Source organism: Acetobacter sp. P1H12_c (genome assembly GCF_018811975.1).
Lineage (GTDB): Bacteria > Pseudomonadota > Alphaproteobacteria > Acetobacterales > Acetobacteraceae > Acetobacter > Acetobacter persici.
The window spans coordinates 1-57,671 of the sequence record NZ_JACRVR010000004.1 but is presented as its reverse complement, the minus strand read 5'-3'; the positions used below and the strand labels follow the sequence as shown (position 1 = coordinate 57,671).

43 protein-coding genes (1 of these 43 running past the window's edge) are annotated in these 57,671 nt (G+C 61.0%); 25 read left to right on the top strand and 18 right to left on the bottom strand.

The window, feature by feature from the left end; all coding sequences use genetic code 11:
* Both KP699_RS04600 and KP699_RS04595 read right to left on the bottom strand, forming a co-directional pair.
* On the bottom strand, positions 1 to 687 hold the 5' portion of the coding sequence (locus KP699_RS04600; protein ID WP_099050331.1) for a GntR family transcriptional regulator. The gene continues 6 nt to the left of window position 1, outside the view; the window shows 687 of its 693 coding nt (coding positions 1-687); it begins with the start codon at positions 685 to 687; the stop codon falls past the left edge of the window.
* On the bottom strand, positions 674 to 2,527 hold the full coding sequence (locus KP699_RS04595; RefSeq protein ID WP_215761782.1) for an ABC transporter ATP-binding protein: 1,854 nt from the start codon (positions 2,525 to 2,527) through the stop codon (positions 674 to 676). Before KP699_RS04595 ends, KP699_RS04600 begins: the two co-directional genes overlap by 14 nt.
* A gap of 180 nt (positions 2,528 to 2,707) precedes the next feature.
* Here KP699_RS04595 and cysG point away from each other — a divergent pair, with 180 nt between their 5' ends.
* The 9 genes from cysG (at position 2,708) to KP699_RS04550 (ending at position 15,868) form a co-directional block, all read left to right on the top strand.
* A complete protein-coding gene (cysG, locus tag KP699_RS04590; protein ID WP_215761781.1) occupies positions 2,708 to 4,117 on the top strand; it encodes a siroheme synthase CysG in 1,410 nt (469 codons plus the stop codon).
* A gap of 429 nt (positions 4,118 to 4,546) precedes the next feature.
* Positions 4,547 to 6,202, top strand: a complete 1,656-nt coding sequence (locus KP699_RS04585; RefSeq protein ID WP_215761780.1) for a porin — start codon at positions 4,547 to 4,549, stop codon at positions 6,200 to 6,202.
* Between the two features lie 153 nt (positions 6,203 to 6,355).
* A complete protein-coding gene (locus tag KP699_RS04580; RefSeq protein WP_077930088.1) occupies positions 6,356 to 7,183 on the top strand; it encodes an aldo/keto reductase in 828 nt (275 codons plus the stop codon).
* A gap of 177 nt (positions 7,184 to 7,360) precedes the next feature.
* A complete protein-coding gene (gene lptF / locus KP699_RS04575) occupies positions 7,361 to 8,509 on the top strand; it encodes an LPS export ABC transporter permease LptF (RefSeq protein WP_215761779.1) in 1,149 nt (382 codons plus the stop codon).
* Positions 8,510 to 8,526: 17 nt separating this feature from the next.
* On the top strand, positions 8,527 to 9,639 hold the full coding sequence (gene lptG / locus KP699_RS04570; RefSeq protein ID WP_025828013.1) for an LPS export ABC transporter permease LptG: 1,113 nt from the start codon (positions 8,527 to 8,529) through the stop codon (positions 9,637 to 9,639).
* A 6-nt stretch (positions 9,640 to 9,645) separates the two neighbouring features.
* A complete protein-coding gene (locus KP699_RS04565; protein ID WP_215761831.1) occupies positions 9,646 to 11,973 on the top strand; it encodes an LPS-assembly protein LptD in 2,328 nt (775 codons plus the stop codon).
* Positions 11,974 to 12,053: 80 nt separating this feature from the next.
* Positions 12,054 to 13,403, top strand: a complete 1,350-nt coding sequence (locus tag KP699_RS04560) for a peptidylprolyl isomerase (protein ID WP_215761778.1) — start codon at positions 12,054 to 12,056, stop codon at positions 13,401 to 13,403.
* Complete coding sequence (gene rsmA / locus KP699_RS04555; RefSeq protein ID WP_215761777.1) at positions 13,400 to 14,239, top strand: 16S rRNA (adenine(1518)-N(6)/adenine(1519)-N(6))-dimethyltransferase RsmA; 840 nt, start codon at positions 13,400 to 13,402, stop codon at positions 14,237 to 14,239. Before KP699_RS04560 ends, rsmA begins: the two co-directional genes overlap by 4 nt.
* Before the next feature lie 156 nt (positions 14,240 to 14,395).
* A complete protein-coding gene (locus KP699_RS04550; RefSeq protein WP_215761776.1) occupies positions 14,396 to 15,868 on the top strand; it encodes a radical SAM protein in 1,473 nt (490 codons plus the stop codon).
* A 115-nt stretch (positions 15,869 to 15,983) separates the two neighbouring features.
* Here the strand turns inward: KP699_RS04550 and KP699_RS04545 are convergent, their stop codons facing one another.
* From KP699_RS04545 to KP699_RS04510, 8 genes are all read right to left on the bottom strand, one after another.
* On the bottom strand, positions 15,984 to 17,192 hold the full coding sequence (locus KP699_RS04545) for a cyclopropane-fatty-acyl-phospholipid synthase family protein (protein ID WP_212353759.1): 1,209 nt from the start codon (positions 17,190 to 17,192) through the stop codon (positions 15,984 to 15,986).
* Between the two features lie 107 nt (positions 17,193 to 17,299).
* Positions 17,300 to 17,899, bottom strand: coding sequence for a 50S ribosomal protein L9 (gene rplI, locus KP699_RS04540; RefSeq protein WP_025827995.1), 600 nt, complete (start codon positions 17,897 to 17,899; stop codon positions 17,300 to 17,302).
* A gap of 10 nt (positions 17,900 to 17,909) precedes the next feature.
* On the bottom strand, positions 17,910 to 18,185 hold the full coding sequence (gene rpsR / locus KP699_RS04535) for a 30S ribosomal protein S18 (protein WP_025827993.1): 276 nt from the start codon (positions 18,183 to 18,185) through the stop codon (positions 17,910 to 17,912).
* Positions 18,186 to 18,190: 5 nt separating this feature from the next.
* A complete protein-coding gene (gene rpsF / locus KP699_RS04530; RefSeq protein ID WP_025827992.1) occupies positions 18,191 to 18,664 on the bottom strand; it encodes a 30S ribosomal protein S6 in 474 nt (157 codons plus the stop codon).
* A gap of 157 nt (positions 18,665 to 18,821) precedes the next feature.
* Complete coding sequence (locus KP699_RS04525) at positions 18,822 to 19,406, bottom strand: GNAT family N-acetyltransferase (RefSeq protein WP_086655354.1); 585 nt, start codon at positions 19,404 to 19,406, stop codon at positions 18,822 to 18,824.
* Positions 19,396 to 21,378, bottom strand: coding sequence for an RNA polymerase sigma factor RpoD (gene rpoD / locus KP699_RS04520; RefSeq protein WP_215761775.1), 1,983 nt, complete (start codon positions 21,376 to 21,378; stop codon positions 19,396 to 19,398). The genes KP699_RS04525 and rpoD overlap by 11 nt, the downstream gene beginning before the upstream one ends.
* Positions 21,379 to 21,534: 156 nt before the next feature.
* Entirely contained in the window at positions 21,535 to 23,370 is a 1,836-nt protein-coding gene (gene dnaG, locus KP699_RS04515; protein ID WP_215761774.1) for a DNA primase, read from the bottom strand.
* Between the two features lie 357 nt (positions 23,371 to 23,727).
* Positions 23,728 to 24,183, bottom strand: coding sequence for a GatB/YqeY domain-containing protein (locus tag KP699_RS04510; RefSeq protein WP_215761773.1), 456 nt, complete (start codon positions 24,181 to 24,183; stop codon positions 23,728 to 23,730).
* 180 nt (positions 24,184 to 24,363) lie between these two features.
* On the opposite strand from KP699_RS04510, the gene carA reads away from it, so the two are divergent.
* The 9 genes from carA to KP699_RS04465 all read left to right on the top strand — a co-directional run bounded on the left by carA (position 24,364) and on the right by KP699_RS04465 (position 37,522).
* Positions 24,364 to 25,788, top strand: coding sequence for a glutamine-hydrolyzing carbamoyl-phosphate synthase small subunit (gene carA, locus KP699_RS04505; RefSeq protein ID WP_215761772.1), 1,425 nt, complete (start codon positions 24,364 to 24,366; stop codon positions 25,786 to 25,788).
* Positions 25,789 to 25,794: 6 nt separating this feature from the next.
* Positions 25,795 to 29,049, top strand: coding sequence for a carbamoyl-phosphate synthase large subunit (gene carB / locus KP699_RS04500; protein WP_215761771.1), 3,255 nt, complete (start codon positions 25,795 to 25,797; stop codon positions 29,047 to 29,049).
* Positions 29,050 to 29,191: 142 nt separating this feature from the next.
* Positions 29,192 to 29,665, top strand: a complete 474-nt coding sequence (gene greA / locus KP699_RS04495; protein ID WP_025827984.1) for a transcription elongation factor GreA — start codon at positions 29,192 to 29,194, stop codon at positions 29,663 to 29,665.
* A 1-nt stretch (position 29,666) separates the two neighbouring features.
* Entirely contained in the window at positions 29,667 to 30,863 is a 1,197-nt protein-coding gene (locus KP699_RS04490; RefSeq protein WP_215761770.1) for a threonine ammonia-lyase, read from the top strand.
* Between the two features lie 87 nt (positions 30,864 to 30,950).
* On the top strand, positions 30,951 to 32,489 hold the full coding sequence (gene gpmI / locus KP699_RS04485; RefSeq protein ID WP_215761769.1) for a 2,3-bisphosphoglycerate-independent phosphoglycerate mutase: 1,539 nt from the start codon (positions 30,951 to 30,953) through the stop codon (positions 32,487 to 32,489).
* Entirely contained in the window at positions 32,490 to 34,031 is a 1,542-nt protein-coding gene (locus KP699_RS04480; RefSeq protein WP_215761768.1) for a murein hydrolase activator EnvC, read from the top strand.
* A gap of 172 nt (positions 34,032 to 34,203) precedes the next feature.
* On the top strand, positions 34,204 to 35,676 hold the full coding sequence (locus KP699_RS04475) for a S41 family peptidase (protein WP_215761767.1): 1,473 nt from the start codon (positions 34,204 to 34,206) through the stop codon (positions 35,674 to 35,676).
* A 23-nt stretch (positions 35,677 to 35,699) separates the two neighbouring features.
* Positions 35,700 to 36,992: a divergent polysaccharide deacetylase family protein gene (locus KP699_RS04470; RefSeq protein ID WP_215761766.1), complete on the top strand. Its 1,293-nt coding sequence runs from the start codon at positions 35,700 to 35,702 to the stop codon at positions 36,990 to 36,992.
* Complete coding sequence (locus KP699_RS04465) at positions 36,989 to 37,522, top strand: RNA pyrophosphohydrolase (protein WP_215761765.1); 534 nt, start codon at positions 36,989 to 36,991, stop codon at positions 37,520 to 37,522. Before KP699_RS04470 ends, KP699_RS04465 begins: the two co-directional genes overlap by 4 nt.
* A gap of 105 nt (positions 37,523 to 37,627) precedes the next feature.
* On the opposite strand, the gene KP699_RS04460 is transcribed toward KP699_RS04465, so the two are convergent.
* From KP699_RS04460 to KP699_RS04440, 5 genes are all read right to left on the bottom strand, one after another.
* Complete coding sequence (locus KP699_RS04460) at positions 37,628 to 39,205, bottom strand: DHA2 family efflux MFS transporter permease subunit (RefSeq protein ID WP_215761764.1); 1,578 nt, start codon at positions 39,203 to 39,205, stop codon at positions 37,628 to 37,630.
* Positions 39,202 to 40,416 (bottom strand): HlyD family secretion protein, encoded by a 1,215-nt coding sequence (locus KP699_RS04455; RefSeq protein ID WP_077930104.1) that lies wholly within the window; start codon positions 40,414 to 40,416, stop codon positions 39,202 to 39,204. The genes KP699_RS04460 and KP699_RS04455 overlap by 4 nt, the downstream gene beginning before the upstream one ends.
* A 189-nt stretch (positions 40,417 to 40,605) precedes the next feature.
* Entirely contained in the window at positions 40,606 to 42,393 is a 1,788-nt protein-coding gene (locus tag KP699_RS04450; RefSeq protein WP_215761763.1) for an ABC transporter ATP-binding protein, read from the bottom strand.
* Positions 42,394 to 42,438: 45 nt separating this feature from the next.
* A complete protein-coding gene (locus KP699_RS04445; protein ID WP_215761762.1) occupies positions 42,439 to 43,689 on the bottom strand; it encodes a CCA tRNA nucleotidyltransferase in 1,251 nt (416 codons plus the stop codon).
* On the bottom strand, positions 43,686 to 44,255 hold the full coding sequence (locus tag KP699_RS04440; RefSeq protein WP_308164852.1) for a DUF1285 domain-containing protein: 570 nt from the start codon (positions 44,253 to 44,255) through the stop codon (positions 43,686 to 43,688). Before KP699_RS04440 ends, KP699_RS04445 begins: the two co-directional genes overlap by 4 nt.
* 131 nt (positions 44,256 to 44,386) lie before the next feature.
* On the opposite strand from KP699_RS04440, the gene KP699_RS04435 reads away from it, so the two are divergent.
* The 5 genes from KP699_RS04435 (at position 44,387) to KP699_RS04415 (ending at position 52,357) form a co-directional block, all read left to right on the top strand.
* The gene (locus tag KP699_RS04435) at positions 44,387 to 45,406 is read left to right on the top strand and encodes a MoxR family ATPase (RefSeq protein ID WP_215761760.1); all 1,020 of its coding nucleotides are present in this window, start codon (positions 44,387 to 44,389) and stop codon (positions 45,404 to 45,406) included.
* Between the two features lie 4 nt (positions 45,407 to 45,410).
* A complete protein-coding gene (locus KP699_RS04430; RefSeq protein ID WP_252346792.1) occupies positions 45,411 to 46,490 on the top strand; it encodes a DUF58 domain-containing protein in 1,080 nt (359 codons plus the stop codon).
* Positions 46,487 to 49,471 carry a DUF4159 domain-containing protein gene (locus KP699_RS04425; protein WP_215761759.1) on the top strand — a complete coding sequence of 995 codons (2,985 nt, stop codon included), beginning with the start codon at positions 46,487 to 46,489 and terminating at the stop codon, positions 49,469 to 49,471. Before KP699_RS04430 ends, KP699_RS04425 begins: the two co-directional genes overlap by 4 nt.
* Positions 49,472 to 49,476: 5 nt before the next feature.
* Positions 49,477 to 51,678 carry a VWA domain-containing protein gene (locus KP699_RS04420; protein ID WP_215761758.1) on the top strand — a complete coding sequence of 734 codons (2,202 nt, stop codon included), beginning with the start codon at positions 49,477 to 49,479 and terminating at the stop codon, positions 51,676 to 51,678.
* A 67-nt stretch (positions 51,679 to 51,745) separates the two neighbouring features.
* On the top strand, positions 51,746 to 52,357 hold the full coding sequence (locus tag KP699_RS04415; protein WP_086655540.1) for an ankyrin repeat domain-containing protein: 612 nt from the start codon (positions 51,746 to 51,748) through the stop codon (positions 52,355 to 52,357).
* 120 nt (positions 52,358 to 52,477) lie between these two features.
* On the opposite strand, the gene KP699_RS04410 is transcribed toward KP699_RS04415, so the two are convergent.
* The 3 genes from KP699_RS04410 to KP699_RS04400 form a co-directional block, all read right to left on the bottom strand.
* Positions 52,478 to 53,602, bottom strand: a complete 1,125-nt coding sequence (locus KP699_RS04410; protein WP_077930110.1) for a site-specific DNA-methyltransferase — start codon at positions 53,600 to 53,602, stop codon at positions 52,478 to 52,480.
* The gene (locus KP699_RS04405; RefSeq protein ID WP_215761757.1) at positions 53,599 to 54,228 is read right to left on the bottom strand and encodes a ribonuclease HII; all 630 of its coding nucleotides are present in this window, start codon (positions 54,226 to 54,228) and stop codon (positions 53,599 to 53,601) included. The genes KP699_RS04410 and KP699_RS04405 overlap by 4 nt, the downstream gene beginning before the upstream one ends.
* Positions 54,229 to 54,354: 126 nt before the next feature.
* Positions 54,355 to 54,660 carry a CsbD family protein gene (locus tag KP699_RS04400; protein WP_025826503.1) on the bottom strand — a complete coding sequence of 102 codons (306 nt, stop codon included), beginning with the start codon at positions 54,658 to 54,660 and terminating at the stop codon, positions 54,355 to 54,357.
* A 113-nt stretch (positions 54,661 to 54,773) separates the two neighbouring features.
* Between KP699_RS04400 and KP699_RS04395 the strand changes: the two genes are divergently transcribed.
* A complete protein-coding gene (locus KP699_RS04395) occupies positions 54,774 to 56,168 on the top strand; it encodes an MFS transporter (RefSeq protein WP_215761756.1) in 1,395 nt (464 codons plus the stop codon).
* Between the two features lie 272 nt (positions 56,169 to 56,440).
* Positions 56,441 to 57,671, top strand: a 1,231-nt coding sequence (locus KP699_RS04390) for an MdtA/MuxA family multidrug efflux RND transporter periplasmic adaptor subunit (protein WP_215761829.1), incomplete at its 3' end; no start/stop codon positions are given.

Below are 57,671 nucleotides of genomic sequence, written 5' to 3'. Positions count from 1 at the left end.
AGGCAGAAGCGGTTCCAGCCAGGAGCGCGCCTGCTCAAAATCCTGACGGATCGCCGCGACGGCAGCCTCCGCGTCATGCCGCCGGAAGGCTTCCAGCAGCAACATATGCGGGTGGTTGGCCTCAACGGGGCTGGCGGGCGGCAAACCATTGGTACCGGCATAAAACGGCCCGATCCGCGCCCAGAGCCGCTGCATGATGCCCGCTGTAATGCTCATGCTGGAAAATCCTGCAATAGCACTGTGGAAAGCGGCATTCCCTACAGCGGACTGATGCGGGTCTCCTGCCAGATAGCCCTCAATAAAAGACTGGTGGCAGCCCTCCAGCACCGCAATCTGCTCCGGGGTGATCTGCCCGGCAACATTGCGCGTCAGCCGTTCTTCCAGATCCGCGCGCAGCGGATGCACTTCCTGAAACACCTCACGGGAGAGAGCCGGAACACAGGCGGTATTGCGGTCATCCAGTTCCAGAGCCTGTTCGGACACAAGCCGCAGAAGCGCCTCGCGCACCGGAGTGGGGCTTAACTCGAGAGACGCCGCCAGCGGGCGCAGCACCAGACGCTCCCCGCCCTTATACGCGCTGAAGATCAGACGTTCCCTGATCTGCTGGTAGGCGTAGGCGGCAAGAGCCCCTTTGGCTGCCGCCGGACGATCAGTGTCCAGAGCGGGCGCATCGTCATGCAACATCATTCGAATGGGTCACCTGCTGGTTCAGAAAGTTTTTATACGGGCCGTCCTGCTGCTCAAGCAGGGTGGGAGAACCATCTTCCACAATCCTGCCGTCCTGCATCACAACAATTCTATCAAAGTTCCGCAAAGTGGAAAGCCGGTGCGCCACGGCAATCACGGTGCGGCCTACCATTAGCCGCTCCAGCGCCTTTTGCACATGCGCTTCGCTTTCCGTATCCAGCGCGCTGGTTGCCTCGTCCAGAATCAGGATGGGCGCATTGCGCAAAAAGGCCCGGGCAATTGCAATCCGCTGCCGCTGCCCGCCAGACAGCTTGACGCCACGGTCACCCACCAGTGTCTCAAACCCCTCCGGCATAGCCTCGATAAAGTCTGCGCAGCCTGCCGCCGCAGCAGCCGCCTTGACGGCATCATCCGTCGCGTCCGGCCGCCCGTAGCGGATATTTTCCATCACGGTGCGATGCAGCAGAGACACATCCTGCGGCACAATGGAGAGACAGGCGCGCAACCCATCATCCGTCAGGCTGCGAATATCCTGCCCGTCTATCAGGATACGGCCCGCCTGCACAAAGCGCAGACGCTGCAAAAGAGCCAGAACCGTGCTTTTGCCGGACCCGGACCGCCCGACCAGCCCCACACGGGTGCCCGCGGCAATATGGAGGTTAAACCCGTCCAGCACGTTTGCCGCGCCCGGATAGGCGAAACCGACTTCTTCAAACACAATCTCGCCCCGTACCGGACCGGGATGCTGCACGGCATCCTCACGGTCGGGCATGTCGTGCGGCACGAGCAGAGCAGACAACACTTCAGACAGGCGGGCGTTATATTGCACGGTTTCAACCAGAGCCAGCGCCAGATCCCGCGTGCCATACAAAATCGCGAAGCCGAGGGTGATGACCATCACCACCTCCCCCACGCTTGCCGTCCCGTGCTGCCAGAGCATAACGGTCCAGAACAGGAGGCCCACGGTGAGCAACGCCGTCAGCGCACCGTGCAGCATCCGCAGCTTTTCCATGTAGCGCTGTGAGCGCAAGCGCTGGCCCATTTCTTTCCCGGCGAGGGAGTTGAAGCGCATCAGCTCCTGCCGGCGCATGCCAAACGCCCGCACCAGAGCAATATTGCCCATAACGTCCAGCGTCTCGCCCTCAAGCCCCGCTGCCGCAGCAGCGTATTCCCCATGCAGCTTACGCCCGCGCACGGCCAGACGGAACATCAGCAGGCACAGAGCCGCGGCCAGAACCACCGTGACGCCGCCCATCAGCCAGCTTACGGAAAGCATCAGCGTAATGGAGAGCAGCACGTTGAGCGCGGGCGGCAAAACGCTCCATGCCAGCAAATTTTCAAGCGTGAAGCAGACATTCCCTGCCGTGGCGATCCGGGCCGCGAGAGACGTTGGCATCCGCTCGGAAAAATAGGCCGGAGAATGGCCTGTCAGAAACCGGAACAGGTCCCGCCGGATATCGCCGGTCATTTCAATAAACGTGCGGGAGGCAAACCAGCCCGCAATGCGCCAGCCCAGATTATCCATGGCAATCAGCACCGCCAGAATGGCCACACTCTGCCAGACCGCCTGCACGGCACCGTCATGCGGGGTGGCCGTCATCACATCCACCAGATGCCGGATGGCGTAAGAGGCCAGAACCGCACAGCCAATCGCCAGCCCGACCGAGCCAAACACCATGACATGCGCCACGCCCCGGTTGCGCATGTAACGCAGCAGAAAGGCCACAGGCCGCCCGGCATAGGCATGCAGTTCCCGGTCCGGCACCACAATGGTCTGATCGTCCTGCACAAAACCTCCGCGTCCGTGCTGTGTGCCGGGTTGCGTCACAGTTCCCGCCATTCTGCCTCCTCGTTCCGATGGAGCCTGCACTCCACCCTTTTTGTGTCCTGTCTCTCGGGAAGACGGCGCCATCATGGCAGCACGCCACAGAAACGCAGAAAGATTAAAAAAGCTTTTTTAAAGGCCCGACGCCCGCGAACGCTTGCGTCCTGCGCGCAAGCCTGCTTGCTGTAGGGGGTTATGCAGTCTTCTTCTGAAAAAACCAGCTGGTTCCCTGTCATGCTTCGTCTCGACGAGGCCCGTGTCCTTGTGATTGGCGGCGGAAATATTGCCGCCAACAAGGTCCGCCTGCTGGTACCCACCGGCGCGCGTATAGAACTTCTCTCCCCCACACTCTGCCCGGAATTGCAGCGCCTGACGGATGATGGCGTTCTGACGCATGTGCCCGGTCTGGTGTCTGAAGAAGATGTACGCGCCCGCCTGCCAGGCTGCCGTCTTGTCTATATCGCCACCAATGATACCGCGCTCAACCGCACGCTGTCCGCTCTGTGCCAGCAGCAGAACGTGCCCGTCTGCGCGGTGGATGATCCCGGCAATTCCAGCTTTATCACCCCGGCCCTCAGCACGCGCGGCGCTGTTCAGGTGGCTGTCTCCACGGGGGGCGCGGCCCCGGTCCTCGCCCGCCGCCTGCGCGCGAAAATTGAAGAAATTCTCCCTGCCGGGCTGCATCTGCTGGCGGACTTTATGCAGAACGCACGCCTGCCTTTGCGCGAACGCCTGCCCGACCCGTCCGACCGGCGGCAGGTCTGGGAACGGTTTCTGGATGGCGCGGGCGGTCACCTCGCCATGAGCGGCCAGACAGAGGCCGCCAGCCGCGAACTGAACAGCCTGCTGGACGGCCATACCCGGCAGGGCGAGGTCTGGCTGGTCGGCGCTGGCCCCGGAGACCCGAACCTGCTGACCCTCGCCGCCCTACGTCTGATGCAGGATGCGGATACGGTTTTGTATGACAACCTGATTGGCCCTGACATTCTCAACTATGTCCGGCGCGATGCTGAGCTGATTTTTGTCGGCAAGCAGCGCAACCGGCACACCCTGCCGCAGGAGGGCATTAATGCCGAACTGGTGCGCCGCGCCAAAGCCGGGGAGCGCGTGCTGCGCCTGAAAGGCGGGGACCCGTTTATTTTTGGCCGTGGCGGGGAAGAAATTGAAACGCTGACACAGGCTGGCGTCCCGTTCCGCATTATTCCGGGCATTTCCGCCGCCAATGGCTGCGCGGCCTATGCCGGTATTCCGCTCACCCACCGGGATTGCGCACAGGCCTGCCTGTTTATTACCGGCCACGCCAAAACCGACGGCACGCTTGATCTGGCGTGGGAAACCATCGCCCTGCGCAGCCAGACCGTGGTGATTTACATGGGCCTGACCATGCTGCCGCAGCTTTGCGCACAACTGACAACACACGGCCTGCCCGCTGACTGGCCCGCTGCACTTGTGGAACGCGGCACGACGCCCCGGCAGCGCGTTATTACCGGCACGCTCACAACCCTACCTGAACAGGCTGTTACTGAAAAAGTGACCAGCCCGGCCCTGATCATTATTGGCGAAGTTGTGCGGCACCGGGTCTGCCCGACGCCCACGGAGCCATAACAACTGCGTGACTTCGGAACTATTCTTTCAAGCTTTTCCGTTATAACAAAAGGACATTTCCGCCCTCCGGAGGACGGACAAGCCTTATTCCCACATAGCTCCATTCCGCCAGAAGCAGACAGAAGGCAGCGTCTTACAGATTTTGTTTCGGTCTGAGTTTGTTATCATAGCCGGAACATTATGTCGTAACGCACTGACAACAAACAAGAATCCCGAAAATTGACAAATTCCGGTCCGCTTGCGGCGCATAAGAGCCCCTCGTAACGCTCAGAGCTACAGCCCCTGCTCCCAGATTACGCATGCTTTATCCCCTGCACGTTTCAGAGCCGTTCCGACCTGCCGGGCGAAAAAATACCGCCTTTGCCGGGTGTTGACGGAGGGAAGGCCAATCTCTCAGAGATAACAAACGACGTGAGGGAGCAGACTTTTATGGCATCGAGAAAACGGGCACTTCTTTTACCTGTTATGGCAACATCCGTTGCCTGTGCGCCATTCATGACCGCGCCCTCCGCTCTGGCTGATGATTATAGCGACCTGCTGGATATCCTTCAGCTTAAAGGCAGCCTGACCAAGCACGAGCACGATACGCTTCTGGCCAAACATCTGAGCCACACAGCCGCCGCCTCACACGCTGAGCCTGCACGGGCGGCATCCCGCCCGGTGCGGACAGCCAGCGCCACTGCGGCGCACCACGCGGCAAAAGGCGCGTACGGCGTCAGCTCAGGGTATGAAGACGGGATCCGGTTTGATCCGGGCGCGCCGGATGCAGCCACCAGCCGTGCAGAACTGGCCGCCAACCGGGCCGAGGCCAGCGCACGCTCCGCGCAGGAAGCCATGCGCTCCACCAATGAGGCCCTGAACAGCAACAGCATTGTGCGCGTTGCCAAATACGTGCCGGGCAAAGGTCTGACCTTTAAAGCCGGGCCGATCGATATCAATTTCTCCGGCTTCGTGAACGGCTTTTACACCTATAACAGCCCGGCCGGTGGCCGCCCGGTGGCAGGCGGTGTTTCGACCGGCTCCAGCGGGTTTGACTCCTCCTCCGTGCGTAACGGCCTGCTGCCCGCCGGCTTTATCCTCAAACTCAGCACCACGCAGTCGGGCATCGATATGTCGGCCGTGCTGGGTATGTATCCGGGTGTAGACAACGCCAAAAACGGGGCCTTCAACGCCAATACCGGCGGCAGCCCGGTCGGGCTGGGCACCGCTGGCATTGATCTGCGTCAGGTTTACGTGACGGTCGGGACGAAAGAGGTCGGGACGTTCAAGTTCGGGCGAGACCTCGCGATTTTCGGCAGCGATGCCATCCTGAACGATGCCACCCTGCTCAGCGTTGGGTCCACCGGCAGCAACGCCGCACCGGGCAATACCTCACTGGGCCGCATCGGCGTGGGGTACGTCTATGCGGACTGGATTCCGCAGATTTCCTACCTCTCCCCCAAATATCATGGACTGCAAGGCTCTGTGGGCGTCTTCCAGCCGCTGGATGAATTCAATTATGCCGGTGGGGATCTCTCGGCTTCCTCCACCCAGCATTCCTCTCCTATGGTGCAGGGGAAAGGCACGTATGACTTCACGATCGGAGGCGTGCAGACCCGGATCTGGGCCAGCTTCCTCGTGCAGCATCAGCAGGCCCTTACCAGCCCCGATCTGGATGCGGGCAGCCGCCGTGGCGCTATGGTGGAAGCCGGGGAAATCGGCACCAAAATCACCTATAAAGGCTTTCAGGGCGTCGCTTACTATTACCGGGGCAGCGGTCTGGGCACCACCGGCCTGTTCTTTGATGGTATTGCCAACAATGGCCGCAAACGTGCGTCAGAAGGCTATTATGTGCAGGCCATGTATAACTTCACCAAGAAGTTCAAGCTGGTCGGCAGTTATGGTGTGAGTAACCTCTATCAGGCACCGGGGGAAAACAGTTCCCTGCTGGTCCGCCGCAACCAGTCTGAAGTCGGCGCGGCCTTTTACAGCCTGACCGACTGGCTGAACCTTGTGGCAGAATATGCACATACGGAATCCGCCGCGCACGGGCCGAATAAGGAAAGTGATAACTCAGCTTCTGGCGGTGTCATCCTCCTGTTCTAAGGCCGGAAGAGTTCTGGTCCGGGCTGGTTTTTCTGAACCATCCGGTGCCCGGGGCGTTGAAACAGAAGGTAACACTCTGCCAGCGGAGTTCCCTCACGCGCTGGCAGGGCGTGTTTCTGACTTTCAGACAAGACTTCCAAGGATTGCATCCTCATGCCCTCAGCTCCCCTTTTCACTCTGAATGACGGCCACAAAATTCCTGCGCTGGGATTTGGCACGTACCCCATGAATGATCAGGAGGTCGAAACTGCCGTGCAGGCTGCCCTGCTGACCGGCTATCGCCTGATTGATACCGCCGCCAGCTATGGCAACGAGACAGGGGTAGGACATGCCCTGCAAGAGTCTGATGTTGAACGAAAAGACATCTTCCTCACCACCAAGCTGCGCGGGGCCGATCAGGGATATGACGCCGCCCTCAAAGGGCTGGATGGCAGCCTGCAACGGCTGAATGTGGACTATGTGGACCTCTACCTCATCCACTGGCCGCTCCCCGGTAAAGGTCTGTATGTGGAAAGCTGGAAGGCGATGATTGCCGCCCAGAAGGATGGGAAGATCCGCTCCATTGGGGTCTCAAACTTCAAACCCGAACATCTGGACCGCATCATTCAGGAAACAGGCGTTGTGCCTGCCATTAACCAGATCGAAATCCATGCAGATTTCCAGCAGGCCGACATGCGCCGCGTCAATGCGCAGCATGGCATTCTGACAGAAGGCTGGAGCCCGTTTGGCAAAGGGCTGATGGACAATCCGGTCATTGTCAGACTGGCTGAAAAACATAACCGCACCCCCGCCCAGATCATGCTGCGCTGGTTCACCCAGAACGACATCATTCCCATCCCGAAATCCAGCAATCCGGACCGGATGCGCGCCAATCTTGAAATCTTCAACTTCACGCTGGATCAGGACGATCTCTCAGCCATCACGGGGCTGGAAGCAGGCAACCGTCTGGGGGGTGACCCGGACACCCACGTCGAAGAATAATTTTTTATACTTTTCCGGCTGGCTCCGTTTTTGTCAGCCGGAAAGAGATAATCCGGCCTGCGGCGGGCCTCTCCGCCATCAGAAAGCCTTACGCCGGATGCACTCTCCCCTCGCCTCCTCATTATTCTGTCTCAGAGGGGTGTTGCTCTCAGAGAGGGAGGGGGTAGATAAGCAGGTATGATCGTCCGTTCTCTCCCATCCTGGCTGAAGGCACGCGTCTCCACACTGGACCGCTACGTGTTTCACCAGCTTCTGGTCGCCCTGCTGGCCTCCACCGGGGGGCTGGCGGCCCTGATCTGGCTGATGCAATCCCTGCGTTTTGTTTCACTGGTGGTGGATCGCGGGCTGTCCCTGCGGGTCTTTATCGAACTGACAAGCCTGCTTATTCCCTCCTTTGTGGCCGTCGTGCTGCCCATCACCACGTTTGTGGTGAGCCTGTTTGTCTATCAGCGGCTGGCGGGGGACCGGGAACTGACGGTGATGCGCGCAGCGGGGCTTTCCCCCATTGCGCTGGCCCGCCCCGGCCTGACCTGCGCCATGATGGCAACCCTTATCGGCTTTTTGCTGAACCTGTGGGTTGTGCCGGTCTCCTACCATCATTTCCGGCAGTTTGAATTCCAGATCAGGAACAAGATGGCGGCCTTCATGCTTCAGGAGGGCGTCTTTACCAAAGTGTCTGACGTGATGACGGTCTATATCCGGGAACGCAGCCATGATGGCACGCTGCACGGCATTGTGGTGGAGGATGACCGCCAGCCCAACAGCCGCGCCACCATTCTGGCCAACCGCGGCACCATGATGATTGTGGGCGATACGCCGCGCGTCATTCTTTATGACGGCTCCCGTCAGGTGATCGACCATAAAACGGGGCGTCTGGACATGCTGGTTTTCCAGCAGGATTCCATGGACCTCTCCTCCACACATCAGGAAGATTCCCGCTTCCGCGATGCCGCGGAAATGTCCCTGCATGAACTGCTCAACCCCGACCCCAGGGAAGTCGCCCCGCGTGACACCGGCAAGTTCAAGGTGGAAGGCTGGCGCAGGCTGACCTCCCCGCTCACCTGCTTTTCCTTCGCCATGGTGGGTCTGTTTGCCGTGCTGCGCGGTGTGTTCTCACGCCATGGCAACATCAAACGGCCTCTGGCGGCGGTTCTCAGCGTGGTGGGCCTGCTGGCCATCAACCTGCTGCTGCAAAACCTTGCCAGCCGGAATATGGGGCTTATTCCGCTCATTCCGCTGGTGGCTCTGCTGCCGGGTCTGGTGTGTGCGGGCATCCTGTTTGTGCCGGAACTGCGCCTGCGGACCAGCACCCGCAGCACGGTCTGAGGAAGAACGCGCCCCCTATGGTTGTCTCCGTTACCCTCTCGCTCTACATCGCGCGCCAGTTCGTCTTTTCGGTGCTGGCCATGATCGCGTCCCTGACGGGCATCGTCTGCCTGTTTGACTTTATCGATCTGCTGCGGCGTGTCGCGACCCGGCCTGACGTTTCCACCAATGTGGTGACGGAAATCGCGGGGCTGCACGTTCCCTATTTTGCTATGGAAATTCTGCCGTTCGGTATTCTGCTGGGCGGCATCATCTGCTTCTGGCGGTTGACCCGCTCGTCGGAACTCATCGTGGCCCGTGCCGCCGGGATTTCCGCATGGCAGTTTCTGGCCGGTCCGCTGGCCTGCGCCATGCTGATCGGGGGCGTTGCCACCACACTGGTCTCCCCCCTGTCCTCCTCCATGTATCGCCGGGCGGAAGAGCTGGATCAGCAATATCTGCGCACAGGTGGCGGGCCGCTCAGCCTGTCCAGCGGCTCACTCTGGCTCCGGCAGGCGGACAGCCAGTATGACCCCAAAGGGGTCGCTATCCTGCATGCCCGTGGTGTCCAGCTTCAGGCGGGTGTGCTCCATATTCATGATGTGAGCGTGTTCCGGCTGGACCATGAAGCCAGGCTGATTATGCGAATCGAATCGCCCGACGGTATTCTGGGAGACCGGATCTGGGAGCTTAAAGACGCACAGACCGTGCGCCCGAATGAAATTCTTCACCCCATCGGGCAAATGAACCTCCCGACGGATCTGACGGTCGCGCGTGTGCAGGAAAGTTTTTCCTCGCCGGAAACACTCTCGGTCTGGGCGCTGCCCAGCTTTATTGCGCTGCTCGACCGCTCCGGATTTTCTTCTATCCGACACCGGATTCACTTCCAGTCTCTGCTCGCACTCCCTATGCTTGCGGGAACAATGGCTCTGGTAGCAGCAGGTTTTTCCATGCGCCCGACACGGCGCGGCGGCGTGGCCCAGATGATCGGGTCTGGCGTTGCAGCGGGATTTCTGCTTTTCACAGTATCAAAAGTTGCGGAGCAGTTTGGTAATTCCGGTGCCCTCCCCCCCGTTCTGGCGGCATGGGCACCTACAGTTGCCGGGCTTTGCCTCGCTATTTCTCTGCTTCTTCATCTGGAGGATGGCTGATTGACCGTGGCCTCTCGGCCTTCCCGCTTCCGGCGTCTGTATCGCCGGCGCACGCTTGCCGCCGCTACGGCGCTGGGAGGCATGACCGCGTGCATTATGGTAGCGCTGCCCAAACAGGCCCATGCCCAGTTCAGGCCGCAGCCCATGCATCTGAACACCGGCAGCAAAACCTCCTCCGATGAGCCGGCAACCTTTCAGGCTGACAGCGTGGACTATGATGACCACGCCAATACCATCACATGGACCGGCAACGTACAGGTCTGGCAGGGGGACCACGTCCTGCGGGCCGACAAGATTGTGTATGACCGGGATACCGGCATCGTTGCCGCGCGCGGCAACGTCGCCACCATCCAGCCGGACGGCTCCGTCATGTACGCCAATTATGCGGAACTGACGGGCAACATGCGGGACGGCATCATGCTGCACGTCAATGCCCGCCTGCCGGAAAACGCCAAGCTGGCCGCCAACGGCCTGCGCCGCACTGGCGGTAAGGTCAACGTCATGAGCCGCGCGGTCTACACCGCCTGCGAAATCTGTGAAAAAGACAAGACCCGCGCGCCGTTCTGGCAGTTCCGCGCTTATGACGCCACGCAGGATCTGGAGCACGAGCGGATCGACTTCCGGGATACGTTTATCGATATCTTCGGGATTCCGGTCCTGTATCTGCCCTATTTCTCCATGACGGACCCGTCCTCCAAGCGGCACAGCGGCTTCCTGATGCCCGGCGTGACCCCGCATGACCGTTATCTGGGCACCTACTTCACCATCCCCTATTACTGGGTGCTGGATGATAGTTCTGACGTCACCGTGCAGGCCCTGTTCTCCACCAAGACAGGCCCGCAGCTCAGCGCGCAGTACAGAAAGCTCTTCAACTTCGGCATGGTGAATGTTCAGGGCGGGATCGCTTACGATACCCACCGCTCCAGCAGCTACACCAACAACTTTGGTGAACCCGTGGGCCGTGGCAACGGCCACGGTATGCAGGGCTATATTTTTGCCAACGGCCAGTTCTCCATCAACAAATACTGGCGCGCCGGGGCCAATGTTAATCTGGCCACATCTGCTGACTACATGCGCGATTACCGCGTGCAGGGCTACGGGTCAGACACCCTGAACTCCAATGCCTATCTGGAAGGCTTTGGCACAGGCGCATACAGCCGGGTGGACGCCCAGTATTATCAGGGGCTGAACCAGGGTGTTATCCGCAACTCGGACCTGCCGTTCGTGCTGCCGCGCTATACCTACAGCTTCCTCAGCCAGCCTGATGCATGGGGTGGCCGGTTTGGCATGTCCACGACCGACTTCAACGTCCGGCGTCAAAACGGAACGTCCGACATGCGCGGCCAGCTTGCGCTGAACTGGGACCGCCCCTTCACCAACCGTCTGGGCCAGAAATTTCTGCTGACGCTGCATCTGGATTCCATGGTCTACCGTGCCAAAAAGCTCTATCAGCAGCCCAATTTCTATAAAACCGGGGCCACCTCCGTCAGCGGTCAAGTTCTGCCGACCATTGCGCTCAAGACCAACTGGCCGTTTATCCGCACGTTTGAGCATGGCCACGGCACGCAGATCCTTGAGCCCATTGTGCAGGCCATTTACGCGCCCAACACCGGGGCGGGCACAAACGACAATATCCCGAACGAAGACAGTCTGGCGTATGAGTTTACGGACTCCACCCTGTTCTCACTCAATCGCTATCAGGGCACGGACAGACTGGATGGCGGCCTGCGTGGCAATGTGGGCGTGCATGCCAACTGGACGTGGGACGGGCATGAAATTGACCTTCTGGGCGGTGCCAGCTTCCAGGAACATATTACACAGGACCGCCTGCCCTATTCCGGGCTGGATCATCATGTGTCGGACATTGTCGCCCGTGCCCGCGTAGCACCCAACCAGTATTTTGACTTCACGGCCCGCATGCGGCTCAACCCCTATACCTCCAAGTTTGACTTCGGGGATGCGCTGTTCAGCGCCGGGGTGCCGCATTTCCGTATCCGTGGCGGATATATCTATGAGCCGGTAACGCCGTACTACTACTACGCGACCGATTACCGCTCCTCCGGCCCGACCCAGCTTTACTACGCCCGCACGAGCGAGCTGAGCGGCGGCTTCTCGGCTGACTGGGCAAGCTGGCACCTGTCCGGCTTTGCCCGCCGCAGCCTCTCCCGCAAGGAATTTGTCTCTCTGGGCGGGGATATCGGCTATAGCAATGACTGCTTCGGCCTTGATTTCATGTATCTCAAACAATACACCTCAATTGGTGGTCAGCAGCGTAACTCGACCTATCTGTTCACTGTCAGCTTCAAAACGCTGGGAGCGTTTGGTCTCAAATGATCGCGGCTTCAAAAAACCCGGCCTCTCCGGTATTCACTCTTCTTCCTGTTCTCCGGCGGAAAGCTGAAAGACTGTCCTGCATGCGTCTGCGCTCTCTTACTCTGGCCTGCTCCCTTGCGGCTCTGACACTGGCCTCCGTTGCTCATGCAGCCCCCCATGCCGGGCAGAAAGACGCCACCGCGCAGTCTGCCGCTGCCGCGAAGCCGCCGCATCCGGACGATTCAATTATCGCCGTCGTCAACGGTATTCCGCTGACCACGCGGGATGTGGAAAATCGCGGCAAGCTGTTCGCGCTTTCAACGGGTCTGTCCGTCAATGCCGAACTGATGGACCGGCTGCGCCCGCAGATTATCCGCCAGCTGATTGATGAACGGCTGCGTACGCAGGAAATTCTCTCGCGCCACATCAACACGCCGCCGGAACAGATTGCCGCCGCCATTGCCGGGATCGAACGCCGCAACGGCATGCCGCAGAATGCCCTGCGGGACCGTCTGGCGCAGGATGGTGTCTCGCTGACAACCCTGATCGACCAGATCCGGGTGCAGATTGGCTGGGTGCAGGTGCTGCGGCAGGAACTGGGGGCTCGCGGCCGCGTCTCCGCCAAGGAAATCGCCCAGCGTGAAGAGGCTCTGAAGCGGCAGGATGGCCGGACGGAATATAACCTGAGCGAAATTTTCGTGAAGGTGGAAGACCCCCGCCACTCGGAAGAAGAACTGGCCTTTACCAACACCGTTATTCAGGAACTGCGCAAAGGCGCGCCCTTCCCCATTGTGGCAGCCCAGTTCTCCCAGAGCCAGACAGCGCTGGATGGCGGTTCCATGGGCTGGGTGCAGGAAGATGAGCTGGACCCGGCTGTAATCAGCATGGTCAAACAGATGCCGGTCGGGGCCGGTGCAATCTCCAACCCCATCAAGGTGCCAGGCGGGTTTGTGATCATCACGGTCAATGGCAAGCGGGTGATCGGCCATCAGCCGGGCCACGTTATTACCATTCGGCAGGCTTTCCTGCCGTTTGACGCGCCCCTCAACCCGGAACACGTGACGCCGCAGCAGCAGCAGACGCTGCAAAAAGCCGTCAAAATTGCGCAGACGGTCAGCTCCTGTGATGCCATTGCCTCCATCAACCAGCAGAATGGTGAAAAGCGGCCGACCGACCCCGGTGAGCTTCAGCTTGAGCGCATGAACCCGCAGATGCGCTCCCTGCTGGAAACTCTGCCGCTGAACAAGGTCTCCCGCCCGCTGGTGTCCACCGATGGCATTGACCTGATCATGGTCTGCTCCAAAAAAGATAAGAACTTTGCCGATCGCTCTCCGAGTGAAATTGCTGACCAGCTGATGAACGAGCGCGTGGAACAGACCGCCCGTCAGCTGGACAGTGACCTGCACCGTAAGGCGATGATCGACATGCGTATCAAGCTGAAGGGCGTATGACGTCTCCCGCCGGTCTGGAAAGCCTCCGGGACGTTATCAGCCGCCATGGGCTGGATGCCCGGAAGGCGCTTGGTCAGCATTTTCTTCTTGATCCTGACATCACCAACCGCATTGCCGCTCTGGCGGGCACGCTGGACGGGCGGCATGTGGTGGAAGTCGGTCCCGGCCCCGGCGGGCTGACGCGCTCTCTCCTGAATACAAAAGCGGCGTCCGTCACGGCGGTGGAGGTTGACCCTCGTGCCGCTGAGATTATCCGGGAACTGAGTGCTTTTTACCCGGACCGCCTGAAACTGGTGGAAGCCGACGCGCTGAAAGAGGATCTGACGACCCTGTGCCCGGCCCCCCGGCATATTGTCGCGAACCTGCCTTACAACGTGGCCACACCGTTGCTGGTCGGCTGGCTGCGTCAGGGAACGGCGTGGGAACGGCTGACCCTCATGTTTCAGCTTGAGGTCGTCGAGCGGATCTGCGCGCAGCCGGGTTCCTCCCATTACGGGCGGCTGGGTGTGCTGGCCCAGTGGTGCGCCCAGTGCGCTATTGTCATGAAGCTGCCGCCCGGAGCCTTTTCTCCCCCGCCCGCCGTCTGGTCCGCCGTGGTAAGTATTACCCCGCATGCTGACCAGCCCGAACCAGCGTTGTTCAAAGCCATGGAACGGGTGACAGCCGCCGCCTTCGGGCAGCGGCGCAAGATGCTCCGTGGCTCCCTGAAAGGCCTGCACGGAGAACGCCTTCTGGCCGAAACCGGGATTGACGGCACACGCCGCGCAGAAACCCTCAGTATTGCCGAGTTTGACAGTCTCGCACGCGCGCATCTGGCTCTTTCCGCCAAAAGCTGACCTGGCTGCATTCTGCTTCCGGGTGGCACCACCTGTTTTCCGGAAGCCTGCAGCCTCTAGCCACACCGTCTTTCAGCCTTTGCAGCGCACGCTTTACGCCTTTCCATGCCTGTATTACTCACTAAGGCAGGGAAATAGCCTGATAAGACAAGACAGATGCTGCTCAGCGGACTGAAAGCCTTCAAACGGACCTTTCTGAACAAGGTCACGCGCCTTTCCGAAAAGCATGCGACAACGGACGCAACTGCAACCTCGACCTCGACCTCGACGCCCGAAGCCCCGCCACTCCCGCCGTCAACAGGCTTTATCGACCAGATCAGTGCGCGGCATGTGCAGGGCTGGACAATCGCCTCCGAAAACCCCGCACTACGGCTCAATGTGGAAGCCTTTTTGCCCGAAACAGGGGAAAGACTGGGGCACGGCACAGCCGATCAGTTTCATTACGGATTATCCGGCATTGGAGACGGAAGCCGCCGATACGGGTTCTGGTTCCACCTGACGCGCGAGATTACCCCCGCCGAGCGTGAGACCCTGCGGGTGCGCGTTCCCGGTCAGGGAGACCTTGCGCGCTCCCCCAACCTGAGTTCGTGGCAACCGCTCTTGCACGTCGCCATGGATATTGTCGACAACTGCAATCTGCGCTGTCCTTTCTGCCTTTACGATTACAGCGCCGTACGCCGCACCCATGTTATGACGCGCGATACGCTGGAAGCCGCACTCCGGCTCCTGCCATACACCAAGGATGGTGAATTCTGGTTCTCCTGCCTGCATGAACCTTCTCTGCACCCGGAGTTTGCGTCTTTTCTGGACGCTATCCCGCCAGCGTTCCGCAAAAAGGTATTTTTCACCACCAATCTGGCGCGCCGGATGCCGGAAAGCTATTTCCAGACTCTCGCCCAAAGCGGCATCGACCACATCAATATTTCCATGGCATCCCGGACGCCCGAACTCTACGAACGGATGAGAAAAGGAGCGCGGTTTCCAATTTTCATGCAAAACTGGGACAGGCTTCTGGCAGCTTTTCGGGACGCTGAGTCAACGGTTGCCCTGCGCTATGTCATTATGGCCTACAAATCCAACCTGCATGAACTGCCGGAACTGAGCCGCTATTTGCTGAGTGAAGGCCGGGCGGCGCAGGTTGAAATTCGCTATACTTATGATGTGCCTTTTATTGACGCCGCTTTCCGCCAGCAGGAATTTCTGGAGGAAGCTGAGTGGGACTGGCTTCAGGCCAGTCTTCCCGTAGCCGAACCGGGACAGATCCTGCTGGCACGGCCGCCTGCCCCCCAAAACCCAGCCCCTGCTGACTCTCAAAACGAAACAGAGGCAGAGGCAGAGGCAGAGGCAGAGGCAGAGGCAGAAACCGCATCAGCCTCCGCGCTCCCAATCAAGCCTGAAGAGGTACCGCAGACCGTAAAAGAGTCTGAGCTCCGATTTATACCGGGACACTATCTGGCACAGCTTTCATGGGATGGAACACTGGAATTGAAAGGCATCAGTCAGGCCAGTGCCGGCGCGGCTCTGATAGAAGTGCCTGTCGTGACAAAAAATATCCGCGACATCCCGGACATCGACGCCTTTTTGTATGCACTGGACTGCAAAAGCATCCAGACGTCAGAGGCGTCCTGAGCGGACAACCCGTCCGGCCCGATATGGCCAACCCATGATTATAGCCGGTAACAGGACCATCCGCAGGCAGGCTCCGGCGTGTCTCTACACACCAGAGCCGTCAATTCCGTGCCTGTTATCGGGCTTCCGCCTCAGCCATGTAATCGCGCGTCAGCGGCACGGCATCAATAGAGCGGGTAATCTGCAACTGGAAATTCATGTGGCCCTGCACACGGAACGACAGTTCCGCCGCATCCAGATAGAACTCAAACATCCGCGCAAACCGCTCATCATACAGCGCCACGGCTTTGGCCCGGTTGGCAGCAAACCGCTCCCGCCAGATGGCAATGGTTTTGGCGTAGTGCAGCCGCAGAATTTCACAGTCTGTCACCCACAGGCCAGACCGCTCCACAGCGGCAAAGGCTTCACTCAGCGAGGGTGAATAGCCACCGGGGAAGATATATTTGTTAATCCAAGGGTTGGTGGTGCCCGGCCCGTCATTCCGCCCGATGGAATGGAGCAGCGCCACGCCATCTTCTGTCAGGCTGTTTTTAAGGATTTCAAAAAACTGATGGTAATGGTGCACGCCCACATGCTCGAACATGCCGACTGAGACAATCCGGTCAAACCGCCGCTGAAGGTTACGGTAATCGAGCATTTCAAAGCGGACCCGGCCTTCCAGCCCTTCCTCTTTCGCCCGGCGGCGCGCAATAGTCAGCTGTTCTTCCGAGAGCGTAATGCCCGTCACAATCGCCCCGTAATCCCGTGCCAGTGTCAGGGCCATGCCGCCCCACCCGCAGCCAATATCCAGCACTTCCAGCCCGGGTTTGTTCAGCAGCAGCTTGGCAGCAATATGCTTTTTCTTGGCCTCCTGCGCCTCATCCAGCGTTTCATCCCCTCTGCGGAAATAGGCGCAGGAATATTGCCGGTCCTTATCCAGAAACAGGTCATACAGACGGCTGTCGAGATCATAATGATGCGCCACATTCTGCCGGGAGCGCTTGATGGGATTGAACTGGATCCAGCTCCGGCAGGCATAGCGGAACGTGCTGGCAATCTGCTCGGGCAAGTGGCCGGGAGACATGGCGTTGAGCATCAGCAGATCCAGCAACTGATACAGCGTGCAGTCCTTCGGCCGGATGCCGCCATTCATGTAGCCTTCACCAAAGCCCAGACCGGGGTTCATGGCCAGCGCGCGGGCACTGGCATTGTCCACCAGCGTCATGCCTGCTTCCGGCCCCGGCTTGCTGCCGCTGTAATGCGTCAGACTTCCATCGGGCCAGGCAACATGCAGCCGCCCCGAGGAAATAAAGTGCCGTAATATCCGGTCCAGAATGCGGTTCATGCACTTACTCCGTCATGCCCATGAAAACGCCTGATAGTAAAACACAAAAAAGGGCCCGGAAATACTTCCGGACCCCTTTTGAAAGCATAGCAGAAAAAAGACGACGCTCAGGCGTCGGCTTTGTTTTCTTCTGCTGCCGGTGCTTCCGCGTCGTCAGCGACAATTTCGCCTTCGATCACGGCATCATCACCAGCAATTTCAGCTTCTTCTTCAACGCTCAGCGCTTCGCCGCGTGCCTGACGCTCAGCTTCTTCAGCAGAACGGGCCACGTTGACGATAACCGGCACAACAACTTCCGGATGCAGAGCAACCTTGACTTCATACAGACCAAGAGACTTGATCGGATGAGACAGGAAGACCTGCTGACGGGAGATAGTGAAGCCAGCTTCGGTCACGATCTGAGCGATGTCGCGGGTGGACACGGAGCCATACAGGCTGCCGCTGTCACCAGCCTGACGGATCAGCACAACAGCCAGACCGTCCATGCGCTCGGAGAGACGCTCGGCTTCTTCACGACGTTTGATGTTCTGTGCCTCAAGCTGGGCGCGTTCACGGTCGAAGCGTGAACGGTTGGCTTCGTTTGCACGAATAGCCTTGCCCTGCGGCAGCAGGAAGTTACGGGCATAACCCGGACGAACCTTCACCACATCGCCCATCTGACCCAGATGTTCAACGCGCTGAAGCAGGATCACTTCTGTAGCAGCCATGATCGCCCTCTCAGCTCATCACGTAGGGAAGCAGAGCAAGGAAGCGGGCGCGCTTGATAGCCTGCGCCAGCTCACGCTGCTTCTTTGCGGAAACCGCCGTAATACGGCTCGGCACGATCTTGCCACGTTCGGACAGGAAACGGCTCAGCAGACGTACGTCCTTATAGTCGATCTTCGGCGCATTGGGGCCGGAGAACGGGCAGGATTTACGACGACGGTAGAACGGACGACGGGCACCAACTGCGGGGCGACGTGCGGCGGGATTGATTTCGGTCGTTTCAGACATGCTGCTCACTCCCCTTCGGCGCCAGCGGCTTCAGCCGGCTTTTCATCACGGGCGCGATATTCTTCACGATCTTCGGAAGAACGACGGCCGCCACGGCCGCTTTCAAAGCGTCCGGCAGGCTTCGGGCCACGGAAACCACGTTCACCGCGGTCATCACCCTTGCGGGACAGCGGCGGGGACGGAGCTTCATCAATTTCATCAACGCGCAGCGCCAGCAGACGCAGAACGTCTTCATTGATGGCGAGCTGACGTTCGATTTCCTTGAGCATCTCGGCCTTCATTTCAAGACCCAGCAGGACGTAGTGGCCCTTGCGGTTTTTCTTGATACGGTAAGCCAGAGTGCGCAGGCCCCAGTATTCACGCTTTTTGACGGAACCGCCATCAGCTTCAACCTGAGCGATCACACCATCAATGATGGCATCAACCTGCTGCTGCGAAATATCATTACGTGCAATAAGCACGGTCTCGTAAAGTGGCATGGGTACTCCCTTCGGATCGTATCAACCCGACTGCGCCAGACCGTTCCGGCAAACAGCGCCCTGCTGAGGCAGAGCAAACGGGTATAGCCGGAGCGATGCCGCGCACCCGGCAGGGAAGATGGCGTGTCAACCACACTTCTGCCCGGAACGCAAGAGTTCAGACCAGAAATTTCTCCGGAATGACAAGCCCGAGCCTGTCCGGCACATCCCACACTTCTTCCATTGTGCTGACAGGCTCGAACCCCATCTGCCGGTAAAGCGGTAAAGCGCGGGGGTGGTCTGCCGTGCAGGTATTAACCCGCACACAGAGCGGCCCCAGTGACCAGGCATGACGCACCGCCTGATCCAGAAAGGCACGCCCCACCCCATGCCCGATCGCTTCCGGGAACAGCCCGAAATAGGACAGGTTGATATCCTGCGGGTTGGACAGACTGAGTTCGTAAAAACCACGAATGGCCTGCCCATGCTTCAGCACGGCAATGCTGATCGGGGCCTGTTCCAGCAAATGCGCAAGGTCACGGTCAGACGCCGCCTGCCGCATCCACCAGCAGTAGGGGCGGCCAACCTTGTCCTGCAACAGGCGATAGCCTGCTACATCCGGCCGGACATTCGTCTCAACCGTCCAGCCTTCCGGCAATCTCAGGGCCTCCCCCGCGGGGGCGCGCAGCATCCGCATGAAGGTGACGTCCACCTTCATGCGCGTGGCAGGCTCAGCCTGCCGGATGCAGACCTCAGTTATCATCCAGGAAGGACCGGAGCTTACGGCTGCGGCTGGGGTGCTTAAGCTTACGCAAGGCCTTGGCTTCAATCTGACGGATACGTTCACGGGTCACGTTAAACTGCTGGCCAACTTCTTCCAGCGTGTGGTCCGTGTTCATGCCAATCCCAAAGCGCATCCGCAGCACGCGCTCTTCACGCGGCGTCAGAGACGCCAGAACGCGGGTCGTGGCTTCACGCAGGTTGGTCTGGATGGCGGCATCCAGCGGAATGATCGCCGTTTTATCCTCAATGAAGTCACCCAGATGGCTGTCTTCCTCATCCCCGATCGGGGTTTCCAGAGAAATCGGCTCTTTGGCGATCTTGAGCACTTTCCGCACTTTTTCCAGCGGCATGCCCAGCTTTTCAGCCAGCTCTTCCGGCGCCGGTTCCCGACCGATCTCATGCAGCATCTGGCGGGAGGTCCGCACCAGCTTGTTGATGGTCTCGATCATATGGACCGGAATACGGATGGTTCGCGCCTGATCCGCAATGGAGCGGGTAATCGCCTGCCTGATCCACCATGTCGCATAGGTGGAGAACTTATAGCCACGGCGGTATTCAAACTTATCCACGGCCTTCATCAGGCCGATATTGCCTTCCTGAATCAGGTCAAGGAACTGCAGGCCACGGTTGGTGTATTTCTTGGCAATGGAAATCACCAGACGCAGGTTGGCCTCAATCATTTCCTTCTTGGCGCGCGCAGAATCCCGCTCGCCACGGGCCACCGTCGCGTAAACACGGCGGAACTCGCCGATCGGCAGGCCTGTATCCTGCGCAAGCTGCGCAACCTGATTCCGCAGGTCAATCACAGTCTCGGAATGTTTGGCGACAAAGTTTTTCCACGATTTACCCGGCAGTGCGGAGACCATGTCCATCCATGCCGGGTCCAGCTCACGCCCGCGATATTTCAGCAGGAAGTCCTCGCGCGAGACGCGGCAGCTTTCCGCCAGACGCAGCATACGGCCTTCCAGCACGTTCAGTGTGCGGAACAGTTCCTTGAGCTGGATCACCAGATCTTCAATCCGGTTGTTGTGCAGGTGCACCTGCTCAACCTTGCCAACCAGCTCATCCCGCAGAGCGGCATAAATCTGCTCGGACCGGTCCTGCACTTCCTCACCGGTGGTCAGCACATCAATGCGGCGGACCTGGAGTTTGCGCAGTTTTTCGTACAGCGGCTCGATATCTTCAAAATGCGCGAGGATTTCCGGCTTCAGCTTTTCTTCCAGCGCGGAAAGAGACAGGCCACTGCCTTCCCCCTCAACTTCGCCTTCAGCTTCGTTTTCCGGCTCGTCCGAGTCTTCGCTCTCACCCTCGGTATTCTCAAACGCGTCACCGGTGCCCTCTTCCCCCATGGGGTTCGTGGCCGCCTGCATGGCTTCCAGATCCACAATGTCACGCAGCAGCATTTCATTGTTACGGATCTTCTCGTGCCAGGAGATAATGGCGCGAAACGTCAACGGGCTTTCGCACAGGCCGCCAATCATTTCATCACGGCCAGCCTCAATGCGCTTGGCAATGGCAATCTCACCCTCGCGGGAGAGCAGTTCTACCGTGCCCATCTCGCGCAGATACATGCGCACCGGATCATCCGTGCGGCCAAGGTTTTCTGCGTTGACGTTCCCGGAGGCGGTTTCGGTCTCCGCTTCCTCGGCGTCGTCCTCGGCCTCTTCATCCTCGGCTTTTTCGGACTTCTGGGAGTCGGAGTCGTCACTTTCCTCGTTCTCGACGACCTGAATTCCCATTTCGGACAACATCGCCATGATGTCCTCAATCTGCTCGGAGGACATTTTGTCCTGAGGCAGCACGGCGTTCAGCTCGTCAAACGTGATGTGCCCACGCTCACGCCCCTTCGCGATCAGTTTTTTGACCGCGGCAGACTGCGTATCCAGAGTGGTGGTGTCACCATCCTGCTCAGCTGAGTGCGCTCCGTTACCCGATGCTGTCTTTGTTGCCATGCCTGACCTGCTCCTCCCCCGCCCTCATTCTGACAAGATGCAGAACGACCAGCTCAACACAAATTGTTCAGTTTTCCGAGGCGGGCAGGACGTGGGATATACTGCCCGCGAAGTCAAGAGGAACGCGGGCCGAACATTCCCCGCGCCTCTGAAAAACTACTCGTCTATCTCCCCACGCCGCAGCGCAGCCAGAGCTTCCAGCCTTGGCTGTAACCGCTTCCATTCTGCCATATCTGCCCCATCCTGTGCGAAGCGCGCAACCTCCTGCTCCACTTCTTTTCGAAACTGACTAAAATTCAGTAGTCCGTAAAAATGCCACCACTGTGTTCTTATCGCCACAGCCAGTGAGGTGTCTTTTTCTTCCAGATTCAAGGGCAAAGGCCCTTCTGTGAGCACTGACCGCACCAGAGCTTCCTCCTGCCGGCCGCTCAGTTCCTCCAGCAGAACCTTCCCATCCTCTGGCAACAGCCCCTCTGCGGACATATCCAGCAGCATGGCCCGCAGGTCAGAATAATCTTCTGGCAGGCTCAGGCGGCAGAGGGCTTCCTCCACCTCCGTCACCAGTTCCGGGTAGCGCAGCAGGAGAGCCAGCAGAATACGCTGCCGCTCCCGCACGGGGTCCACGCGGGCGGGCTGAATATCCTGCGGCACGCGGCTACCACTCCCGCCACCGGAAGACTTTGCTCCGCCAAACGCCCCGCCGCCCTTTTTCCGCCGGAAGGTCTCAAAAAACCGGTCCAGCAGCGTGGAGCGATACTCAGAAGCCAGCGTTTTTTCAGGGATCAGCGCCGCAGCTTCCACCAGCTTGCGCCGCAGGGCAGCACGTTCTTCCGGCCCGGGGTTACTCACCCCGCCTGCCAGCAGATCAAACAGTACGTCAGAGAGCGGGCTGGCCGACGCAAACAGGTCTCCCACAGCCTGCGCCCCACGGGAGCGCACCAGACTGTCCGGATCTTCCCCATCCGGCAGCAGGCACAAACGCAGGGTGTGATCCCCTTTTAACAGCGGCAGCGCTGTTTCCGCGGCGCGCGCCGCAGCACGACGGCCCGCGGCATCGCCGTCAAAACACAGCACCGGCGCACGATCAACCTGCCACAGAACCTCAAGCTGCTCTGGCGTCAGAGCCGTGCCAAGGGGAGCCACTGCGCCGCCAAATCCGGCCTGATGCAGGGCAATGACATCCATATACCCTTCCACCACGACCAGATCCGTCGCGGGGGTGCCTTTGGGCCGCGGAGCACGCACAGCCGCCCGCGCCCGGTCCAGCCCGAACAGCAGTCGGCGCTTGGAAAACAGAGCTGTTTCCGGGCCATTCAGATATTTAGGCTGACCGTCACCCAGAATACGGCCACCAAAGGAGACCAGCCGCCCCTTGCGGTCGCGGATGGGAAATGTCACGCGACCCCAGAACAGCTCACCTTTAGGCCGCCCGTCCTCATCCAGCCGCATCAGACCGGCTTCCGCCATCATGCGGGGCGTGACACCTTTACCCTCCAGCGCGGCCGTCAGGCTCCCGCGCCCATCTCCGGCCCAGCCCAGCCCGAAAGTTTTAATGGTCTCCCGTGTCAGGCCGCGCCCCAGCAGATAGTCTAGTCCTGCCCGGCCCGCAGGCGTATACAAGGCAGCGGACCAGATATCCTGCACCAGATCCAGCACATCCCCTAAAGACCGGGTATGTGCCACCTCTTCCTGAGAGCGCCGGTTATCTTTAGGGACATCCAGCCCCGCCGCCGACGCCAGTTCTTCCACAGCTTCCGGAAAGCTTTTGCCTTCCATCTGCATGACGAAGGAAATGACATCCCCATGCACACCGCAGCCAAAGCAATGGAAGTGATCATCATACACGTAGAAAGACGGCGTTTTCTCCCCGTGGAAGGGGCAGCAGCCTTTCCAGTTCCTGCCGGAACGCGCGAGCTTGACCCGCCGCCCCACCACTGAAGACAGCGGTGTGCGGGCACGCAGCTCATCCAGAAACCCTGCCTCAATTGCCATACCGGCCTGATATCATTTTGTGTGTTTTCTGTCTTAGCCCTGCGGCACTGAATTCTCGCTGCGGGCAGACTTACCCACACGATACAGTGAACGACGCTCAGATTTTTTGCTGATGGTGTGAGCAGACTTCGGCAGCCCCACCTCCGCCCGATGCAGAGAAATATTTTTCAGAGCCACCCTCTCCGTGTCGGGAAAACGGACGGGTGGCGGGAGACCCGCGAACCCTCCGCCAGCCTCCCCGACCAGAGCACTGGCATGGTGCACGCAGAGCTGCACCATGCCAGATACTCTCACCGCATATGACCTGCTCCCCTTTAAGCTCAAAGCCGGGGCTGCCGATCATGCCTCATACGATGATCAGCTCAGGCTTGCCTTCACCACCGCATTGGCGCGACCCATATCCAGCCCTACGCCGAATTTGGCTTTCAGCGCGCCCATCACCTTGCCCATGTCTTTCATGGTTTCAGCACCCGTCGCAGCCACGGCGTCTTTCACAGCAGCTTCCAGCGCAGCATCGTCCATTTCAGCGGGCAGGTAGGCGCGGATTACGTCAATTTCCGCCTCTTCCTTTTCAGCCAGTTCCGGCCGACCGGCATCCCGATACATCGTAGCCGATTCGGTACGGGTCTTGACCATACCGCGCAGCGCGGAAATAGCCTCATCCTCACTCACACCCTCGCCACCTTTAGCGCGGCCCGCAATTTCAACGTCCTTGAGTTTGGCCGTAATCATGCGGATCGTGCCCACACGCGCACTTTCTCCGGCTTTCATTGCCGTCTTGAGATCAGCCATCAGGCGTTCACGCAGGGACATAACCTGTCATACTCCATATCATGTCTATCAGAGGCCACACGGCAGAGGCGTGGCATAAAATCATCAGGTGGGAAGAAATTTCCCATCACCCGTTAAAACCAGCATAACCCGGTGGGAAATTTCTTCCCACCCGCTCCGCAGACTGCTAAACCATGCAGCACGGGAGGCACAGTCTACCTCATGCCCATTTCAATCGATACCATCATTGCCCGACTTGGCGGGCCGGACGCAACAGCACGCCTGACCGGCGTTGGCACGGAAGCCATCCGCAAATGGCGGCAGGCTCAGGCCATTCCGTCCCGCCACTGGCCCGTCATCGCCCGGGCCACAGGTCTTTCGCTGACAGATCTGGACCCCGCAAGCCCCACATCCCCTGACCCATCCCCCCTTGCACCATCCTCTCCGGTGCCGGGAGGCAGTACAACAGGAATACCCATGCCAGACGCCCGCCCGGACGGCGCAACCGCCGCCCTTGTTCTTGCAGACGGAACCATTCTGTGGGGGAAAGGCTTTGGTGCCTTCACGCAGAAGCCTGCCCTTGGAGAAATCTGCTTTTCCACCGGCATGTCCGGCTATCAGGAAACGCTGACGGATCCGTCCTTTGCTGGCCAGATCATTACCTTCACCTTCCCGCATATCGGGAATGTGGGCACCACCCCGGAAGATGATGAAGCCTCACGCATTGCCGCCCTCGGCCTTGTCACGAAGGAAGACCTGACGGAACCGGCCAACTGGCGCGCCACGGAAAGTCTGGACGCATGGCTGAAGGCGCAGGATGTGCCGGGCATTGCCGGGATTGATACCCGCTCCCTCACGCTGAAAATCCGTGACCATGGCGCCCAGACGGCTGCGCTGTACTTCCCGGAAAACGGGCAGTTTGATCTGACCGCCCTGCAGGACGCCACGCGCGCATGGCCGGGGCTGGAAGGCATGGATCTGGCAAAAACCGTAACCTGCAAAGCGCCTTACACATGGAGCGAAAGCGTGTGGGAATGGCCGAAAGGCACCCGCCCCGCCCCGGAAAACCGCCGCAAGGTTGTGGCTGTGGATTACGGCGCGAAACGCAACATCCTGCGGTGTCTGGTTGCTGCTGGCTGTGATGTTACGGTTGTGCCCGCCACCACCACGGCGGAAGAAATTCTGGCCCTTAAACCCGCTGGTGTCTTCCTCTCCAACGGCCCCGGAGACCCGGCCGCCACGGCAGAGTATGCCGTGCCCGCCATTCAGGGCGTGCTGAACGCAGGGCTGCCGCTGTTTGGCATCTGCCTTGGGCATCAGCTTCTGGCCTGCGCGCTGGGCGGGAAGACCTACAAGCTGGCCCGCGGGCATCGTGGCGCAAACCAGCCGGTGAAGGATCTGGAGACAGGCCGCGTGGAAATCACCAGCCAGAACCACGGTTTTGCGGTGGATGCGGATAGCCTCCCGGCGGATGCGCACGTTACGCATGTCAGCCTGTTTGATGGCTCAAACGAAGGTCTGGCGTCCGACCGCTTCCCGGCGTTCTCCGTCCAGTATCACCCGGAAGCCAGCCCCGGCCCGTCTGACAGCTTCTATCTCTTTGAACGGTTTGTCGCGCTGATTGATGCGCACGGCAGCAAGGACTAACGCATCATGCCAAAACGGACAGATATCCGCTCCATCCTCATTATTGGCGCTGGTCCCATTGTCATCGGGCAGGCCTGCGAGTTCGACTATTCCGGCGCACAAGCCTGTAAGGCCCTGCGGGAAGAAGGCTACCGGGTTATTCTGGTGAACTCCAACCCCGCCACCATCATGACGGACCCCGGCCTTGCGGACGCCACCTATGTGGAGCCCATTACACCGGACTGCGTTGAACGTATTATCCTGAAGGAAAAGCCCGACGCCATTCTGCCCACCATGGGCGGCCAGACGGCGCTGAACACCGCCATGGCGCTGGATGCCTCCGGCTTCCTGCAAAAGCATGGTGTGGAACTGATTGGTGCCAAGGCCGACGTGATCGACCGTGCGGAAGACCGTCAGAAGTTCCGGGAAGCCATGGATGCCATCGGCATTGAAAGCCCCCGCAGCTTCATTGCGCACAGCATGGAAGAAGCGCGGGAAGCCTTCAAGAAAATCGGCTTCCCCACCATCATCCGCCCGTCCTTCACCATGGGCGGGTCCGGCGGCGGCATTGCGTATAACCGGGAAGAGTTTGAGCAGATTGTCACGTCCGGTCTGGACGCCTCTCCCACCACGGAAGTGCTGATTGAAGAATCTCTGCTAGGGTGGAAAGAGTATGAAATGGAAGTTGTGCGCGACAAAGCGGACAACTGCATCATCGTCTGCTCCATTGAAAACATCGACCCGATGGGCGTGCATACCGGGGATTCCATCACCGTAGCGCCCTCCCTGACGCTGACAGACAAAGAATTCCAGCGGATGCGGGACGCCTCCATTGCCTGCCTGCGCGCCATTGGCGTGGAAACGGGCGGCTCGAACGTGCAGTTCGGCGTGAACCCGGCGGACGGGCGCATGGTGGTGATTGAAATGAACCCCCGTGTCTCCCGCTCCTCAGCGCTGGCCTCCAAGGCAACCGGCTTCCCGATTGCCAAGATCGCCGCCAAGCTGGCTGTAGGCTACACGCTGGATGAACTGAAGAACGACATTACCGGCTCAACCCCGGCGTCCTTCGAGCCGACCATTGACTATGTCGTCGTCAAGATCCCGCGCTTTACGTTTGAAAAATTCCCCGGCGCACCTGCCCTGCTCTCCACCTCCATGAAGTCCGTTGGCGAGGCGATGGCCATTGGCCGCTCCTTTACGGAAGCCCTGCAAAAGGGCCTGCGCTCCATGGAAACCGGCCTGCACGGGCTGGACCCGGTAGAAGTGCCCGGAGATGGCGGGGAAGATGCGTTCCGCGCAGCCCTCTCCCAGCCGCGCCCGGAACGGATCCTGATGGCCGCGCAGGCGCTCCGCGCTGGTCTGTCCGTGGAAGATGTGAACGAAGCCTGCCGGTTTGAGCCGTGGTTCCTGCGGGAGCTGGAAAAAATCGTTCATGCGGAACGCGCCATCCAGAACCACGGCCTGCCGCGTGATGCTCAGGGCCTGCGCCGCCTGAAAGCCATGGGCTTTTCCGATATCCAGCTTGCCCGCCTGTCCGGCCTGCAGGAAGAGGAAGTGTCTGCCCTGCGCAACGAGGCTGGCGTGAATGCGGTTTATAAGCGCATTGACACCTGCGCGGGTGAGTTCGCGTCCAGCACCCCCTATATGTATTCCACGTATGAAGGGGTGTTCGCCCCTCCGGCCTGTGAGTCCGACCCGACGGACCGTGAGAAGATCATCATTCTCGGCGGTGGCCCGAACCGGATTGGTCAGGGCATTGAGTTCGATTACTGCTGTGTCCATGCCGCCTACGCGCTGCGGGAGGCCGGGTTTGAGACCATTATGGTCAACTGCAACCCGGAGACGGTCTCTACCGACTATGACACCTCGGACCGTCTATATTTTGAACCGCTGACGGCTGAAGATGTTGTCGCGCTGATCCGCAAGGAACAGCAGAACGGCACCGTGAAAGGCTGCATTGTGCAGTATGGCGGCCAGACGCCGCTCAAACTGTCTCATGCTCTGGAAAAAGCGGGCATCCCGCTGCTGGGCACCCCGGCGGACGCCATTGACTGCGCGGAAGACCGGGAGCGCTTTCAGGCGCTGCTGCACAAGCTTGGCCTGCGTCAGCCTGCCAACGGCATTGCCCGCTCCCCGGCGGAAGCTGAGGATATTGCAGAACGCATTGGCTACCCGGTTGTGGTGCGTCCGTCCTACGTTCTGGGCGGCCGGGCGATGGAAATCGTGTATGACCGCGCGGGCCTCCAGCGCTATATGCGCGGGGCGCTTCAGCTTGCCGGGCATGACATTGCCTCCGGCCCGGTGCTGATTGACCATTACCTGAACGAAGCCATTGAAGCCGACGTGGACTGCATTGCAGACGGCACGGACGTCTATGTGGCCGGTGTGATGGAACATATTGAGGAAGCAGGCATCCATTCGGGTGACAGCGCCTGCGCCCTGCCGCCCTACACCCTCTCCCCCGCCATTGTGACGGAGCTGAAAGCCCAGACCGAAGCCATGGCGCGTGAGCTGGGCATTGTGGGGCTGATGAACGTGCAGTACGCCATCAAGGATCAGGAAATCTTTGTCCTTGAGGTCAACCCGCGAGCCTCCCGCACCGTGCCGTTTGTGGCGAAGGCCACGGGTGTTCCGGTCGCCAAGATCGGCGCGCGTGTTATGGCAGGGGCCAAGCTCTCCAGCTTTAATCTGGATGACAGCGCCGTTGTGCCGCATGTTGCGGTGAAGGAAGCTGTCTTCCCCTTCAACCGCTTTGCGGAAGTGGACATCATTCTGGGGCCGGAAATGCGCTCCACGGGTGAGGTCATGGGGCTGGATACGTCCTTTGAACGCGCATTTGCCAAGTCCCAGCTCGGGGCCGGTGTGCGCCTGCCCACCTCCGGCACGGTCTTTCTGTCCGTGCGGGAGAGTGACAAGGCGCATCTCCCCGCCCTTGGCCGCCAGCTTGCCAGCATGGGTCTGAAAATTCTGGCCACACGCGGCACAGCCAAAAAGCTGCGCGATGCCGGAATTGAGGTGGATGTGGTGAACAAGGTGCTGGAAGGCCGCCCGCATTGCGTGGACGCCATCCGCTCGGGTGAGGTGCAGATGGTGATCAACACCGCCCGTGGCCCGCAGTCTGTGGCGGACAGCTTTGATATCCGCCGCTCTGCCCTTGTTCTGGGCATTCCGCACTACACCACCATGGCGGGCGCGCGCGCTGCAACCTATGCAATTGCGGCAATGCGTGAAGGACCGCTTGAAGTTGCGCCACTTCAGTCATACTTTAGTGGATCGTTCTGAACAGAGCGGGCGGGCCTTACGGCCTGCCTGCTGCGTTCCGCGGGGCAAGCGGCGTGCCATAGGCATAGCCGCCTGTACCCGTGTTTTTTTGTAACTTCCATGCCGGTCTGATCGTCCGGCAGTTTTATTCTGGGGACATGTCTTGCAGAAAACTCCGATGACGGAAAAAGGTTTACGGCGGCTCGAAGACGAACTGCGTAATCTGAAATCTGTAGAACGTCCGGCCATCATCCGCGCCATTGCGGAAGCCCGCAGCCACGGCGATCTTTCCGAAAACGCGGAATACCACGCAGCGCGTGAGCGGCAGTCCTTTACCGAAGGCCGCGTTCTTGAACTGGAAAGCATCATCTCCACCGCTGAGGTGATCGACCCCACCACCCTGTCCGGGGATCAGGTCAAGTTCGGTGCCACCGTCACCGTTGTTGATGAAGATACCGACAAGGAAGCGACGTACCAGATTGTTGGCATGCATGAAGCCGACATCAAGCAGAACCTGCTGTCCATTTCCTCCCCGCTCGCCAAATCCCTGATTGGCAAGCATGAAGGGGACACCGTTTCCGTTCCCGCCCCCGGCGGTGACCGGACCTATGAGATCCTGTCTGTGAAATTTATCTGAGATGCTGAAGTTTGAGGATATCACCGCCGCAGCCGCGCGGATCAGCGGGAGTGTCCTCCGCACCCCCACGATTTCCTCTCACTCACTGTCCAAGGCGACCGGCGCAGACATTACCCTGAAGCTGGAAAATCTTCAGGCGGTTGGCTCCTTCAAGGAACGCGGAGCAGCCAACAAGCTTGCCCTGCTCTCTGAGGATGAACGCAGGCGCGGTGTGATCGCGGTCTCGGCGGGCAACCATGCGCAAGGCGTGGCCCGCCATGCCAGCCTGCTGGGCATTGATGCCGTTATCGTCATGCCAAAATTCACCCCTGCGGCCAAAGTGGTCCGCACCCGCAACTGGGGGGCGCGCGTCATTCTGGAAGGCGAGAGCTTTGCGGAAGCGCTGCTGTTTGCGCATGATCTTCAGGCGCGGGAAGGCCGGACCTTTATCCATCCGTATGATGACCGTGCCGTCATGGCCGGTCAGGGCACCTGCGCGCTGGAACTGTTTACGGATGCCGGACCGCTGGACATGCTGGTGGCCCCCATTGGCGGCGGCGGCCTGCTGGGCGGCTGCGCCGTGGCCGCCAAAGCCATGCGCCCGGAGGTCGAGCTGATTGGCGTGCAGGTGCAGAATTATAACTCGCTCTCCGCCTTCCCCGGCGCGGCGACGCACCCCTCCGGTGGTTCCACCATTGCCGAAGGCATTGCCGTGATGCAGATCGGCCAGCGCCCGGATGAGGTTATCCGTAAGCTGGTCTCCCGCGTGCTGGTGGTGCCGGAATGTGCGGTGGAAACCGCCATTACCCTGCTGGCCGAAGGGGCAAAGCAGGTAACGGAAGGCGCTGGCGCGGTGGGGCTTGCCGCCGTCATGACCTACCCGGAACTGTTCCGGGACAAAAAGGTGGCGCTGCCCATTTCCGGCGGCAATATCGACAGCCGTATTCTGGCCAACACCCTGCTGCGCGCCATGCTACGCGATGGCCGCATCCTGCGCCTGATTATGGAAATCCCCGACCGCCCCGGCGTTCTGGCTGATATTTCCAGAACAATCGGGGAAGCGGGCGGCAATATCATTGAAGTGTCCCATCAGCGCCTGTTTGCCGCACCCTCCGTACAGGCGGCGGAACTGGAAGTGATGATTGAAGCACGGGACCCGGAACACGCGGCCCTGATTACCAAAGCCCTTGGCGAACACTACATCGTTCGTCGCGCCTGACGCATCAGAACCATGCCTGCCGGGCACTTGTGCCCTGCTGTTTTAGTGGCATAGTGACGCCTTAAAACAATAAGAAGGCATGGTTCTATGAGTGCAGCAGCACCCTCCCAGACAAAACGCCCCGTTATGCTGGTTATTCTTGATGGCTTCGGCTGGCGGGAAGACTCTTCAGATAACGCTGTCCAGCAGGCGCATACGCCGGTTTTTGATGCTCTGTGGAAAAATGGCCCGCGCAGCTTCCTGCGCACCTGTGGTGAGGATGTTGGCCTACCGGAAGGCCAGATGGGCAATTCTGAAGTCGGCCACCTGAATATCGGCGCAGGCCGCGTTGTGATGCAGGAACTCCCGCGCATTACCACCGCCATCCGGGATGGCAGCGTTGCACGCAGCACCGCCATGACCAGCTTTATCGCCACCCTGAAGAAAACCGGCGGCACCTGCCATCTGCTGGGCCTTGTCTCGCCCGGCGGCGTCCATGCGCATCAGGACCACGCCGCCGCCCTCGCCAGGATGGTAGCCGACGCCGGGGTTCCGGTAGCGTTCCATGTGTTTACAGACGGACGCGATACGCCGCCCCGCTCCGCACAGGGCTATCTGGACACGCTGCGCGCGGCCCTGCCGGAGAGTGTGAAAATTGCGACTGTGTCCGGCCGCTATTACGCCATGGACCGTGACAAACGCTGGGAGCGCGTGGAAAAAGCCTATGACGTGATGGTCAGTGCGGAAGGCCCGAAAGCACCCACCGCGCAGGATGTTGTGACTCAGGCCTATCAGGCCGATATTTCCGACGAATTTATCCAGCCCACCGTGCTGGACGGCTATACCGGCATGAAGGATGGAGACGGCCTGCTCTCCTTCAACTTCCGGGCTGACCGCATCCGCCAGCTTCTGGACGCCATGCTGGAACCGGCGTTTGACGGTTTTGCCCGCAAGAAAGTGGTCAAATTCTCCACTGTTCTGGGCATGACGCACTATAGCGACACACTGGCGGAACGTCTGACGGTGCTGTTCCCGCCGGACTCGCTGGAGAATATTCTGGGCGAAGTTGTGGCCCGTGCCGGCCGCACCCAGTTGCGTATGGCCGAGACGGAAAAATATCCGCATGTCACATACTTCCTGAATGGCGGGCGGGAAAAGCTGTTTGAGGGTGAAGACCGTATTCTGGTCCCCTCCCCCAAAGTCGCGACCTATGACCTCCAGCCGGAAATGTCCGCGCCGGAACTGACGGACAAAGCCGTCGCCGCGATTGAAAGCGGACAGTATGACCTGATTGTGCTGAACTTCGCCAACCCGGACATGGTCGGGCATACAGGCATCCTCAAGGCTGCCATCAAAGCGGTTGAAACCGTGGATGCGGGCACAGGCCGCATTATGGAAGCCCTTAAAAAACAGAACGGTTCCCTGCTGGTTACGGCAGATCACGGCAACTGTGAGACCATGAAAGACCCGGAGACAGGCGTGCCACATACCGCGCATACGCTGAATGTGGTGCCTCTGGTGGCTTTTGGCGTGGGCAGCAAAAAGCTGAAAGATGGCCGACTGGCTGATCTGGCCCCCACCCTGCTGGATATGATGGGCCTGCCCAAACCTGATGACATGACAGGGACTTCCCTGCTAACGGACTGAATGCTTTTCGCCCAGCCTCCCGCCCCGGCTCCCCATCCCCTTCCTGCCCTGTGCAGGCAGGGAAAACCGGCCCGTGGGAGGCAGGTTTTCAGAACCCTGCCCATCGGGATTTTCGCCGCGCTCGCCTGTCTGCCGCAGGCTGAGGCCGGAACTGCCAAGAAAAGTCCTGCACACACGCACCACAGCACTGCAAAAAGCACGCTCCACCGGTCAGCAGCCCAATCTGGGAGTGCCCACCACACGTCCTCCGGGAAGCACGCCACAGCGTCGCCTTCTTCCCATACCGCCATGACCCGTGCCGAAGCAGACGCCGAGCGCTCAGTCCGGCAGGCACAGGCTACGCTGGCTGCCACACAGGCGGAACGGGCCGCCATGGATAAGCAGAAAGCCGCGCAGGCCGCTGCCGTCACCACATCCCGCGCGAAAAATGAAGCCGCTCAGGCCATTGCCGTGCAGAGTGCGGCCAAAGCCTCAGCCCTCTCCGCCGCGACGGTCTCCGCCACGGCCCAGCTCCAGACAACAGAGCAGCAGGTTGCGGATCTCGATTCCCGTATTGCGGATCTCCGCAAGGAACAGGCCAGTCTGAAAGACGTCCTGCGGGAAGATGCAAAAGCCCTTGCGCCGGTTCTGCCGCTGGCAGAGCGCCTCTCCCTTTATCCGTCCGATACGCTGCTGGCGGCACCGGTTCCGCAGGGCGAAGCCGTCACGGGGTTTCTGGTGCTGCGTGGCCTGTCCCGCGGGCTGGAACGTCAGGCGGAAGACATGCGCACCCGGCAGGAAAAACTGACGGCTCTGGATGCGGACCTGACCGCCAAACTGGCCAGACTGGGCCAGTTACAGGAAACACAGAGCCACCAGCGGGATCAGGTGCGGCAGCAGGCCTTAAAAGCCCGCGCCGCCCAGCAGCAGGCCAACGCGGCCGCCCGTGCCGCGGCCGCACAGTTGCAGAATGCCACGCAACGCGCCTCCAGCCTTCAGGATGCCGTTTCCCGGCTGGAAGCCTTGCAGTCCGGGGCCGAGGCTGCCTTGCAAAAAGAAATTGCCTCGGCTGAAAAAGCGCATCAGGCCGCGCGGGATGAAGCCGCCCGCCGCCGCGCGCAGGAACGGGCTGACGCCGCCCGGAGAAAAATGGCGGCCATGGCTACCGCCGCTGGCCCCGGCCTGTCAGACCACCCGCCCGCAGGCGGCGGCACACGTCCGGTAGTGGGCAGCCTGATCAGCACCTGGGGGTCAGCCACCGAATCTGGACCCGCCACGGGCATGACTTACCGCACAGCCCCCGGTGCCTCCGTCCGCACGCCCTGCTCGGGCCGCGTTGATTTTGCAGGGCCGTTCCGCACCTACGGGCAGATGGTGATTCTCAACTGCGGGCAGCATTACCGCTTTGTTATGGCAGGATTTTCTGCGCTGGACGTCGCGACCGGGCAGGCCTTATCCAAAGGCGCACCTGTGGGGCATATGAGCAGCGCAGGCAGTTCCGGCACGCTGTTTATCCAGTTGCGGCACGGGCAGAAACCCGTCAATCCGGCGCCTTTCCTGTAAGGAAAAACCCAGAGACAGTTTGCCAGTCCGGCGGAAGCGGCTAATCTCGCCCAACTGCATGGCGGACACAGGCCGCGCTTTGCGCTACAACGCAAAACTGAGCCATACGCTGTAACATTCGACAGGACACGACCGCACGGGTGGTGCACCCGGCGACAGGAGACGAGATCGCATGAAGTTCCGCACAGGTCTGATGCTTGGCGCCACTTTTCTGGCAGGCCTTGCCGTGGCCTCCCACCCCGGAGCGCTGCCGGGCGCAGGCATGCTCGCCTCCCCCGCCATGGCGGAAAAGGCACCAGACGCCTCTCCCACCAGCAACCATGCCGAAACCTATCGCCTGCTCACCCTGTTCGGCACCGTGCTGGACCTTGTGCGCGCCGATTATGTCGAGCCGGTTTCTGATAAAGACCTGATCACCAATGCGCTGAACGGCATGCTGACCGGCCTTGACCCCCACAGCTCCTACATGACCGAAAAACAGTACGCGGACATGATGGTGCAGATGAAGGGCGAATTCGGCGGCCTTGGTCTGGAACTGCAACAGCAGGACGGGCACATCCGCGTTGTCTCCCCGGTTGATGGCACGCCGGGCTTCCGCGCCGGGATCAAGCCGGGGGATTACATTATTGCCGTGGACGGCCACCCCGTGGACGGCACCCCGCTGGATGAAGCCGTGAAGAAGATGCGCGGCAAGCCGAACACCAAAATCACGCTCACGCTGGTGCGGGAGAAAACCCCCAAGCCGATTATCCTGACGCTGACGCGTGAGAACATCCATATCGAAGTCATTAAGTCCGCGCTGTATGACCGGATTGGCTACATCCGCATTGCGCAGTTTAATGAGGAAACGGAAAAAGGTCTGCTCAAGGCCTACAACCAGCTTAAACAGCAGGCCGGTGGCAAACTGGCCGGACTGGTGCTGGACCTGCGGAATGACCCGGGCGGCCTGCTGAATCAGGCCATTGATGTGTCCTCCAGCTTTATCCGCTCGGGTGAAATTGTTTCCACCCGCGCCCGCCACCCGAAAGACAGCCAGCGCTGGGATGCTCACGGCACAGACATTACCGATGGTCTGCCGATTGTCGTGCTGATCAACGGCGGCTCTGCTTCCGCGTCTGAAATTGTGTCCGGCGCGTTGCAGGACCACCATCGCGCCGTGCTGCTGGGCACAAAGTCTTTTGGGAAAGGCTCTGTGCAGTCCATCATGCCCATTCCGGGCAATGGCGCGATCCGGCTGACAACCGCACGGTATTACACCCCCTCCGGCCGCTCCATTCAGGGGCTGGGCATCACGCCCGATATCGCCGTGAAGGAAACACGGGAAGACCCTGGCTTCAGCCTGCATGAAGCTGACCTTGAACATATCCTGAAAAATCAGGGCGGGAACCAGACCAAGGCTGTGCCGCGCACGGACCTGCCCGCCATTGCAAAGGATATTGCCGGTGAGCCACCGGCCAACTGGCCGGAATTTGACTACACAAAACCCGCAACCGACTTCCAGCTCCAGCAGGGGCTGCGGGTTGTCCGTTCCATGGCCGGGCTGCCTGCGCCGGACCCGTCAGCCTCTCTGCCCGCGGCCAAGCCCCCTGCCGGGAAAGACACGGATAAGGATAAAGCGGACAAAGACGCCAAAGCCCACCACTAACAGCAGCGCGAGGCCCGTCCGCCATGTCCAGCCCATCTTCTGGCACGCCTGAGGAGCCACGCAAGGCTTCTCTGTGGCAGCAGATGCCTGCGTCTGGACGGGCCTTCCTGTTTTTCTGGGGGGGCTGCACGGCGCTGGCGGGTGTTGTCGCCCTGACCCTGCAGATTATGGGACCACCCTATGCGGAGGTCAGCGGGCAGGATATTGACGTAGGGACCGCCACCCCGACGGTGCTCGCGACCCTCGCGCATAAAACAGATATTCCCGCCCCGATGGGGGATCTGCTGACAGATGACATCGGCCCCGGCGGGTGTGCCCTCCCCAAAAAAGGCCCGGATGGGCTCATGCCCCGGCAGGTTTATGCCGCGCCCGTCGTGCCGGTGCCTGCTGGCAACGCGCAGGTCGCCCTGCTGATTGACGGCATTGGTCAGGCGGATGATGAACTGAGCAATCAGGCGATTGATGCCCTGCCCGGCCCGGTTTCTCTGGCCGTCTCACCTTATGCGTCAGACCCCGGTAGCCTCATGGAACGGGCCAGATCCCACAACCATGAAACGCTGCTCTCCCTGCCCATAGAGGGCACACCCACGGGTCGTGCGGCGACCGGGGAAGATGCCGGACCCACGACCTTACGGCCCGCTCTGAGCGTTGAAAAAAACCGCGCGATCCTGACGGACATTCTCTCCCATCTGGCGGGCTATGCGGGTGTGACAAATGCGTATTCCGGCCAGACTGGCGGAGACTATGCGCAGTCTCAGGCGTTCGCCCCCCTTGTGGCTGCTCTGACGCAACGCGGTCTGTTTTACCTGAACGTCCCGCCCGGCACATCCCCAGACAGCAAATCCCCAAACGGCACAGCACCGGACAAGTCCGCCTCAGCCTCTCCCCTGCCAGACAGGTCGGCAACAAGCACAGCAGCATCCGGAACGGCCGCTGCCACCGCGCCGTTTGCAGACCGGCCCGGTGTTGCCGGCACGGCGGACGTTGTGATCAATACCGATGCGGATATCGTCACAATTGATATCCTCCTGCTCAAACTCCAGCAGCTTGCCCGCAGGAACGGGCACGCCATTGGCGTTATGGGGCCGCTGCGCCCGGTGGCTCTCTCCTGCCTCAGAGCATGGCTCCCGCATCTGAAGACGATTGGCGTGACACTGGTGCCTGTCAGCATGCTGGTGGCCCCGCCGCCCGCTCCCCCGCCGCCACCCAGACCGCCAAAGCAACCAACGGCCCCGGAAGGCGCTGTGCATGTACAGATCAGCACGCCGCCCGCTGGGAACCAGACCACCCCCGCCCCCTTTGGACACACAGAATGAGCACCAGCCCGCACGCCGAAAGCCTGCCTTACCGGCCGAATGTCGCCGCCATGATTTTTCGGGCGGATGGCCGTATTCTCATTGCCCGGCGCACAGACCAGCCCGGCGCGGGTGGCCCGCTTTCAGAAGGGATCTGGCAGTGCCCGCAAGGCGGCATTGATAATGGAGAAGAGCCAGAAGCGGCCGTATTCCGGGAAGTGCATGAAGAGCTGGGCCTCCCCTCCGGCCTGCTGCATATCCTGCAGGAGCACCCGGACTGGATTACATATGACCTGCCCGAGTATCTGATTGGCAAGGCTCTGGGGGGCCGTTTCCGCGGGCAGACACAGAAATGGTTTGCGCTGGCCTTTACCGGTACTGATGCCGATATCCGACTGGATGCCCAGACCCCGCCGGAATTTGACGCCATCCAGTGGATTGAGCTGGCTGATCTGCCCTCTGGCAATGTTGGCTTCAAAAAACCGATTTATGAGCGGCTGGTGCAGGATTTCGCCCCGTTCGCGGCCCCGGCACACCCTTCCTCCACCTGATTTTCCCCAAGTGTGGCAGTCATAAATAAAGTGTGACGATCATAAAAAAGGGCGGGAAGAGGATTTCTTTTCCCGCCCTTTTTACAACAGATATCTGCGCTGTCTTTAATGCGCAGCCGTCGGTTTGCCACCGCTCTTGATGTTGGAGAGCAGGAAGCAGAACGGCACGCACAGGAACGCCCCGATACCGAGGATCATGAAGACCTCGTTATAGGTCAGCATCGCGACCTGACGGGAAAACTCCAGAAACTGCACATGCTGCGCAACGCTCTGCGCGGCCTCAGGCGTCAGTCCACGGTTGATGCCCGCATTCTGCGCCTGCGTCAGATACTCGTTATACGGTTCATGATACGGCGTCATCCAGTGGACCATATGCGCCTGATGCGCCTGTTTCCGCTCCATCAGCAACGCCGTAGCCCCGGAAATGGCCAGAGACCCCAGCACGTTACGGGACATGCTGAACAGCGCGGACGCATCCGCATTCAGGCGTTCCGGAATAGTGGAATAGGCAATGGTAGACAGCGGCACGAACAGGAAGGCGAGACACGCCGTCTGACTCATACGGAACAGCACCAGATGCTTGAAATCAAGCAGCGGCGCGAGTTGCGCGGAGAAGAACAGGGAAACGCCCATCAGCCCGAACCCCAGAGCAATCACGCTGCGCACGCTGGTAATGCTCATCAGCTTGCCCACAAAGGGGATCAGCACAATCACCGCAATCCCGCCGGGTGAGAGGATCAGCCCGGACAGCGTGGCCGTATACCCCATAACCTGCTGGGCAAACTGCGGCACGATGATAGCCGAGGCGTAAAGCAGCGCCCCCATGGCCCCCATCATGGCTGTGCCGACCGCAAAGTTACGGTCCTTGAAAACCCGCAGATCCACTGCGGGCTTGTCCGTATGCAGCAGCCACAGCACGGCACCGCCCAGCCCAAGCACCGCCAGAACGCACATCACGCGGATAAAGGTAGAGCCAAACCAGTCGGCGTCCTCACCACGGTCCACCATGACCTCAAGACAGCTAAACCCGATGGTAATCAGGCTGATGCCAATAACATCAATCGGCGCTTTACGCTTTCTGGCCCATGGCGGGTCTTCCACCAGTGCGGCAACGCCGAGGGTGGTCAGAAAACCGAACGGCACGTTGATAAAGAAAATCCAGCGCCATGAGAAATTGTCGGTAATCCAGCCCCCCAGCGTCGGGCCGATCACCGGCCCGACAACTGCGGCAATCGCCGTCAGGCCGAAGGCTGCCGCGCGCTTTTCCGGCGGGAAGCTGTCCAGAATAATGGATTGCTGGTTGGGTTGCAGACCGCCCCCAAAAAAGCCCTGCATCATGCGGAAGATAATCAGTTCCGCCAGACTGGTGGCCATGCCACACAGAAAGGAAGAAACCGTAAACATGACGATACAGACCATAAAGTATCGTTTTCGGCCAAAGACCTTCCCCAGCCATCCGGAGATGGTGAGAACGATACCGTTTGCGACGAGGTAGGCCGTCAGCGTCCATGTCGCATCATCGTAGGTGCTGGAGAGGCTCCCGGCGATGTGCGGCAGGGACACGTTGACGATTGTCGTATCCAGAATTTCCATGAACGCCGCCATCGTGACGATGAAGGCGACAGACCACGGATTATGTTTGGGCTTCCACCCTCCGGCGGCAACCTCGTCCTGCGTGCTCATTGTGCGGCGGTCTCATGGCCTGCTGTGGACGCCGCTCTCTGGCGCTGCGCCACGGCCTGCTGCACATCGTGCGGCGCGGCATCCGCACGGCCCTGCGTATCCACATGCACCACGGGCACGACGGACATCCCTAGAGCAAGCTGCTGGTTCGGGTCCAGACCATCATCAATCAGAATTTTCACCGGCACGCGCTGGACAATCTTCACGTAGTTGCCGGTCGCGTTTTCAGGCGGGAAGGCACTGAAGGTCGCACCCGTTCCCTTCTGGAGGGAGTCCACATGGCCGTGCAGCTTGAGGGACGGATAGGCATCCACCTTGATATCCACCGTCTGACCGGGGCGGATATGGGTAATCTGCGTTTCCTTATAGTTGGCCACAACCCAGACTTCCGGCTCAACAATGGAGAATACAACCTGCCCGGCACGGACGTAATTGCCCTGCTCCAGATTACGCTGTGAAATCCAGCCGTCACACGGAGCGCGGATCACCGTCCATTCCAGATTGAGGTTGGCGTTATCCAGTTCGGCCTGATCCGCTTTGGCCTGACCTTCCTGCTGGCTGACCGTAATCTGGGCATTTTTGATGTTCGGCTGCACCGGCGTTGCAATCTGCACCGCGCCCTGCGCTTCCAGAACCTGCGCTTTGGCGGCATCCAGCGCGGCCCGCGCGTAATCAATATCCTGCTGAGACGTTGCAGCGCGTTCCACGGAATGCTGACGCTTATAATCCGTTTCCGCTTTAAAGAGCTGCGCCTTGGCAGACGCCAGATTCCCCTGCGCCCGGACAAGCTGGCCGGGATAGCTCTGCATCGCCACGATATGCATCATATCACTGGCCTGCATGGCTGCCTGAGATTTTTCCAAAAGACCTGCGGCCTTATCACGCGCGGCCTGCCAGTCTCTGGGGTCGATCCGGGCCAGAATCTGCCCTTTGCGGACAAACTGGTTATCATTCACCAGCAGTTCCGTCACATACCCGCCCACATGCGGCGCAATGGAGACGGCACGGCCTGCGGTAAACGCATCATCCGTTTCCACTTCATTACGCGTCAGGAACCAGTACACCCCGGCCGCTACCGCCAGTACAATCACAACGCATGTCAGAATAATCTTGGCGCGCCCGCTTTTCTTTTTTTCCGGCGGATTTTTCTCTGGCGGGGCGCCCCCGTTATCAGACGTTGCATCAGACTGTTCGTTATAGTCGTCGGCCATTCTGTTTCCCGTCCCTGAGACACACTTCAACACATAAAGTCAGTCACGGATGCTTCTGCTTCCGCCGCGCTGACCGATCGGTTCGGTCAGTATGTGGCATGATCCCAAAAAGGCTTCAAGCGGGCAGACGGCCCGCAAGGGCGTATCCGGCCCTAAAGCCTTGTCGGAACGGCCAAAAAAAGACTCGCGTTAGTGCTCCAGCCCCTGCGTCCGCACCAGCCGGGCGTAGAGACCATCCTGCGCAATCAGTTCATCATGCGTGCCATATTCCACAGCGCGCCCTTCCCGCATGACCACCACCAGATCCGCCGAGCGGATGGTGGAGAGCCGGTGTGCCACCACAATGGTTGTGCGGGCGTGGCGCAGGGTGCTGAGGGCTTCCTGAACAGCGGCTTCGTTCTCGCTATCCAGCGCGCTCGTTGCCTCGTCCAGCAGCAGCAGGCGCGGGTTGCGCAGCAGGGCGCGGGCCAGAGCCACACGCTGCCGCTGCCCGCCGGACAGACGCTGCCCACCGGGGCCAACCACAGTGTCATACCCGTCGGGCAAGGCGAGAATGAACGGTTCCGCAGCCGCAGCGCGGGCCGCGTCACGCACTGCCTCGTCAGACGCATGCTCCAGCCCGATCAGAATGTTGTCCCGGATGGACAGATCAAACAGCAACGGGTCCTGACTGACGTAAGCAATCGCATGCCGCAGGCTGGACAGCGTGAGATCCCGCAGGTCCACCCCATCCAGCAAAATCCGGCCGGACGTGACATCATGCAGGCGCGGCACGAGAGAAAGGGCTGTGGATTTGCCCGCGCCAGAGGCCCCGACAAGCGCCACCGTAAAGCCCGGAGCAGCCTCCAGACTCAGGCTTTCCAGCCCCACGCGCCCGTCCGGGTAGACAAACCCGACATTTTCAAACGCCAGATGTCCATGCCCCGGTGGCAGGGCAATGGCGCCGGGCCGTTCCAGAACGGCCGGTTTTTCATCAATCACGTCAAACACGCGCACAAGGCCCGCCAGACCTTCCTGCAAGGCGGCATTCAGCGCGCCCAGCGCCCGTAGCGGACGCGCCGCCAGCAGAAGAGCCGCCACAAACCCGGAAAAATCCCCGAGCGTTGCGCCGCCCATGGCCGCACGCCAGCCCGCAAAGCCAAGCACCGCCGCTACGGCAGAACCACCCAGAGCTTCCAGCAGAGGGTCAACACGGGCCCGGCCACGGGTAATGCGCAGCATCGCGTTATAAAGATGGTCGAAAGAAAGGGCCGCCCGCGCACTTTCCTTCTGCTCCATGCCGTACACCCGCACGGTGCGCGCCTGAGAAAAACTTTCCGTCAGGAACGCCGCGGTCTCGCCGATTCTTTCCTGCATCCCACCGGACGCCCGGCGCACGCGCTTGCCCAGTTTCTGGATCGGCACGGCTGCCACCGGGTACAGCAGGCCCGCAATCAGGCTCAGTTCCCAGTCCATATAGAACATGGAGGCAATCAGCCCGACCACCGTCACCACATCCCCCAGAGAGTTGACGGCGCGAATCATCGCCTCGCGGATAGAAACGGCATCGGTCGTGAAACGCGCGGCCAGTTTGGCAGGCGGCTCACGCTCAATACGGGTCACATCCGTCTGGACCAGATGGTCAAACATCTCGCCCTGCAAGCCGCGAATCACCACAAGCACCAGCCCCTGCGCCGCCAGTGTCTGCGCATACTGGGAGGCCGCCTTGGAAATGGTGATCAGCACCACCAGCAACGGCACCTGATACAGAATACGGGAATCATGCGTGGCAAACATATCCAGCGCACGCTGGATCACCAGCGGATACAGAGCCGTCAGGGCGGCTGTCAGCACCGTCAGCACAATCACGGCGGTAATCCGTGCGGGGTGCAGGCGCACCTGCTCCCGCCAGAGGCGATTTAGCAGAACACGAGAGTCATCGGGCAGCAGGGAACGGCGGCTGGCGGCAGCCGCACCATCAGGCTTTGCAGAAGTCATGCCAGACCTCTACCAGCCTCACGCGCTGCTATGCAAAGGGGCAGCCTAGCTTTGGGATTTTAAAACCTTTTTCAGGAAGACCAGACAAGCCTCGGCCGGGGCTGTACAGCCTTCGGCCAGCCACCACGCCCGTACCTGCTCCAGCACCACGCCAACCTGTGGCCCCGGCGGATGGCCCGCGGCCAGAACATCCCGCCCTGCCAGCGGAAAAACCGGCGGCGTCAGGGCGGACAGCCGGGCTCTGAGCGCCAGCCAGTCAGCACTGGAGGCGTTTTTCTCTGCAGCCTTCGCGCTCGCGACCTGCCCCCCCTCAGCCCGATCGGCCTGCTCAAGCCATGTGCGGCCAAGCAACACCTCCGGCGGCTCTTGTGCCAGCAGGCGCCGCAGATCAGCATCCGTCATGTGTGGTTGAGGAACCGGCGGGCTGGAAACGTCTTTCAGAAAAGCCGCTTCTGCTTTTGACAATTTCAGACGACGGGCGAGGTCTCCCTTGTCCTCAGGCACCAGCCCCGCCAGCCGCAAAACGGCATCCGCCGGCGCACCCTCCACGACCATCCGGGTGAGGCGCGCGCCTGTCACCCCATTGGGGAACAGCACCGCCAGAACGCCGGTCTGCTCCATCAGGCTCAGCGTCTCCGGCACAGCAGGGCCGGTCAGAATACGTTTGAGTTCGGACCAGATCCGCTCAACAGAAAGGCCACGCAACAAACCGGCCTGCGCCGTAATGGCCTCTATCGCCTCCGCATCCGGTTGCCCCCTGCCATATCGGGCCTGAAAGCGGAAAAAGCGGAGAATCCGCAGCGCATCTTCCGCAATGCGGGTTGCGGCATTGCCCACAAACCGCACCAGCCCCTGCGCAAGATCCTGCTGCCCGCCAAAATAATCATGCAGCACCCCGTCCCGCCCGCGGGACATAGCGTTCATGGTAAAATCGCGCCGGGCCGCATCCTCCCGCCAGTCTGCCGTCCAGACCACGACGGCATGGCGGCCATCCGTCTCCACATCCCGGCGCAGGGTGGTGATTTCATACGGGGCGGACTCAATCACCGCCGTCACGGTGCCATGGGCCAGCCCTGTGGGAATGGCTTTAATCCCGGCCTGCTTCAGCGCAGCCAATACCTGTTCCGGCGGCTCTGGCGTCGCGAGGTCAACATCCGCGACGGAACGACCCATCATCAGGTCCCGCACCACGCCGCCCACCAGCCGGGCCTCCGGCAGCACCTGCCAGAGCAGCCCGAGCGCATGCCTCTGCTGTGCGGATAAATGCGTCTGCGCAACCTGCGGACCGGATGTCATGTGCCGCAAGGTTCCGCAGGCAGACGCGCCAGCGGGAAGAAGCAGTCACAACTCCACACCCCCATGCAGGGCACGCCCTCGCACTGCCCCGGCTCCGCCAGTGCAGCCAGTTCATACCAGACCGGGCGGGAGAGCCGGGCTTCTATAGGAAAGCGCCCGTCCCCGGCCCGTACCAGAAGATAAGGCGGGCACCCGCCGTCCCCACAGGCTTCATTCGGCACATTCCAGACCGCCCGAATCGGATGCTCACGGCTGGCGACAACAGGCTCGTCCACATTGGTGCGGAAGCACAGCTTCTGCATGCGGCCACAGCCTTTCCAGTCCAGTTCCACGGCCAGAAAGGGCACATCCTCGACCTCAATCGTGCCGGTTTCAAACGGGGAACGCAGCAGATACGCACCCGCCTCATCCCGCGTCAGCATGGAACCAAACAGGCAGAGCATTTCCTTCCGCTTGATAGGTGAGCCACGATAAAGCCAGACACCATCACGACGAATAAGAAACGGCAGCGTCCTCAGTCCCTCGTGCTGCCCTGCTTTTTCCGTACAGGCAGTGGCGCGGGGCACCGCATTCTTCTGGGTCTGGCCTTCAGCATTCACCGGTGGAGCATCCTGTTCGTGACTGTTTCACTGCAATGAGCATGATATAGGGATGATACCATGCTTGATGTAAGCCCTGTATCTGTCAGACTGGACCTATGACCTCATCAGACACATCCCCCCTCGCCGCCCAGCCTGCCACCATGCCTGATGTGCGTGAAGCGGATATGATCTGTGAACGCCTCCAGCGCGCTCGGCAGGAAACCTCCCGCATTATCTTTGGTCAGGACAAAGTGATCAGCCAGACGCTGACCGCCATTCTGGCCGGGGGCCATGCGCTGCTGGTGGGCGCGCCGGGTCTGGGCAAAACGCTGCTGGTTACAACGCTGGGCACCGTTCTGGGGCTGGATGCCCGCCGTGTGCAGTTTACGCCGGACCTGATGCCCTCCGACATTACCGGCAGTGAAATTCTGGATGAAGACGCCTCAGGCCGCCGCAGCTTTCGCTTTGTGCCCGGCCCGGTCTTCTGCCAGTTGCTAATGGCTGATGAAATCAACCGCGCCAGCCCGCGCACCCAGTCTGCCCTGTTGCAGGCCATGCAGGAACGCCGCGTGGCGGTTGCCGGGGCGGAGCATCCGCTCCCCCGCCCCTTCCATGTTCTGGCAACCCAGAATCCGCTGGAGCAGGAAGGCACCTACCCCCTGCCGGAAGCCCAGCTTGACCGCTTCATGCTGCAAATTCCGCTGACCTTTCCGGACGAACAGGCGGAACGCACCATGCTGCTCGCCACCACCGGCACGCAGGAAGCACAGGCTCAGCCGGTGATGGACACCGCAGGCCTGACAGAGGCACAGGCGCTGCTCCGCCGTCTGCCCGTCGGCGAGAAAATTGTGGATGCCATTCTGGAACTGGTCCGCTCCGCCCGGCCTGAAACATCGCCTGACAGCACCCTCCGCACGCAGATTGCGTGGGGCCCCGGCCCGCGCGCCGCACAGGCCCTGATGCTGGCGACCCGCGCCCGCGCCCTGCTGGACGGGCGACTCTCCCCCAGTCTGGACGACGTCATTGCCCTCGCCCGCCCTGTGCTGGCACACCGCATGGCCCTCACCTTTGCGGCCCGGGCAGACGGAGTGCTGCTGGATGATGTGCTGACGCGGCTCGTCAACCGGCTGGGCTAACCCTTTGGCCCGGCCTGCTTTTTCACTGCCCGCATTCCTGCGCCGCCTGCGGCCGCAAGCTCAGACTTCAGCGCAGACCGCTGAAGGCTCTGGCCTGCCGGGAAACGCCTCTGGCGCATCCGCGTCTGGCGGTCTGTTTGGCCGTGTGCGACCCGGTATGCCGCAACCAGCTTCTTCCTCGGCCAGCAACGCGGCCTCGGCTCTGGCCGCGCGACTGCCGGGGCTGGTGCTTCAGGCTGACCATATTGCCGCCACGCTGTTTGCCGGGCAGCACGGCCAGCGCCGGTCCGGCAGCGGGGAAACCTTCTGGCAATACCGGCAGGCCCTGCCCGGTGAACCCGCAAACCATATCGACTGGCGACAATCCGCCCGCAGCACCCATGCCTATGTGCGGGAAACGGAAGCAGAATCCGCCCAGACTGTTTTTATCTGGTGTGACCTCTCCCCCTCCATGGCGTGGCGTTCCAGCGCCTCACTGCCGGAAAAGCAGGACAGCGCGATTCTGATCGCGCTCGCAACGGCGGCCCTCCTGCTGCGCAATGGGGAGCGGGTGCAGCTTTTAACACCCTCCGGCCCGGCTGTTCTGCCCCCCGGTGGCAGCGCGCTGGAGCGTCTGGCGCTCGGGCTGGCCCAGCTTGCCGCGTCTCCGGCAGCCACGCGCCACGCCCTTCCTCCCTCCTCCATCCTGCCGCGTTACGCCCATCTTCTAATTGTGAGCGATTTTCTATGCGCTGAGGAGGCGTTTCAGGCCTGCCTGCATCATCTGGCCGGTCGCCCGGTCCGCAGCCATCTGGTGCAGGTGACGGACCCGGCGGAACGCACACTTCCCTATCAGGGCCGCGTGCGTTTTGAAGGGCTGGAAGGCGAAGCGGACATAGACCTGCCAAACGTGCAAACCCTGCAACAGGATTACAGGCGTCTGATTGAAGCCCGGACGGCGCAGCTTACAGCACTCGCCACCCGTTATGGGCATGACCTTGTTCTGCACAGCACGGATCAGTCGCCCATGCCTGCGCTGCTGGCGCTCCATACGCTTCTGTCTGGGCACACGGGTCTGTCTGGTAAGGGCGGGAGGCGATCATGATCTTTCTTGCCCCGCTGGCCCTGTTCGGCCTGCTCACCCTCCCGCTCGTCTGGTGGCTGCTCCGCGCCACGCCGCCTGCCCCCCGCGTGCAGCGTTTTCCGGCGGTCGCGCTGCTGCGCGCCTTGCGCCCGCACCAGACTGACGCCGTTCGTTCCCCGTTATGGCTGCTACTGGTCCGGCTGGCTGCCGTTGCCTGTCTGGTGCTTGGGCTGGCGCAGCCTGTTCTGCCGGGGAACCGTCTGCCCAGCGCCGGGCACGGGCCGCTCCTGCTGGTGATGGATGATGGTCTTTTTGCCGCGTCAGACTGGGGCCGCCGCATTGCCACCGCGCAAGGGCTGGTGGACGATGCTGACCATGCCGGACGCACTATTCTGTTCTTCCGCACGGCACCCGCAGCCGACGGGCACCCGGCGCAGCCTCCCGCACCCCGGTCCGCTGCCGCCATCCGGCAGGAACTGGACAGCATGCGCCCCGCTCCCTGGCGCACGGATAGAGCCGCAGCGGCTCACGCACTGGCCACCCTGCCCCACACCAATGGCTCTGTGCTGTATCTGGCAGATGGTGTCGCGTCTGGTGGTGATGAGGACTTTGCCCGCGCCCTCCGCGCATTCGGCCCGGTGCAGGAAATCCGCTTCCCGGACGCCTCCGTTCTGACCCTTGCGCCGGCGGCGGAACGCACCGGCACGCAGATGGCGCGCCTGCTGGCTCTGCCGCTCCCGGCTCCGCGCTCCCTTTCCATGCGGGTGCACGCGCAGGATGGCGGGACGCTGGCTGTCCTGCCACTGGTTCTGCCGGCCGGAGCCGCGCAGATGGATGTGCCCGTCACGCTGCCAACGGCCGTCCGCAACCGGATTGACCAGATTTCTCTGGCCGGACAAAGCAGCGCCGCCACGACGCTCCTGTTTGATGAAGGGGACCGTCTGCGCCCCGTCGGACTAATGACTTCCGGCGCGGCTGATACCCCGCTGATCGGCCCGCTGTTCTACCTGCGCCGCGCTCTTGCCCCCACGGCAGACCTGCATGAAGGCACTCCAGCCACCCTGCTGGCCCAGCCGCTTTCCGTTATCATCGCGCCGGATGGTACGCTGGCTAACCCGGCTATCCGCCAGAAAGTGAAAGACTGGGTAAAAAACGGCGGCACCCTGATCCGCTTTGCAGGCCCGGCTCTGGCTGGCGCGCAGCACGGCACGGAGCCGGATGGCAGCAGCACGCCGAACGCCCCGGCGGGTGAGGACATCGACACGTCAGACAACCATCCGGCGAGCGACCCGTCTGCTGACCCGACGTCTGACCTGCTGCCCGTCGCCCTGCTGGACGGCTCCCGCCAGCTTGGTGGCACCATGACGTGGGGTGCCCCCCAGAATCTGGCCGCGTTTGACGCCACATCCCCGTTCCACGGGCTGGATATCCCGACGGATGTCACGATCTCGCGGCAGGTTCTGGCCAGCCCTGTAGCGGACCTCGCGGCCCATAGCTGGGCACGGCTGGCGGACGGAACTCCGCTTGTCACGCACGCGGCGCTGGGTAAGGGGGATATCATCCTCTTTCACGTCAGCAGCACGGCGGACTGGTCTAACCTGCCGCTGTCCGGTCTGTTTGTCTCAATGCTGCAACGGCTGACAGACCACGCCAATGGCGTCACCATCCCGGCGGATGACACACTTCTCGCCCCGGTGCTGACACTGGACGGAGATGGCGTGCTCGGCCCGCCGCCGCCCGCAGCACGCGGCCTGAAAGCAAGCGACTTTGCACACACGCCCGTTTCCCCTGCACATCCTCCCGGCCTGTATGGGCCGCGTGCTGCGCGCCGTGCGCTCAATGCCAGCAGCCAGATGACTACCCTCACAGCCGCAGCCCCTGTGGGTACGCTGACCAGCCCCGCCGGACGCAGGCCAGATACCGCACTGGCCCCTGTTCTGCTCTGTCTGGCGGCGGGCCTGCTTCTGCTCGATGGTCTGCTGGTTCTCGCCATGCGGGCCGGGTTCTCCCTGCCCGGCATAGCCAGACAGTCTCCGGGGGATACCTCCCGCAAATCCTCCCTGCGGGCTTCTGGCAAACAGGGTTTATCCCTGCTTGTAGCGTGCGCGCTCACACTTCCGGCCCTCGCCTCCGCGCAGACACCGACGGCAACGGTAACGACCACACAGGCACCAGTGCAATCCCCAGATGTCGCCGGACCAACAGCACAGCCAGCCGGGCCGGTTTCCGGAACCGTCGCAACGCCATCGCCCTCCGCCGCCAGCCCGACGCCGGTGCCCGGAGCAGCACTGGAGACACGGCTGGCCTATGTCATTACGGGGCATGACGAGATTGATACCGTCTCCCGGCAGGGGCTTCAGGGTCTATCCGACTATACCAACGCCCGCACCTCCGCCATGCTCGGGCACCCGGACGGTGTCAGGCCAGGGCAGGATGATCTGAGCTATTACCCGCTCCTCTACTGGCCTATCACGCCGGACGCCGCCCCCACACCGGCCATGACGGCAGCTCTCACCGCGTTTATGGCGCATGGCGGCATTGTGCTGATTGACACACAGGGGCAGGATTCCGGCAATCAGAGCGATGGCTCCGGCCCCTATGCCGGAGACGCCCCCGGCACACGGTCCGCCTTACGGCGCGTGACCGCTGGCCTGCCCATCCCGCCGCTGATGACCATGACGGACCACCATCTGCTGGCACACACATTTTATATGCTGCATGACTTTCCGGGCCGGTATGCGGAACAACCCGTCTGGGTTGCGCGGGAGGGAGAGGCCGAGAATGATGATGTCAGCCCGGTCATTATCGGCTCCGCGGACTGGGCGCACGCATGGGCCGTGGATGAAAACGGCAATACGCCATTTGCGGTGCTGCCTGATGGCGCGGACCAGCGGCAACTGGCCTATCGTTTTGGCGTCAACACCATCATTTATGCGCTGACCGGCAACTACAAGGCCGATCAGGTGCATGTGCCCATGTTGCTCAAGCGGCTGGGGGAATAAGCACCATGCCCCACTCTCTTGTTCCGTCCTTTGCCCGCTCCGTTGGTTTTGCCCCGCTTGTGCCGGTCTGGCTGCTGGTCACTCTGGCCGTGCTGGCGGCGGGGTTGTGTGTGTTTGCGCTGCTCCGGCGCACAAAAGGCGCATTCTTCCGGCTGGCGGCCCTGCTCTCGGTGCTGGTGTGGCTGGCCGGGCCACAGCGCCTGCATGAAAGCTGGCATGTGCTGCCGGAAACGGCCCTGCTGCTGGTTGACCAGTCTCCCTCTATGTCTGTTGGCCAGCGCGCCGCCATTGCGCGGCAGGCCGCCAGCACACTGGCACAGGCCCATACGGAGGGGCTGACACTCCGCACCGTTACGGTCCGCAGTTCCGGCCATAACGGCACCCGCCTGTTTGACGCGCTGGAACAGGCCGCGGCAGACGTGCCGCCCGACCAGTTGGCCGGGGCTGTCATGATTACGGATGGTCAGGTTGCCGATATCCCGGCTGGCGCTGGCGCGGCCTCCGTGCCCGACCGGCTGCGCCCGACCACCCCGGACGGCCAGCGGATAACCCTGCCCCTGCATATTCTGCTGCCCGCAAAAGGCGAAGAAACGGACCGCCAACTCCGTATCTTGCAGGCACCGCCCTATGCCATTGTTGGCCAGCCCACCAAACTGCGTATTCAGGTGGATGATGCCGGACCGGGCACCACACCGGGCGCGCAGGCGGATATCACGCTCCGGGTCAATGGGGATGATCCGGTGATCATCCCCGTCCGCACGGGCACGCCACAGGATATTTCCCTTCCGGTACCGCATCCGGGCCAGTTGCTGGTCAGCCTGTCCGTCGCCCCGCTGGAGGGCGAGGTTTCTCAGCTTAACAACCAGTCTGTCACGCGGATTACCGGCATCCGGGACAGGCTGCGCGTCCTGCTGATTTCCGGCACCCCCAATCAGGGTGAGCGCGTCTGGCGGCGTTTGCTGAAGGCCGATCCGTCGGTTGATCTGATTCACTTCACCATTCTGCGTCCGCCAGATAAGGATGATGGCACCCCGCTGTCTGATCTTGCTCTGATTGCCTTCCCCGTGCGGGAACTGTTTCAGGACAAGATCAACCAGTTTGACCTGATCATTCTGGACGGGTTTGAAAACCGAAACATCCTGCCGCACGCCTATCTGAACAACATTGCCAATTTTGTGCGCAAAGGGGGCGGCCTGCTGCTGACGGGCGGTCCGGAATTTGTCGGCCCCGGCACACTTCAGGATACCCCGGTGGGGGATATCCTGCCCGCGCATGTGCCGTCGGAAAGCGGTCTGGTTGAACAACGCTTCCGCCCGAAACTGACTGCGGAGGGGCGCCGCCACCCGGTGACGGCTGCCCTGCCCGGCGCGCCGCCGCCATCGGGCGCGGGCGATACGGCGCAGACCATCCCCGGCGAATGGGGGCCGTGGTACCGTGCCCTCAGGCCGGACACCACGCACGGCCAGACCCTGATGAGCGGGCCGGACAACGCCCCGCTGCTGGTGCTTGACCATGTGGATCAGGGCCGCGTGGCGCTCCTGCTGTCTGACCAGATCTGGCTCTGGTCTCGCGGGGAAGGCGGTGGTGGCCCGCAGGCTGAACTGCTGCGCCGGATTTCCCACTGGCTGATGAAAGAGCCGGAACTGGAGGAAGAACAATTGTCCGCCGCCATTGCCGGGGGCGAACTGACAGTCACGCGCCGCAGCACGGCTGGGGCACCGCTTAAATCCGTCACCGTCACACCGCCCGGTAGTGCAGCGGTCAGCCTGAACCTGCATTCCGTCACAGAAGGCACAGAGGCTAAGGACGACGCAACTGGCCTCAGCACAGGCCACATGCAGGCCGATAAGCCGGGCATCTGGCAGGTGGATGATGGCACGCACAAAGCCTTCGCGGCCCCGGTGCAGCCAGACCCGCAGGAATTTGCGGACCTCCGCGCCACCGCCAGCCATCTGAACGCAGTCGTCAGTGCGACGGGCGGCGGCATTTTCTGGGCAGGGGAAAACAGTGCCTCCCCCACCGTGCCGGGCCTGCGGCTGGCAGACGGCAGCAGCCCGCACGGGGCAGACTGGATGGGTTTCCCGCACCGCAACGCGCATGTTGTGACCGGGAAAAGTGCCACGCCCCTTTTACCGGCCTGGCTGATGCTCGCACTCACCCTCTGCCTGCTGTTTGCAGGCTGGTGGCGGGAAGGACGGCGCGGATAACCGTTTTCCTTTCCGCCCGCACACGGGTGTGATAAATAACAAATCAGGTTCCACCTATGGACAGATCATGACCCGTTTCTTCCGCTTTACTCCGGCTGCTCTCATGGTTGGTGGCAGCCTTTTTCTCGCCTGTGCCACGCCCGTCTGGGCGCAATCCGCCCGTGAGGCCGAAGCTCAGGCTGCTGCGGAAGAAGCTGCCCAGAAAGCCGAAGCGGCGAAAGCGGCCAAACGCGCTGCGCCTCCGGCGTCCATCCCCGGCGCAGAAGCGCCTGATGACGATGAAAATGACCATTCCAACACGGATATGGAGCCGACTGCCGCCCTGTTTGACGCCATTAACCGCGGCAACCTGCTTTCCGCCAAAGAAGCGGTCAACCGTGGCGCGGACCTGAACCATCACAACATTCTGGGCCAGACCCCGCTGGATATGGCCATTGACCTCAACCGGAACCCCATCATCTTCCTGCTGCTGTCCATGCGTGGCAGCGATGACCGCCCACGCACCGACATCACCACAAAAACCCGCGGGATGGATACGGAAGACGGCGCAGGCCATCTGACAATCGGCGGCACGGCCGGACGCCATAACGCCACGTCCGTTTCCGGCAGAAGCCGGTATGACGCGACGGGCGGCTCTCCCCGGCCCGATATCGGGTTCCTCGGATTTGGCGGAAGCTGAGTTTCCCTTATCAGCCAATAAAAAAGCCGCCTCTTCCGGGCGGCTTTTTTTATAACCTCATTCTCTTGCAACAAGACCGGGGCAAAGCCGTAACCGGCCCGGCCCCAGTGCGTTCAGAGTTCAGACAGAAATGACGTTGCTGGCGCCACGGCCTGACTGCACCAGACTTTCCTGCCGCAGCACATCCAGCGGCAGCCAGACGCCATCACGCTCAAAATGCCAGAATGTCCAGCCATTGCAGGACGGAGCATTGGTCAGCATCGCACCCATTTTGTGAATGGAGCCGCGCTTATCCCCGCTGACCAGTGTGCCATCAGGAGAAACGGTTGCCTGCACGCGCTGCTTCTTGTCTGCCAGCACAACACCCGCGGAGAGCAACCCCTGCTCTACCAGACTACCAAACGGCACACGCGGTGCCTCGCGCTTGTCCAGCGTGGTCATGACGGCATCATCCGGCAGAGGCTCTTCCCGCGCCACGCGGCCCAGAGCCGCCTCCACATAATCCGGGTGGCGCTCAATACCGATAAAGCGGCGGCGCAGGCGCTTGGCCATCGCAGGCGTCGTGCCTGTGCCGGTAAAGGGGTCGAGCACAACATCATCAACGGATGTGGAGGCCAGCAGAACGCGATGCAGCAGGCTTTCCGGCTTCTGGGTCGGGTGCAGCTTCAGGCCATGCTCATTGCGCAGGCGCTCATTACCGGTGCAGAGCGGCAGATACCAGTCGGAGCGCATCTGCACATCATCATTCAGCGCCTTCATGGCCTGATAGTTAAAGCGGTAGCGGCTATCCTCGCTCCGGGCGGCCCAGATCATGGTTTCATGCGCGTTGGTAAAGCGGCGACCACGAAAATTAGGCATCGGGTTGGATTTCCGCCAGACAATATCATTCAGAATCCAGAATCCCAGATCCTGCAAAATCGCACCAATGCGGAAAATATTGTGATAGGAGCCAATCACCCAGATCGTGCCATCCTTATGCAGGACGCGGCGCGCTTCCGTCAGCCATGCGCGGGTAAAGCGGTCATATTCGGCCAGATCGGAAAACTTGTCCCAGTCATCATCCACGCCGTCCACGAGGGAATCATCCGGGCGACGCAGTTCACCGCGCAACTGGAGATTGTATGGCGGGTCTGCAAACACGCAGTCCACAGAGCCGGACGGCAGGCCGCGCATGGTTTCCACGCATTCGCCACGCAGAATCTGATCAAGAGGAAGTTCCATACTGATTGATTTTGCGCCGCTCATGCCCGGCCCTCCATAGCAAGATGTTCAATTTGCCGGCGCACTGTGCCGAATGTTTTACGATGATGCGGGGTGACGCCCGCGCTGCTCAGAGCCGCGCGATGCACTACGGTGCCGTAACCGGAATTTCGGTCCCAGCCATAAGCGGGCCAGCGCACGTCCAGACGCGCCATAATGCGGTCCCGCACGACTTTGGCCATGATTGATGCTGCTGCAATGGAAAGGCTGAGCGCGTCGCCGCCCACAAGAGCTTCCCCACGACACCCGAAGGACGGCAGCTTGTTGCCATCCACCAGCACATAATCCGGCAGGTGCGGCAGACGCGCCACAGCGCGCTGCATGGCCAGATGGGCTGCGTGATGGATGTTGAGCGTATCAATTTCGGAAGCAGACGCGGCGCCCAGACCAATTTCAATCCCGGGCACATCCGGCAGGCGGGCCGCAATGGCCTCACGCACAGCAGGCTTCAGTTTTTTGGAATCATCAATAACGGCAGCAAGGTCGTCCGGCACGCCCGCACCAAAGACGACAGCGGCAGCCACCACGGGACCAGCCAGCGGGCCACGCCCGACTTCATCAACACCGGCGACGCGCCCGCCGTGTTGCTGCTCCCGTGTAAAATCCGGCATGACCCCTCTTTCCACTCATTTGGCAGGACTCGGTTAAAATAACCGAGTCGCACCAATTGCGACTCCGTAGAAAGAGGAGAATCACTTTTCACCGGAACGCGCAAGAGTCCCGGTGAAAATGATTTATCAGGAGCGCTTGGAACGCGGGAACACCAGCCAGCCGATCAACACCCCGACAAACGTCACAATACCCAGTGAAAGCAAGGGCTTATCCCGCACAAAGGTCACGGCTTTTTCCACCACGCCCTCACCTTCCTCGTACAGGTCAGCAAATTCCTGCTGGGCCATTCCGGAAAGCTGATCGATCTTTCCTTCGGCCTGTAGCCCCAGATCACCCGTCAGACCACCAGCGGCATCTTTCACGCGGCCCTTGGCTTCATCAGCCACGCCTTCAAGTTTTGTGCCGAGGTTTTTGAGTTTATCGTCAGCCATCGTTTTTCTCCTTATTTAAGACCGTTCCGTACCCAGAGTGCGGTCGCCACAAATATAGCGTTTGAGCACGGTCTTCTGTTGCATCAGACCGCAAAAACACGTCTCTGGCTAGCATGCCGTTTATCAGCCGCCCTCATCTGATCGCCCTTATCGTCGCCTCCATGTTTTTCATGGAGCAACTGGATGGCACCATTCTGGCCACTGCCCTGCCCTCCATTGCCCACAGTCTGCATGTTGATACGGTCGCGACCTCCGTGGCGCTGACCTCCTACATCATAGGTCTGGCCATATTTATTCCCGCTTCCGGCGCTCTGGCGGACAGGCTGGGCAGCCGCACCGTGCTGACGGGAGCCATCATCATCTTTGTCACCTGCTCGGTGCTGTGCGCGTCAGCCACCAGCCTTATATTTCTGGCTTGTATGCGCGCATTGCAGGGCATTGGCGGCGCGCTGATGGTGCCGGTGGGACGGCTGGTCGTGCTGCGGGGCACGGCGCGGGAGGATCTGGTCCGCACCATGACGTGGATGATGCTGCCCGCCACCCTCGGCCCGCTGATGGGGCCTGTGGTGGGCGGCTTCATCACCACCTATCTGTCCTGGCGCTGGAACTTCTACCTCAACATTCCGGTTGGTATTGTCGGCCTACTGCTGACGCGCCGCTTTATCCCCAACACCCGCACGCCTGATCCGGCACCGTTTGACCTGCGGGGCATGGCGCTGGTGGGGGGCGGGCTGGCCGTTCTGTCCATCGCGGCGGAACTTTTCAGCCACGGTGAGGGCGGCGGCATGCTGGTTCTGGGCATGTTGGTGGGGGGCAGCAGCCTGATGGGGCTTTACAGCCTGCACGCCGTGCGCACGGCGGCACCCCTGCTTGATTTCAGCCTGTTCCGGGTGCCCACTTTCGCCATTTCCGTCGCAGGCGGCGCGGCCTCGCGCGTGGCTGTGGGCTCGCTGCCATTTCTGTTCCCGACCTTTCTGCAGATTGGCTCGGGCCTGACGGCAGCCCAGAGCGGTGCCATCACGTTCATTGCGCCGCTTGGCGCGATTGTCATGCGCCCTTTTGTGCCCGCCACACTGGCGCGCTGGGGGTTCCGGCGCGTGCTGATGGCCAACGGGTTTTCCGCCGCCATTCTGTTCGCACTGATTGCCGGGTTCCAGAAAGGCCAGCCCTTGTGGACGCTGTCTCTCATTCTGTTTGCTGCGGGCATGGCGCAAAGCACGCAGTTTTCCGCCTATAACACCATTGCCTACGCGGATATTTCCAAGCAGCGGATGAGTGCGGCCACCAGCCTTTATTCAACCCTGCAACAGCTTATGCTGTCTGTGGGGATCTGCACGGCTGCGGGCACGCTCACCCTCACCCATATTCTGTTCCGGCACGCCACCCCCACCCTGCATGATTTCTCAATCGCCTTTCTGGTCGTGGGCACTATCTCCATGCTGGCGGTGCCTGCGGCAGCCTGCCTGTCTCCACAGGCCGGGGCCAGCATGAGCGGCAACAAATCCTGACTGCCGCATCCGAGATTAAAGGTTATTTTAAACTCGCTTTTATAGTGTTCTCTTTTCGTAATAAATCTTGGATGAAACTTTCAGTCCGTGTAAACTCCAGCCTGTTTTTTGTTACAACACCAGCACGCTTTCCGCCGGGCATTTTTTCTTGTCAGGATTGAAATTGAACGGAAAGGAAAAGCTGCTACTGTCCCTTCTCCGGTTTACCGCAGATCTGCATTGCAGCCCCTGCGGTCCACTCTAGCAGTCAGGTGAAACGAGCCGCGCGCCCTATGGATGATTACACCACGGACACACGATCCGATTCACCCACGCCCCCCCGCACCTCTGGCCGGAAAAAGCGTCTTATCTGGAGCGGCGTTGCCGTAGCCGGTGTCTGCGTGCTGGCCTTTGCCTTCCTGCGGCCGCACCATTCGGCAACACCGGGCAAACATGGCAGCCGCCATGCCGCGGCTGACAGCGCAACCACGCAGCCCGTTGCGGTGCAGACGGTCAAAACCGGCACCATGCCGGTGATTCTGACAGAACTCGGGACAGTTGTGCCGGTTACCAACGTCACGGTGCAGACCCGTGTGGAGGGCTACCTGATGCAGGTGCTCTTTACCGAAGGACAGCACGTGCATGCGGGGGATCTGCTGGCAGTGATCGACCCCCGCCCCTATGAAGTGCAGCTTGCACAGTATGAAGGCCAGCTTGAGCGGGACAAAGCCCAGCTTGCACAGGCGCGCGTGGATAACGCCCGGTATCAGCGCCTGATCAAGCAGGACAGTATCGACGCCAAGACCGCGCGGGATCAGGAATTTCTGGTCCAGCAGTATGAAGGCACCGTCAAGTCCGATCAGGCTCTGGTGGATAACCAGAAACTTCAGCTGATCTACTGCCACATCACCGCCCCGGTGGATGGCCGCATTGGTATCCGCGCGGTGGATAAGGGCAACTATGTCAGCGCCGGTCAGTCCGGCGGGCTGGCTGTGCTGACCCAGATGCAGCCCATCTCCGTTATCTTCACGCTCCCGCAGGATCAGCTTCCGCAGGTTGCCGAGCAGCTTCGCGCCAAAGGCTCCCTGAAGGTCGAGGCGTGGGACAGTTCAAACAGCACCAAAATTGCGGATGGCACTGTCAGCACGCTGGACAGCCAGATTGATACCGCCACCGGCACCGTCCGCCTGCGTGCGCTCTATCCCAATACGGATGAACATCTGTTCCCCAACCAGTTCGTCAATGCCCGCCTGCTGGTGAAGGATCTGGAGAACGTCATTCTGGTGCCCTCAACCTCTCTGCAAACCGGCCCCTCCGGCCAGTTTGTCTATGTAGTCAAGGCCGACAGCACCGTAGAAGTCCGTCAGGTAAGCATCGGGATTTCTGATGGCACGAACACCGTAGTCAAAACCGGCCTGCAGGCCGGGGACCGCGTGGTGACAGACGGCGTGGACCACCTGCGCGCTGGCAGCAAGGTGACCATTCCGGACGCAAAAACGGCTGATACCTCCCCCGTGACAGCCC

Excerpts from the sequence above, each read along its gene's own strand:
- KP699_RS04560 (WP_215761778.1), top strand. The coding sequence starts at position 12,054 with ATGCGTCTGCGCTCTCTTACTCTGGCCTGCTCCCTTGCGGCTCTGACA.
- cysG (WP_215761781.1), top strand. The coding sequence starts at position 2,708 with ATGCAGTCTTCTTCTGAAAAAACCAGCTGGTTCCCTGTCATGCTTCGT.
- KP699_RS04410 (WP_077930110.1), bottom strand. The coding sequence starts at position 53,602 with ATGAGCGGCGCAAAATCAATCAGTATGGAACTTCCTCTTGATCAGATT.
- KP699_RS04460 (WP_215761764.1), bottom strand. The coding sequence starts at position 39,205 with ATGAGCACGCAGGACGAGGTTGCCGCCGGAGGGTGGAAGCCCAAACAT.
- KP699_RS04510 (WP_215761773.1), bottom strand. The coding sequence starts at position 24,183 with ATGTCCCTGCGTGAACGCCTGATGGCTGATCTCAAGACGGCAATGAAA.
- KP699_RS04455 (WP_077930104.1), bottom strand. The coding sequence starts at position 40,416 with ATGGCCGACGACTATAACGAACAGTCTGATGCAACGTCTGATAACGGG.
- KP699_RS04490 (WP_215761770.1), top strand. The coding sequence starts at position 29,667 with ATGCTGAAGTTTGAGGATATCACCGCCGCAGCCGCGCGGATCAGCGGG.
- carA (WP_215761772.1), top strand. The coding sequence starts at position 24,364 with ATGCCCATTTCAATCGATACCATCATTGCCCGACTTGGCGGGCCGGAC.
- lptF (WP_215761779.1), top strand. The coding sequence starts at position 7,361 with ATGATCGTCCGTTCTCTCCCATCCTGGCTGAAGGCACGCGTCTCCACA.
- KP699_RS04400 (WP_025826503.1), bottom strand. The coding sequence starts at position 54,660 with ATGGCTGACGATAAACTCAAAAACCTCGGCACAAAACTTGAAGGCGTG.
- KP699_RS04550 (WP_215761776.1), top strand. The coding sequence starts at position 14,396 with ATGCTGCTCAGCGGACTGAAAGCCTTCAAACGGACCTTTCTGAACAAG.
- carB (WP_215761771.1), top strand. The coding sequence starts at position 25,795 with ATGCCAAAACGGACAGATATCCGCTCCATCCTCATTATTGGCGCTGGT.
- KP699_RS04435 (WP_215761760.1), top strand. The coding sequence starts at position 44,387 with ATGACCTCATCAGACACATCCCCCCTCGCCGCCCAGCCTGCCACCATG.
- lptG (WP_025828013.1), top strand. The coding sequence starts at position 8,527 with ATGGTTGTCTCCGTTACCCTCTCGCTCTACATCGCGCGCCAGTTCGTC.
- rsmA (WP_215761777.1), top strand. The coding sequence starts at position 13,400 with ATGACGTCTCCCGCCGGTCTGGAAAGCCTCCGGGACGTTATCAGCCGC.
- KP699_RS04405 (WP_215761757.1), bottom strand. The coding sequence starts at position 54,228 with ATGCCGGATTTTACACGGGAGCAGCAACACGGCGGGCGCGTCGCCGGT.
- KP699_RS04425 (WP_215761759.1), top strand. The coding sequence starts at position 46,487 with ATGATCTTTCTTGCCCCGCTGGCCCTGTTCGGCCTGCTCACCCTCCCG.
- KP699_RS04475 (WP_215761767.1), top strand. The coding sequence starts at position 34,204 with ATGAAGTTCCGCACAGGTCTGATGCTTGGCGCCACTTTTCTGGCAGGC.
- gpmI (WP_215761769.1), top strand. The coding sequence starts at position 30,951 with ATGAGTGCAGCAGCACCCTCCCAGACAAAACGCCCCGTTATGCTGGTT.
- KP699_RS04580 (WP_077930088.1), top strand. The coding sequence starts at position 6,356 with ATGCCCTCAGCTCCCCTTTTCACTCTGAATGACGGCCACAAAATTCCT.
- KP699_RS04395 (WP_215761756.1), top strand. The coding sequence starts at position 54,774 with ATGCCGTTTATCAGCCGCCCTCATCTGATCGCCCTTATCGTCGCCTCC.
- KP699_RS04480 (WP_215761768.1), top strand. The coding sequence starts at position 32,490 with ATGCTTTTCGCCCAGCCTCCCGCCCCGGCTCCCCATCCCCTTCCTGCC.
- KP699_RS04450 (WP_215761763.1), bottom strand. The coding sequence starts at position 42,393 with ATGACTTCTGCAAAGCCTGATGGTGCGGCTGCCGCCAGCCGCCGTTCC.
- rpsR (WP_025827993.1), bottom strand. The coding sequence starts at position 18,185 with ATGTCTGAAACGACCGAAATCAATCCCGCCGCACGTCGCCCCGCAGTT.
- KP699_RS04545 (WP_212353759.1), bottom strand. The coding sequence starts at position 17,192 with ATGAACCGCATTCTGGACCGGATATTACGGCACTTTATTTCCTCGGGG.
- KP699_RS04595 (WP_215761782.1), bottom strand. The coding sequence starts at position 2,527 with ATGGCGGGAACTGTGACGCAACCCGGCACACAGCACGGACGCGGAGGT.
- KP699_RS04415 (WP_086655540.1), top strand. The coding sequence starts at position 51,746 with ATGACCCGTTTCTTCCGCTTTACTCCGGCTGCTCTCATGGTTGGTGGC.
- dnaG (WP_215761774.1), bottom strand. The coding sequence starts at position 23,370 with ATGGCAATTGAGGCAGGGTTTCTGGATGAGCTGCGTGCCCGCACACCG.
- rpsF (WP_025827992.1), bottom strand. The coding sequence starts at position 18,664 with ATGCCACTTTACGAGACCGTGCTTATTGCACGTAATGATATTTCGCAG.
- KP699_RS04465 (WP_215761765.1), top strand. The coding sequence starts at position 36,989 with ATGAGCACCAGCCCGCACGCCGAAAGCCTGCCTTACCGGCCGAATGTC.
- rpoD (WP_215761775.1), bottom strand. The coding sequence starts at position 21,378 with ATGGCAACAAAGACAGCATCGGGTAACGGAGCGCACTCAGCTGAGCAG.
- KP699_RS04445 (WP_215761762.1), bottom strand. The coding sequence starts at position 43,689 with ATGACATCCGGTCCGCAGGTTGCGCAGACGCATTTATCCGCACAGCAG.
- KP699_RS04470 (WP_215761766.1), top strand. The coding sequence starts at position 35,700 with ATGTCCAGCCCATCTTCTGGCACGCCTGAGGAGCCACGCAAGGCTTCT.
- KP699_RS04525 (WP_086655354.1), bottom strand. The coding sequence starts at position 19,406 with ATGATAACTGAGGTCTGCATCCGGCAGGCTGAGCCTGCCACGCGCATG.
- KP699_RS04585 (WP_215761780.1), top strand. The coding sequence starts at position 4,547 with ATGGCATCGAGAAAACGGGCACTTCTTTTACCTGTTATGGCAACATCC.
- KP699_RS04420 (WP_215761758.1), top strand. The coding sequence starts at position 49,477 with ATGCCCCACTCTCTTGTTCCGTCCTTTGCCCGCTCCGTTGGTTTTGCC.
- rplI (WP_025827995.1), bottom strand. The coding sequence starts at position 17,899 with ATGGCTGCTACAGAAGTGATCCTGCTTCAGCGCGTTGAACATCTGGGT.